We start from the raw sequence: 56,909 nt of genomic DNA, 5'->3' as shown, positions 1-56,909 counted from the left end.
TGCCGGCGCAGTCGATCACGGCTGCCTTGATCCCCGCGATTGCCTGGATCAGCTTCCGCAACTTGACACTCGAAGAGCCGCTGCGTCTCACCAGGCTCTGGCCGCATGCCCTCCCGGCCGCGACGATCGCCTTGATGCTCGCCTTTTGGCGCGAGCCGATGGGCTTCGTCCTGATCATGATCTTTATCGGCTATGGCGTGGCGCTTTTCTGGCTCGCCCGGCGCGGACCTGACGGCCTGATCGCCTCGCGGCTGGACGGGACGCTGCTTTCCTACCGATCTCTGCTGATCACAGCCACCGCCGTTGTCGCCGGAGGCCTCAGCGATGTCTTCATCAGCCTCGATTTCGAGCGGTCCGGTGGGGCCCACGCCGCCTCGATCGTTGCCTTCGGCAACGTGATTGCGCTCCTCATCCTCGGCGGCGCGGCGCTCGTCGCCGGCACCAACCAGTCTGCCGAAGAGCTCGCCGCCGAGATGACCGTCAATCCGGCGCCGACCGAAGAGGACGGCAGCGCAGCAGCAGCGTTGGATGCGCTCATGCAGTCGAAGGCGATCTACCTCGATCCGGATCTCAATCTCAACCGCATCGCCCGCAAGCTCGGCCTGCCGGCCCGGCGCGTCTCCATGGCCGTCAACCGCATCCATGGCATGAGCGTCTCCCAATATGTGAATGCCTTCCGCATCCGCCATGCCTGCGACGCGCTTGCGGCGACGGATCATCCGGTGACGCGGGTGATGTTCGACTCCGGCTTCATCAGCAAATCCAATTTCAACCGTGAATTCGCTCGCGTGACCGGCGAAAGCCCGACCGAGTTCCGACGGCGCGCCGAGAACCAGCCTCAACAGGACAGAGACGAGGCACGGGTCGCTTTCGTGTTACCGTGACAAAGTGACCGTTTCCAAGCTGCCGGGTGCGCCCTATTCATATCCCCATCTGTTCCCTCAAGAGAGTCTCCCCATGGCATCCATTGAAATGATCGAAGCCGCCCGTGCGCGCCTGGACGGCCATGTCCGCCGCACGCCGCTTCTCTCCTCCCCTTTCGTCGATGAGATTGCGGGGCGGCGCGTCTTCGTGAAAGCCGAATGCCTGCAGCATTCCGGGTCCTTCAAGTTCCGCGGCGGTTGGTCGGCCGTGTCGGCGCTGCCGCCCGAGATCAGGGCCAGGGGCGTCATCGCCTTCTCTTCCGGCAACCACGCCCAAGGGGTCGCGCTCGCGGCCCGGATGCACGGCGTGCCCGCGGTGATCGTCATGCCAATCGATGCACCGAAGCTGAAGATCGACAACACCCGCGCCTTCGGCGCCGAGGTCGTGCTCTACGATCGCATAAAGGAAGATCGCGACGAAATCGGCGCAAGGCTTTCAAAGGAAAGAGGGCTTACCCTTATCAAGCCCTTCGACGAACCTCTCGTAATCGCCGGCCAGGGCACATCCGGTCTTGAAATCGCCGAGCAGGCCACCGAGGCAGGTATCGAAACTGCAGAGGTGCTCGTGCCCTGCGGCGGAGGCGGCCTCACCTCCGGCATCTCGCTCGCTCTGGAAGCACGGGCTCCCGGCCTGCGGGTGCGTCCCTGCGAGCCGGCCGGCTTCGATGATGCGACGCGTTCCCTGGCAGCGGGCAAGATCGAGCGAAACGCGACGATGTCCGGTTCCATCTGCGATGCGATCGTCACGCCGCAGCCCGGCAATATCACCTTCCCAATCCTGCAGCGGCTCTGCGGCCCCGGCCTCGTGGTGACGGACGAGGAGGCACTCCAGGCCATGGCGATCGCGTTCTCGAGGCTCAAGATCGTGATCGAGCCCGGCGGCGCGGTCGCGCTCGCGGCGGCGCTTTTCCGCAAGGATGAGATCAAGGGCGATACCGTGATCGCCTTCGCTTCCGGCGGAAATGTCGATGCAGAGGTCTTCGCAACGGCCCTGGAGCGTTTTGGCTGAGACGCGGGCCGCCGGCTTCACGCACTGATCAGTTCCCTTTGAGGAACCGCGTCGAAGAGCGCGTCCCGAACGGATTGCAGTACGAGGGAAGCAAGTCGCGATGTCGCGGCATCCGGATCGGCCTCGGCGCGATGAAGGACGAGGCCGAGTGAAGGCAGCTGCGGCAGCCCGACAGAAGAAGGCGCAATCGGCCTGACCTTGGCCGGAAGGCCGATCGGCGTGCGGACCGTGATGCCGAGGCCGGCAGCGGTCGCCGCCCAAAGCCCGCCAAGGCTGGGGCTGACGAATGACAGGCGCCAGGCAATGTTGGCGCGGTCGAGCGCGTTCGTCGCTGCCGTCCGCAACAGGCAAGGCGCCTCCAGCGAAGCGAGCGGCAGCGGCTCGCCGCTCGCAGCATTCCAGGCGGCAGCGCCGGACGCCGGACCGATCCATCGCATCGGCACCTCGCCGATCTTCTCGCAATGGGCAGTGAGCGTCCCGTCGCTCCAGGCGAGTGCAAGGTCGAGCTTGCCGGTCGTGACGCGCTCTATCAGTTCCGCATTGCGCACGACACGAGCTTCGATCCTGACCTTCGGATGAGCCCGCGCAAAGCGGCCAAGCACGTCGGGAAGGACATTCTCGCCGAAATCCTCCTGCAGCCCCAGCCGCACCCAGCCCTCGAGCTCGACGCTTTGGACTGCCGCGGCCGCATCGTCGTTCAGTTCGAGAAGACGGCGGGCGTACGCAAGCATGGTCTCGCCCGCCTCGGTGAGCGCCAGGCCGCGGCCAGCCTTGCGAAAGATCGGCGTGCCCGCCTGCTCTTCCAGCTTCTTCAACTGCGCGCTGACCGCCGAAGTCGAGCGGCCAAGGCGCTCGGAAGCCTTGGCGAAATTGCCGAGCTCCATCCCGGTTACGAAGGTGCGGAGCACATCGAGATCGAAGATCGTACGGCGCATCAATTAATCCCAATTTTCAGGATCGTTTGTTCATTAAATTCTGATTTTATGGATTAAACTGTCGTGCGATGATCCTCTTGTCAAGATCTCAACCAAGGAGGCTTCCATGCCTTTCGTTCGGATATCCTTGCTCAAGGGCAAATCCCCGGAATATCTGCGAGCGCTTTCCGACAGTATTCACCGCGCGCTGGTCGAGGCATTCGACGTGCCGCCTGCCGACCGCTTCCACGAAATCCACCAGCACGAGCCCGGCGAACTGATCTTCGATCGCAACTATCTTGCCGGGCCGCGCTCGGACGATTTCGTACTGTTTGCGATCCATGCCGGCCGGCCGCGCAGCACCGAGACAAGGAAGCGTTTCTTCAAGCGCGCCGCAGAGCTTCTCGGTGAAGCGCCCGGACTGCGAAAGGAAGACGTCATGATTACCATTACCACTTCCGAGCCCGACGAATGGTCGTTTGGCGACGGTCTGGCACAGATGGCCGAAGACGGTTGGCGTGCGCGTGCCACGGCACAGCCATCATGAACGACAATTCGGCACCGGGAGTTCGTTCCATGATCGCCATGCAATACAGCTTCACCCTGCCCGCCGACTACGACATGGCGATCATCGACCGCCGCATCCGCGACCGCGGCCCCGGCACCGACGGCTTTCCGCACCTTCGCTTCAAGGCCTATCTCAGCGCGCGAAAGGGCGAGTTCGGCAGTCGGGAAAATCTCTACGCGCCCTTCTATCTCTGGGACGAGCCGGAGGGCGCCAGCAACTTCATAACCGGGCCGGGCTTCGACGCGCTGACGCAAGCCTTCGGACGACCGAGCATCCATCATTGGATCGTCTGGCACGCGGAGACTGCGCCGGGCGTCGATGCCGCACAGTTCGCAATGCGTGAAGTGCTCCCGATAGATCCTCAAGCCAACCTTGCCGATCTTCGCGCAGGAGAGACGCGGCGCGCGACACTCGGCGGCTCTGGAGGCAGCGTGCTCGCCTCCGTCTCGGCCTTCGAGCCGCGGACGTGGACCATCGTTCGCTTCAACCTTTATCGCGACATGCCGCCGAGCGCCGCAGAAGGCCAGGTCTATCGCGTCGGCCACATGTCCTTGCCCGCCAGCTAGAGCGCAAAAACAAACCCGCCGTCTTTCGACGGCGGGTTCTGCAAATTCGAAATCGCAGCAGCGATCAGATGCCGCTTTGGCCGTCCGAACCGATGTAGGCGATGCGCAGCATGTTGGTTGCGCCCGGCGTGCCGAGCGGTACGCCGGCGGAAATGATGATCCGATCGCCCGGCTTGCCGAAGCCCTCGTCGGCGACGATGCGGCAGGCACGGTTGACCATGTCGTCGAGGTCGGTCGCGTCATGGGTGACCACGCAGTGCAGGCCCCAGACGATGGCTAGGCGGCGTGCGGTCTGGATGACCGGCGACAGCGCCAGGATCGGCACCTGCGGACGTTCGCGAGAGGCGCGCAGACCCGTCGTGCCCGATGAGGTGTAACAGACGATCGCCGACAGCTTCAGCGTTTCGGCAATCTGCCGGGCTGCAAGCGAAATCGCATCGGCGCCGGTTGCCTCCGGCTGGGCGCGCTGGGCATAGATGATGCCCGGATAGTGCGGCTCGCGTTCGATCGTGCTCGCGATGGAGGCCATCGTCGCGACAGCTTCGACCGGATAATCGCCGGAAGCGGATTCGGCCGACAGCATGACGGCGTCCGCACCTTCGAAGACGGCGGTGGCGACGTCCGAGACTTCGGCGCGCGTCGGAACCGGCGCGGAAATCATCGATTCCAGCATCTGCGTGGCGACAACCACCGGCTTGCCCGAACGGCGGCAGGCGCGAATAAGCTGCTTCTGGATGCCCGGAACGGATTCGAGCGGCATCTCGACGCCGAGGTCTCCGCGGGCGACCATCAGCGCGTCGGAGAGCTCGATGATTTCCTCGATGCGCTCGATGGCCTGCGGCTTCTCGATCTTCGACATGATGCCGACGCGGCCGCGAGCGATCTTGCGAACTTCCGCCAGGTCTTCGGGACGCTGGACGAAGGAGAGCGCCACCCAGTCGACGTCGTTGGTCGCGAGCACGGCGTCGAGGTCGGTGCGGTCCTTGTCGGTCAGCACGCCGACGGTCAACAGTGTGTCGGGAAGGCTCACGCCCTTGCGGTCGGAGATCTTCGTGCCCGAAATGACGGTGGTGACGATGCTCTTGCCGTCGCACTTCTCAGCCTTGAGCGCCAGCTTTCCGTCGTCGATCAGCAGCCGGTGGCCGGGCTGGACAGATTCCAGGATTTCCGGATGCGGCAGGAAGACGCGGCTGCCGTCGCCGGGGATATCCTTGTTGTCGAGCGTGAACGTATCGCCTGGCTTCAGGTCGACCTTGCCCTCGGCAAACTTGCCGACGCGCAGCTTCGGTCCCTGCAGGTCGGCAAGGATGCCGATGGGCCGGCCGGAACGAGCTTCGACGGCGCGTATGCGCTGGATCAATGTGCGCATCATGTCATGGCTGGAATGGCTCATGTTGATGCGGAAGACGTCTGCACCGGCCTGGTGCAGCTTCTCGATCATCGATTCCTCGCTGGAGGCCGGGCCGAGAGTGGCTAGGATCTTTACCTTGCGATTACGCTTCATCAATTCTGGCTTTCTTGCGTCCCTGGTGTGTCGGACAGCTGAACCATCCAGCTTCCCTGGCGGCCCGTGTCGTATTCCTTGAATCCCATTCTCTGGTGACCGCGGGCGAAGCAATCCTGCACGCCGACGATCTTGAATTCATTCTCCGCCACGCACATCTGGATATCGCCTGTCCAGCGGCCGCCGCGTGCGGCGTCCTCGGCGTAGAGGTAATAATAGCGTGATTGAAGCTCGCCCTCGATGAGCGTGGCGCAGGTCGTCGCAGGAACCTGCCACCAGCCTTCTGTGATCCAGCCATCCTTGGCGCGGTAGCCGATGGCAACGCCAACGAGATTCTGCGTCCCGTTGCATACCCGGAAATCGGCGCGAGCCACATTGGGAAGGAAGAAGGGCGCAGCAATGACGAGAGCGAAAAGCGCGAAGCGGGCAAGCGGCCCGGAACGCGAAGCAAAACTTGGCGCTACTTGGCTGAACACGGCCACAACGGCTCCATGGTTATTCGATGTTAGTCTTCTGCGCTGCCACCTTGCGAATGTCAACGCAACTCTAATCGATTATATTCCCTCGGGACCCGGCACTGCAGGCCAAGGTGATCGATGCACCGCCAGCGCAAGCTTGCACGCGCGCCCGGCGCATGCCATCAAGCACGAATTCCTCGCAGCGGCAACTCAGCAATCCCAGTCATGTACGATTTCGAACCGTTTGAGCTGATACCCGGAAATCATGACAAAGGCATGGTGATCCTCGCGGACCACGCGATGAATCGTCTGCCGGAGCACTATGCGAGGCTTGGGTTGCCGGAGAGGGCCTTCAGCCGCCACATCGCCTACGACATCGGCATCGAGGGCCTGACGCGCAGGCTTGCCGCAGCGCTTGGCGTGCCGGCGGTGCTCGGCGGCTTCTCGCGCCTGCTGATCGACCCGAATCGCGGCGAGGACGACCCGACCCTTGTCATGAAGATCTCCGACGGCGCGATCATTCCCGGCAACCACCCGATCAGCGACAAGGAATGGAACGCCCGCGTAGAGGCCTTCCACCGCCCCTACCATCGCGCGGTCGCCGAGACGATCGCGGCGGTGTCGAACGCGACCGGAAAGGCACCTCTCGTCCTCTCCCTGCATTCCTTTACGCCGGCCCGGAAAGGGGTTCCCAGGCCCTGGCACGCAAGCGTGCTCTGGGACAACGACCCCCGCGCCGTACACCCTCTCCTTGCCTTGCTTCGCGAGGATCCCCATCTCGTTATAGGCGACAACGAACCCTATGACGGCGCTCTCAAGGGCGATACCATGTATCGGCATTGCATGATGACCGGGATCCCGCATGCGCTGCTGGAGGTGCGACAGGACCTCATCGGCGACGATCCCGGCATCGGCCGCTGGGCGGAGCGTCTTACCCCGATTTTCGAACGCCTGAATGCGGACCCGGCCCTGCACGCCCATGATATCCACCCGTCGCGTACCGGGCCCTACAGCAAATAAAGGAGAGCTGGATGACAAAGCCCACCGAAAGCCAGCAGATCGAACTGGAAGCGGCCGCCTTCCGCCGCCTCGTCACGCATCTGCGCGAACGCGCCGACGTGCAGAACATCGACCTCATGAACCTTGCCGGCTTCTGCCGCAACTGCCTGTCCAACTGGTACCGGGAGGCCGCCGAGGCGGCTGGCATCGACGTCAGCAAGGACGAATCGCGCGAGATGGTCTACGGCATGCCGTACGAACAGTGGAAAACCCTGCACCAGGATGTGGCCTCCGAGGCGCAGAAATCGGCATTTGAACTGAACAAGCCCCGCGAATAGCCATCTTCGCTTCGAATCGGCTTGACCTTCGCCGCCGTTCGCGGCACGTCACCTCCTGTCGAATTCAAATCCGGAAAATCAGGAGATACCGATGTCTGATGCTCATGGCGTCGCCCGCGACCAGCTACGCGCTTTTGTTGAGCGCATCGAGCGGTTGGAAGAAGAAAAGAAGACGATTGCCGACGATATCAAGGACGTCTACGGCGAAGCCAAGGGAATGGGCTTCGATACCAAGATCCTCAAGAAGGTTGTCGCACTGCGCAAGAAGGACGAGCAGGAGCGGATGGAAGAGGACGCTATCCTCGACACATACCTGCACGCGCTCGGCATGATCGAGGCTCCGCCGGAAGAGTAAGCTTCCGACAGGAAGCACCAATGAAAAAACCGCCGATCACCTCGGCGGTTTTTTTTATTTCACCAGAGTTGCGACGGTCAGTTCGTGTTGAACTTGCGCACTTCCATGAAGTTCACGGCCGACCCGCTGAAGCGGCCGGGATCGATCGAGGCCGTCTTGACGTTGAAGCCTTCGGCGTAGACGGCTGTCGGCTGTTCGCGCAGGGTCTGGCTGACGAAGCGCGGCGCCTTGACGGGCTTGGCGACCGTCTCCATGCGGGCATTCGTGAGGGCCCATTGCGAGATGATCTTCTGCGTCAGCTTCGGTTCCGTGCGGATCGTGGCGCGGCTGGCGTCAGCCACCTCGGCCTCATGCTTGGTCGGACGGCCGCCCTTGGAGGGAGTGACCGCGGAGGCGTCTGCGGCGCCGGAAGCAGCGCTTGGAACGTCGAAACCATCGCCAAAGCTTGCCTGTCGCGTGGCCGGAGCAAGTGCCGCAAGCTGCAGCGTAGCCTTGCCCTGCGCGGGAGCAACACCCGGCTGGGCCGGCATTGCAGCGGCCGTCTGCATCTGCCCGTCACCCAGGCGCTGCTGCTCGAGGGCTGCGATCACGGCCGGAGAAAGAGCTTCCTGCTCGGCTTCGTCGCCTTCCGCCTCGACATCGGCATTGGCCGAAGCCAGGAGCGCTTCCGCGACGGCGGGACGTTCGACCGGCAGCGGAACGCCTGCGGACTGGCCGCTCAAGGCTGCCGCGGCCGGATCTGCCGATGCGGTCAGCACGCCGGCTTCCGCATCGCCGTTCATACGGCGCGGTCCGAGAAGCGACGGAACCGGAATGCTGTAGCCACTCAGATCCGCAAACGCCTGATGCTGGCCTTCCTGGCTCTGGTCGGCAGGCAGGGCGGCGGCGAGCGCCTGTTGGGCGGCATTGCCGGAGGCGGGCGAAACGAGCGCCGTCGTCATGCCGTTATCGGCAGGCTGATTTGCGAAGGCTGGGCGAACCTGCGGCACGGGAGCGTTGACGCTTGCAACTTCGACCTCAGGCTCGGCGGCGGGCTGCTCAGGTGCAGCCGGAGTTGCCGGAGTTGCCGGCGCAGCCTTGGCGACGGCGGTCGGCGCGCTGTCGTTCGAATCCTCTTCCTCGTCTGCCCCACCACCAAAGAGAGAAGCAAGGAAGCCGCGGCGCCGCGGCTCGTCGGAGGCACTTGCAATCTCGATCCTGGCGGAACCGGCGCGCTGCTTGTAGGCAGCAACGGCCTGCTGGTAACCCGGCAGCGGCTTTCCGTCAGTCGGGATGTGCATGGTCTTGCCATCCGGGAACAGGCGGACGAGTTCCTGGCGGCTCATGCGCGGCCAGGCGCGCACGCCGCCGACATCCATGTGGACGAAAGGCGAACCGGATTTCGGATAGAAGCCGACGCCGCCGACCTCCATCTTCATGCCGATCTCACGCAGCCTGGCGAGCTTGACGCCTGGAATGAAGAAATCCATCGCCTTGCCCAGCATGTGCTGGCTCTTTTCGGCAACGCCGGAAGAGCGCGAGCGAAGCATGGAATTGGTCTGGGGCGAGCGGAAACCGCAAACGACGTTGATATAATCGCGCGATCCACTCTGGCGGTAGACTTCCCAGATCAGGTCGAAAAGGCGGGGATCCATCTTGGTGGGCTGGTTGCGACGCCAGTCGCGCAGGAAGCGGTTGAGCTGCTCCAGACCCTTCGGGTCGAACTTGCCATTGCGCTTGTAGGTAATGACGGCTTTCTCGCCGGTATGGATGAAATAGAGCTTGAGACTTCGGGTATCGCCGGCAGCTTCAGAGGGCGTTCCGACGAACACCGGAGTGGAAACTGCCACTGCGAGGAGGGCGACTGCTGCCGCCCTTGCCACTTTTCTGTAGATCTCGGCGCCTAGCATACGCCTTCTCAAGCTTGCTGGCTTGATTTCACCATTCAGATTAAGCAATTCGATCCCCGTCCGACAGACAATGCCGCGTATTGTCCCCAATGACTGTCAATTGCGGTGACACGATGGCAAAAATGCCACACGTGCTCAACCCCTTCTTATATAGTGAACAATCCACTAACAAGATATTTCTGACGGGTAACAGAACATGCTTGCTGGTTTATTAACAACGGCTCATTAGGCGGCTTTTTTCTGCGGGTCGTCCGGATCAATCCCATAATCCTTCAATTTTCGATAGAGTGTCGAGCGACCGATACCCAATTTGCGTGCAACTTGGCTCATTTGGCCGCGGTAGAATTTCAGTGCAAAACGGATGAGTTCCTCTTCGACATCGGCGAGTTTGCGTACGTCGCCGCTGACGTTCGTGCTCGAAATCACGGTGCCAGAGGCCTCATTTACGCCGCGATTCGCCTCGATTTCGTCCACAAAAGGCTCGGTTCGGGTATGCACCACGAACTGTGCCTCGACTCGCTCGCCGCCTGGGGCCCTGCCGAGGACCTCGTATTCAGGCATCTGCGCCGCAATCTGCGGGAAGTCCGCTTCCGTCAGTTCCTCTTCCTTCGAGAGGACGACTGCGCGGAAGATCGCGTTCTCCAGCTGCCGGATATTGCCGGGCCAGTCATAGGCGGTGAGCAGGGCCATGGCGCTGGCGTTGACCGCGATGCGGTGGCCGGTCTTCTGCTCCAGGCTGAAGCGCTCTGTGAAGACGCGCACCAGGTGCGGGATGTCTTCCTTGCGCCGGCGGAGCGCCGGGATCGTGATCGGGAAAACGTTGAGCCGGTAGTAAAGGTCTTCGCGGAAATTCCCGTTCTTGACCTCTTCGATCAGATCCTTGTTCGTGGCGGAGATCAGCCGGACGTTGACCTTCTGCGGCAAGCGCGCGCCGACGGTTTCGATTTCGCCCTGCTGGACGGCCCTCAGGAGCTTGACCTGGACCTCGAGCGGCAGGTCGCCGATCTCGTCGAGGAAGATCGTGCCGCCATCGGCTTCCATGAACTTGCCGACATGCTTCTCGTTGGCGCCGGTGAAGGCGCCCTTCTCGTGGCCGAACAGGATGCTTTCCACGAGGTTATGCGGGATGGCACCGCAGTTGACTGTCACGAAGGGGCGGTTCGCCCGATCGCCGCCAGCCTGAATGGCACGCGCCACCAGTTCCTTGCCGACGCCCGATTCACCCTCGAGCACGACCGGGATGTTGGATTGAGCGGCCCGCTGCGCGAGCTCGATGACGCGGAGCATCGCCGGGCTTGCCGAAACGATGTCGTCGAAGCCGATGCTGCCCGAGCGTGCCTTGCGGCCGGCACGTGCCTTGGCCTCTTTCTGATCGAGCTTCAGGGCATTGCTGATCGAGGTTGCAATGCGCTCCGGCGAGACCGGCTTGACGACGAAGTCGAACGCTCCGGCGCGCATGGCCTGCACGACGGTCTCGATACCGCCCTGCCCCGTCTGCACGATGACCGGTATTTCGGTGCCGATATCCCGAAGCGCGTCCAGGAATTCGAGGCCGTTCATCTCCGGCATCATCAAATCGAGGACGATGACGTTGATCTGGCCGCTATTGCGCTTCAGGACTTCAAGGCCGATACGGCCATTTTCCGCCAGATGGGCCACGTGGCCGTGGCGCTCGATGGCGTTTTTCAGCAGTCGACGTTGTACGGGATCATCCTCGACAACAAGAATCTGTCCAAAGACCTTGGACTCGTTTTGACCGGTCATAATGCCTCACCTCATGCGAAACCTGACAGGCACTCTGACATAAAGGCTTGAACATCCAGTTTTGAGAAATAATTGCATTTTAGCGATTGCGGCGTTCTTCAACGGGCCTTTCCCGAGCCGTCGCAAAGACGCTCTTCACTCTTGCCGCAGAGGCGGCGGGCGCATACACCTGAGATGCGCCCGGACAGAAAATAAAGAGGAACAGGAACTCATGAATCCGCTATCGCCCCAGGACCGCCGCACCTTCTCGAGTGTCTTCGGCTTCGACGCCGAGCTTGGCGACCTGCCGGTCTGGAGGCTACAGGATCTCTACCCCTCCGCGACTTCGACAGCCTTCGTAAATGACATGGAGAAGGCGAGCACTGCCTCGCAGGCCTTCGAGGAGAAGTGGAAGGGCAAGCTCGCCGAGGCCGCCACGAAGACCGGCGACCGGGGCATCGGCGCCGCACTCAAGGAATACGAGGCGCTGGACGACCTGATGGGAAGGCTCGGCTCCTTTGCCGGCCTCACGTATTTTTCCGATACGAGCAATCCCGTTAACGGAAAGCTCTACGGGGACGCCCAGGCGAAGCTGACGGAATTCTCCTCGCATCTCCTGTTCTTCGCCCTAGAGCTCAACCGCATCGACGATTCCGTCATGGACGCATGCATGGCGAGCGATCCGGTGGCCGGGCACTATCGTCCCTGGATCGTGGATCTGCGCAAGGACAAGCCCTACCAGCTGGAAGACAAGCTCGAGCAGCTCTTCCTCGAAAAATCGATGACATCAGCCGCAGCCTTCAACCGCCTCTTCGATGAAACGATGGCGGAACTGCGCTTCGAGGTGGACGGCAAGAAGCAGCCACTCGAAATCACCCTGAACATGCTGCAGGAGAAGGACGAGACCATCCGCCACAAGGCGGCGAAGGCGCTTGCTGCGACGTTCAAGGAAAACATCCGCATCTTCACGCTGATCACCAATACGCTCGCCAAGGACAAGGAAATCGCCGATCGTTGGCGCGGCTTCGAGGACATCGCCGATAGCAGGCACCTCGCCAACCGCGTGGAGCGCGACGTCGTCGATGCGCTCGCAGCGGCCGTCAAGGAGGCCTATCCGCGCCTTTCGCACCGCTATTACAAGATGAAGGCGAAGTGGCTCGGAATGGACCAGATGAACTTCTGGGACCGCAACGCGCCACTGCCGGAAACGCCGAACACGCTGATTCCCTGGACCGAAGCAAAGGACACCGTGCTTTCCGCCTACCGCGACTTTGCGCCTGAAATGGCCGATATCGCCCAGCGTTTCTTCGACGAACACTGGATAGACGCGCCGGTACGGCCGGGCAAGGCGCCGGGCGCCTTTGCCCATCCGACCGTGCCGTCGGCCCATCCCTACGTGCTCGTCAACTACATGGGCAAGCCGCGCGACGTGATGACCCTTGCCCACGAACTCGGGCATGGCGTCCACCAGGTATTGGCGGGCGGCCAGGGCGCACTGATGTGCCAGACGCCGCTGACGCTTGCCGAAACCGCTTCCGTCTTCGGCGAGATGCTGACCTTCCGGGCACTCCTCGACAAGACGGACGACAAGCGCGAGCGTAAGGCCATGCTCGCGCAGAAGGTCGAGGACATGATCAACACGGTCGTGCGCCAGATCGCCTTCTACGAATTCGAACGCAAGGTGCATACGGAGCGCAAGGCCGGCGAACTGACGGCCGACGACATCGGCGAACTCTGGCTCTCCGTGCAGTCGGAGAGCCTTGGCCCTGCGATCAAGATATCGGAAGGCTACGAGACCTACTGGGCCTATATCCCGCACTTCATCCACTCACCCTTCTATGTGTATGCCTATGCATTCGGCGATTGCCTGGTGAACTCGCTCTATGCCGTGTACCAGCACGCCGAAAAGGGCTTCCAGGACAAGTATTTCGAGCTGCTGAAGGCCGGCGGGACGAAGCATCACTCGGAACTCTTGAAGCCTTTCGGCCTCGATGCGACCGACCCGTCGTTCTGGGACAAGGGTTTGTCGATGATCGAAGGGCTCATCGACGAGCTGGAGGCATTGGATAAGGCCTGAGCGAGACGACAGCCTCTAACCCGGCTGTCCCGCCTCCTGCCGGGCAACCGGGGAAGGTGATGCGCGGCACCCCTTTACAACTCCCGCCGCAGCCAGTTGGCGGGAGGGTTGGGGCGAAGGGCAATTCCACGAAGCAGCGTCGTCGATGACCAGACCTGAACCTTTCATCCTCTTCCGCGACGATACGACCGGCGAAAACATGCTTTTCGCCAACCCGCAGGACATGATCGTCGCCCGCAGCCGCGCCGAGTTCTACCCGGCCCTCGACCGCATGGAAGAGGCAAAGGCCGCCGGGAAGTGGTTGGCGGGCTTCATGGCCTACGAGGCCGGCCACCTGTTCGAGGAAAAGCTTGCGGCATTCGCGGAGGACGGGCGCGAAACGCCGCTCCTCTGCTTCGGGGTCTTCGATGCACCGTCGGACAACGATTCCCCCCTTGCCCGGCCACGCAAGCGGCTCGACAACGAGCCCTTTCTCGCTGATCCCCAGGCGGCGTGGGACTTCCAAACCTATCGTGAGCGCTTCGATCGCCTTCACCGGCATATCCGCCAGGGCGATTGCTACCAGGCGAACCTCACCATGTCGATCACTGCACGGTGGACTGGCGATCCCCTTGACGCGTTCTGGTCGCTGATCGATCGGCAGCCCGTGAAATACGGCGCCTATGTCGATCTCGGCGGGCCGATCATCGTATCGCGGTCGCCGGAACTGTTCTTCCGCACCGACGAGGACGGCTGGATCGAGACGCATCCGATGAAGGGTACTGCGCCACGCGGCACGACCGCGCAAGAGGATGCCGACATCGTCGCGGCCATGCGGGCCGACATCAAGACCCAGGCCGAAAACCGCATGATCGTCGACCTGCTGCGAAACGACATCTCGCGGATCACCGAGGTCGGAACGCTGAGTGTCCCGAAACTCTTCGACATCGAGACCTATCCGACGCTGCACCAGATGGTGAGCCGCGTTCAGGCGAAACTCCGGCCTGGGACTTCGCTGCGGGAGGTATTCGCCGCCCTTTTTCCCTGCGGCTCGATCACCGGCGCTCCGAAGATGCGGGCAATGGAAATCCTGCACGAACTGGAGGACGGCCCCCGGGACGCCTATTGCGGCGCGATCGGCATGATTGCCCCGACCGATGCGATGCGCTTCTCGGTGGCGATCCGCACCATCACGCTCTTTCCCGAGGGCCGAGCCGTCTTCAACGTCGGCGGCGGCATCGTCTTCGATTCGAATGCCGAGGCCGAATACGACGAGTGCCTCTTGAAGGCGCGGTTCGCCGTGGGCGATCAGTGGATCGCGCGATGAGCGACTTTTCCCTGATCGAAACGCTGCGCTGGGAGCCCGATCAGGGTTTCATCCGCCTGCGCCTGCATCTCGCCCGGCTCCTGCGCTCCGCCCGCCGCATCGGTTTTCCGGAGCCACGGGACGCAGTCTCGAAACTCGAGGATGCAGTCGCCGGCGCGGGAACGCCTCTCCGCGTCCGCCTTACCTTGGACCCGAAGGGGCGGATCGAGGTTACGACCGCGCCCTTCCAGCCGCTCCCGCCCGATACCGTCTGGACGGTCCGTATCGCCGAAACTCGGCTCGACTCCTCCGACAAGCTCCTGCGCATCAAGACGACGCGACGTGCCGTCTACGAATCGGCACGCGCCGAGTTCACTCAGCAGCAGGCGGATGAGATCATCCTGATCAACGAACACGACGAAGTCTGCGAGGGCACGATTACCTCCGTCTTCCTAGACGATGGCACCGGCCTGTTCCGTACGCCGCCGATCTCCTGCGGGCTGCTTGCCGGCGTCCTGCGAACCGAGCTCATCTGCCAGCGGAAGGCGCGGGTCGGCCGCATCTCGCTCTCGGATCTGGAGCACGGCAGGCTTCTCGTCGGAAATTCGCTGCGCGGCCTCATTCCCGCGCGCCTCGTTCGCTAGGCGACGATCCTCAAGCGGTCGCGCCCGCTTTGCTTGGCCACGTAGAGCGCCTCGTCCGCCCGCGCATAGAGGGTCTGCACCGTATCGCCGGTTCGCATCTCGGCCAATCCCGCCGAGCATGTGTAGAAGAACGCCGGCACCGTGGATAACGGCCGCGCGATGCGCACGGAATCAAGGATATTGTCGACGAACGCCTCGCCTTCCTCCAGCGTCGTGTCCAGCAGGACGAGCATGAATTCCTCGCCGCCGATCCGCCCGAAACAATCTCGCCGGCGCACCATCGGATGGACGCGGCGGGCGAAATCGATCAGCACGAGGTCGCCCACCTGATGGCCGAAATTGTCGTTGATGCGCTTGAAGAAATCGAGGTCGATGATGCAGATGCAGCCGCCAGCTGCAGACTCCTCCGCCTGGCGTCGGATCATGTGCTCCAGCGCTGCCATCATGAATCGACGATTGGCGATGCCCGTGAGTTCGTCCGTCTGGGATGCCTTCAGGGCGAAATCGCGATCCTGCCTCAGATCCCGTTCGCTCACCTTCATCTGGGTGATGTCGCTGGCGACACAGAGCATCCAGCCGTCGCGCTGGACCGTCTCCGTCATCCAGAACCAGCGACCGTCGACGACGTCAGTCTCAAAGGCGCGGAACGGCAGTTTGCCGCGCCGTGACTGCGCAGAAATGAGCCATGCCTCGAAGTCGGCGTTGCGGATGATCGTGCCACGCCCCGCCCGGGTGTTGCGGCGCATCAGCTCCGACCACAAAGGCGTCTCGTCCGGCTCAAGTACAAAAGTTGCGCGAAAGGCCGCGTTTGCATAGCGCAAGCGATCGTCCGGATCGAAAAGAGCGATCAGGACGCCGCTCTCTTCGCGCAACTCTGCAAGCCGCTCGGTTATCTGGTTCATCCGATGGTTCCGGGGGCGTTGTGTCGTGATCTGTGGCACATTGCTTCAAAACGGTAAAAAGAAGATGGATGAGAAACAGGCGATTCGCCGATCGGCAGCGCCAAAACGAGACAGCCTCCGGAACCCGTCATGCTCATTCCTTCCCTCACATACATCAAGTCCAACGAAGAAGCCGACAAGCACATGGAGCCCCACATGGCCTGGGTCAAGGAGGGCTACGCGAGGGGCTGGTTCCTCGCTTCGGGTCGCAAGGTGCCGCGCACCGGAGGCATAATTTTGGCAATCGGCGACAGAAATGAGATCGAGGCCTACGCTGCGGCCGATCCCTTTACCATCCACGGCATCGCCGAGTATGAAATCACCGAGGTGGCGCTGACGACGGCAGTCGAGGGGCTCGATCTGCTGAAAGGCTGAACGACGGGCTCTGATCGCAGGCACACGGGGAAGATTGGAACCATGCACGACGCCGAACTCTTCGAAAGGCTTTCGTTCTTAATCGGCCTCAAGAGAAAGCTGTCCTGAGGTGCCGAGGCTGGATCTCGCTGCCCATTTGCAGGATCAGGAGGAACAGCTCTTCGAGCATTCCGTCCGCTCCTCCCGCGAGAGACTGGAGGACCTGCTTTCCCGTGATTTCCGCGAGATCGGCAGCTCCGGACGGCTCTATACGTTCGACGCCATCGTGGAGGCGCTGCTTGCCGAGGATGCGGGCGGGCTATCGCGTGGAGAAGGCTTCGAAATGCGCAAGCTCGCCGAAACCGTTGCACTCCTCACCTATCGCGGCACCCATCTGGCCGCAGATGGCAGCGAAAGACGGACGCTCCGCAGTTCGATCTGGCAGCTGGAGGAAGACGGCAGGTGGCGCATGGTCTTCCATCAGGGCACCCTGGTGCCGTAGGATTCCGCCATGACGCTTCCGACGTATACACCCTATGACGGCTCCGCCCGGCCCTTCACGATCGGGCTCATGCCGCTCGATGCCGACCGCTGGATCGAGCCCGACGAGGATCTGCCCCGCTATCTCGAGGAAAAGGCACGGCTCGCCCGCGACCGCATGGACGAGATATTCGTGGCCGAGGAGGGCACGGAAGCCGCCCAACGGGAAGCACTCGAACTTATCCTCGCCCATCTTGCCGACCGCCATCCGGCGATGCATCTCCTTGATGACAGCGCCCTGCCGCCGCTCTTCAAGGCCGGCTCGCTCGTCCAGGACGATCTCGTCATCATGCGCTGCAAGGCGGACGGATGGCACCTCGTAGCCGCCCATGTGGCCTTCCCGTCGTCATGGTCGCTGAAGGAGAAGTTCGGCCGGCCGCTGCATGCAATCCATGCCGACGTGCCGGGCTTCGGCGAGGGCACGCGCAATGCTGGCCTCATCACCCGCATCTTCGACAACCTCCAGGTATCCCAGCCCGTCGAGCGGCTGAACTGGTCGGTGAACAGGACGATCGATCTCTTCCTGCCCGTCTCCAAGCACCGCCAGCCGCCGGCAGCCGACGCGTTCACGCTTTCCGATCGCTTTGCCCGCGTCGAACGCCAGACGCTGCGCAAGCTTCCCCGCTCCGGCGACATCCTGTTCACGATCCGCATCTATGTCGATCCGATCGCCGTTCTGGCCCGGCATCCGCGGGCCGCGAGCCTCGCGTCAAGCTTCGCAGCCCAGCTCGACGCCCTGGACGAAGACCAGGCCGCCTACAAGGGGCTGACGCTGCAGAGGGCAGAACTTGCGCGTCAACTGCGAGCCCTCTGCCCTTCGGATATTTGACCTTCGTCGGGGATCGCTCTTTATTGTGACGGCATTTTATGGTTAGAGCCGGTCACCGCGCGAGTTTCGCAGCATTTTCACATGAATTCCTTAGGCTGAACGCCTCGTTGTTTTCCAACAGGAGAAAAGAATGACAGAACAAGATCATCCGGTATATGCCGAGATTACCGGCCCGATCGTCATGATCGGCTTCGGCTCCATCGGCCGTGGCACCCTGCCCCTGATCGAGCGCCATTTCAAATTCGACAAGTCCCGGATGGTTGTCATCGACCCGCGCAGCGACGATGCGCATATCCTCGCCAAGCACGGCGTGCGCCATATCCAGGCCCACGTAACGAAGGAAAACTACAAGGAGCTGCTGAAGCCGCTCCTGACGGAAGGCGAAGGCCAGGGCTTCTGCGTCAACCTCTCGGTCGACACCTCCTCGCTCGACATCATGAAGCTCTGCCGCAAGCTCGACGTCCTCTACATCGACACCGTCGTCGAGCCCTGGCTCGGCTTCTACTTCGACAAGGGCATGAAGAACGAGGACCGCACCAACTACGCGCTGCGCGAAACCGTTCGCAAGGAAAAGGCCAAGAACCCGGGCGGTACGACGGCTGTCTCCTGCTGCGGCGCAAACCCCGGCATGGTCTCCTGGTTCGTCAAGCAGGCGCTCGTCAACGTGGCGCTCGAGACCGGCCTGAAGTTCGAGGAGCCGAGCCAGAACGACCGTGAAGGCTGGGCGAAGCTGATGAAGAAGGTCGGCGTCAAGGGCATTCATATTGCCGAGCGCGATACCCAGCGCACCAAGCATCCGAAGCCGTTCGACACCTTCTGGAACACCTGGTCCGTCGAAGGTTTCATCTCCGAAGGTCTGCAGCCGGCCGAGCTCGGCTGGGGCACGCACGAGAACTGGATGCCGAAGAACGCCAAGAAGCACAAGAAGGGCAACAAGGCCGCCATCTATCTCGAGCAGCCCGGCGCCAATACCCGCGTGCGCACCTGGTGCCCGACTCCCGGCCCGCAATACGGCTTCCTTGTAACTCATAACGAGTCGATCTCGATCGCCGACTTTTTCACGGCCCGCGACAAGGACGGCGACGTAACCTTCCGCCCGACCTGCCACTACGCCTATCATCCGGCCAATGATGCGGTGCTGTCGCTGCACGAGATGTTCGGCAACGGCGGCACGCCGCAGCCGGTTCATCACGTTCTTGACGAGGATGAGCTTGAGGATGGCATCGACGAACTCGGCGTCCTGCTCTACGGCCATGAAAAGAATGCCTACTGGTTCGGCTCGCGCCTGTCCGTCGAGGAGACCCGCCGCATCGCGCCGTATCAGAACGCAACCGGCCTGCAGGTGACGTCCGCCGTTCTCGCCGGCATGGTCTGGGCGCTGGAAAATCCGAAGGCCGGCATCGTCGAGGCCGACGAGATGGATTACAGGCGCTGCCTGGAAGTTCAGTCGCCCTATCTCGGCCCGGTCGAAGGCCACTACACCGACTGGACGCCGCTCGATGGCCGCCCCGGCCTCTTCCCGGAAGACATCGACACAAAGGATCCCTGGCAGTTCAGGAACATCCTGGTTCGCTGATCCGAAGCCTCATGAAAACTGAAAAATGCCCGCGCAAGACGCGGGCATTTTTGTTACGCCCTCACGATAAATCTGCGCCTATTCCCCGGAAGTCTTGCATCTACAAAGGCTTCACGCCATGGTTTCGGCAAATTTACAACGATCATCTGCTCCGAGTCGCGGGGGATACATTCAATGAAGTTCAGAACATACGCCGCTCTTGTCGTCGCTGCTGCGTTCGTCACGTCATGCAATTCCGGTGGTCCACGCCCCGTGGCTGTTGCTGCTCGCGCCCCATCGACGGTCGAAGGCACATGGTCGGATCCGAACGGCATCATCTCAACCTTCCAGGGGGGCACCTTCACCACCCGCACCACGGACAGCAACCAGCTTCTAGCATCCGGCACCTACATCAGCATGTCGCCGACGCTGGTCGAGATCAACATGACCTCGCTCGTGCGCAAGACCCAGTCCAAGGTCAATTGCGCCCTCGTCAATCCGAGCCAGCTGAACTGCACCTCGGATGCCGGCGCGCAATTCACGCTCGCGCGCCGCAGCTAGGTATTAGCGAGACATGGAACAACGGTGACATCGGCACCGCTGCGGGCGCTCGCGGGTCTGAGCCAAGATTACGCAGTCATCCGTTAGCTTCCCGCTCGGTTGTAAATCACCTCGGCAGATCTTTAGGACGATAGCGTTCGAAGAAGAGCCGATCCATGTCGGCTCGACAGTTAACTTCAATGGGAAGAGCTGCCTCAATCAAACAGCTTTTTCCTTGCAGTTGTGCGGAGTTAGTGAAAACATCCCGCCGCAAATGGCCCCGATGGAATTTGCGATGAGGGTCGGCGGAATCGGGGAACGAGGGTATCCGCCGTAAAATTCGGGAGAACGGGATGAGAAAGCTTATCAGCTGCAGCCTTCTGAGCGTGTCCATGCTGGCACTCGGAACGAGCGCCGCCCTTGCGGACTACGAGCTCAACATTCTTCATATCAACGACCTCCATTCGCGAATCGAACCTATCAACAAGTTCGATTCGACCTGCTCGGCCGAAGAGGAGAGCAAGAACGAGTGCTTTGGTGGCGTGGCGCGGCTGAAGACGGCGATCGACCAGCGTCGCCAGGCGCTGCAGGGCAAGAACACGCTTCTGCTCAATGCGGGCGACAATTTCCAGGGTTCGCTGTTCTACACGACCTACAAGGGTGCAGCCGAGGCCGAATTCCTGAACGACATGAAGTTCGACGTCATGACCGTCGGCAACCATGAATTCGACGACAGCGAGGATGGCCTCGCGACCTTCCTCGACAAGGTGCAATTCCCTGTCATCAGCGCAAACGTGCTTGCCGGTGACGGTTCCAAGCTCGGCGACCGGATCAAGCCTTCGATCGTCCTCGATGTCGGCGGGCAGAAGATCGGCATCGTCGGCGCCGTGACCAACGACACCGAGGAAATTTCCTCGCCCGGCCCGAAGGTGCTGATCGCCGACGACGTGCAGACGATCACCGCCGCCGTGCAGGACCTCAAGTCGCAGGGCGTCAACAAGATCATCGCGCTCACCCATGTCGGCTATCCGCGTGACCTCGAGGCCATTGCAAAGATTCCCGACGTCGACGTCGTCGTCGGCGGCCATTCGCACAGCCTGCTTTCCAACACCGATCCGACGGCCGAAGGCCCCTACCCGACGATGGTCGACAATCCCGGCGGCTACAAGGTTCCGGTCGTGCAGGCCCGCAGCTATAGTAAATACCTCGGCGACCTCGTCGTCACCTTCGACGACAATGGCGTCGTCAAGAGCGCGACAGGCGATCCGATCCTCGTTGATTCCTCCTTCACGCCGGATCCTGCGATCGTCGCGCGCGTTGCCGAGTTGGCAAAGCCGATCGAGGAATTGCGCAACAAGGTGATCGGCTCGTCCGAGGGGCCGATCGAGGGCGATCGCACCGTCTGCCGTGTCAAGGAATGCTCGATGGGCAATCTCGTTGCCGACGCCATTCTTGACCGCACCAAGGATCAGGGCGTCAGCATCGCTATCCAGAACGGCGGCGGCCTTCGCGCGTCGATCGATGGCGGCGACGTCACCCAGGGCGAGGTCATCACCGTCCTGCCCTTCCAGAATACGCTTGCCACCTTCCAGCTGACGGGCGCGGACGTCCGTGCCGCACTCGAGAACGGCCTCAGCCAGATCGAGGAAGGCGGCGGTCGATTCCCCCAGGTCGCGGGCCTGAAATACAGCTTCGACAAGTCCAAGCCCGCCGGCAGCCGCCTGGTCTCCGTCGACGTAAAGGAAGGCAACACTTTCGTCCCGCTTGATCCGGCCAAGACCTATGGGGTCGCCTCCAACAACTTCATGCGCGGCGGTGGCGACGGCTATTCCGTCTTCAAGACGGCAGGCAAGAATGCCTACGATTACGGTCCGGATCTTGCCGACGTCACTGCCGCCTACGTCGCGGCGCACTCGCCCTACAAGCCCTATACGGATGGACGTGTCGTGGACGTCGCGGCGGCAACGACAGAAACGCCCGCACCGGCGGGATCGGCCACGCCCGCAACGCCTGCGAGCCACGTCGTCGTCGCCGGCGACACCCTTTGGGCTCTTGCCCAGCATTTCTACGGCAATGGCGAACTGTGGCACCGGATTTCCGACGCGAACGGCAAGCCGGAGCCGCGACGCCTTTTCATCGGCAAGGAACTGCAGATCCCGGCAAACTAAGGACAATATGTCCCGCGCCTTCGATCCGGTCCGGGCTTTCCCGGACCGGATTTTCTTTTTAAAAGCGCTGAACTATCTCAGGCCTTTCCGCGTAGGAAAGAAACCGAAGCAGACAAGAACGCCGGGAAAGATCCGATGCCCATAGAAAACTCCGCCGCTCCGGCGAGCCACCCCTCCGTGAAGTTCGGCAAGGTCGGCGTGCTCCTCGTGAACCTCGGGACACCTGATGGCACCGACTACACGTCGATGCGCCGCTACCTGCGGGAATTCCTGATGGATCGCCGCGTCATCGAGTTGCCGCGTTGGAAATGGTACCCGGTTCTCTTCGGGATCGTCCTCAACACCCGCCCAGGGAAAGTCGGCAAGGCCTATGACACGATCTGGAACAGGGAGAAGAACGAAAGCTTCCTGCGAACCTATACGCGCAACCAGTCGGAGTTCATGGCCGAGCGGCTCAAGGACCTGCCGAATGTCGTGGTCGACTGGGGCATGCGCTACGGCACGCCGTCCATCGCGTCCCGCATCCAGGCGCTGAAGGACGCAGGCTGCGATCGGATCGTGCTCTTTCCGCTCTATCCGCAATATGCAGCGGCGACGACGGCGACCGTCAACGACAAGGCCTTCGAGAAGCTGCTTTCGATGCGCTGGCAACCAGCCCTGCGCACCGTGCCCGACTATCACGACGACCCCGCCTATATCGAGGCGCTCGCCAATTCAGTGCAGAGGCACCTCGCGACCCTCGACTGGGAGCCGCAGATGCTGGTCGCATCCTTCCATGGCATTCCGCTCTCCTATTTCGAGAAGGGCGATCCCTATTACTGTCAGTGCCAGAAGACCGGACGGCTGCTGCGAGAGAAGCTCGGCCTGTCGGAAGACCGCTTCATGGTGACCTTCCAGTCCCGCTTCGGGCCGGAGGAATGGCTGCAGCCCTATACCGACAAAACCGTCGAGAAGCTCGGCCGGGACGGCGCGAAGCGTATCGCCGTCATCAATCCCGGCTTCGTTTCCGACTGCCTCGAGACGCTGGAGGAGATCGCCGAACAGGCTGCGGAATCCTTCCATCACAACGGCGGAGAAAACTTCGCCCATATTCCCTGTCTGAACGACAGCGAGGACGGTATCCGGGTGCTCGAAAAAGTGGTGCGCCGCGAATTGCAGGGCTGGGTCTGATTCCCGCCGGAGTCGGCCCTCTTTATTGTTGCCGCCGTTGTAAAGACGCTGCTAACTCCCCACGTGTTTACATATGCGAGTGGCTTCCGCGCAGACGTGGAACTATTCGCCGGGAGGAGTTCAGATGGGCCTGAGTGGCTTCGATATTGCCGTGATCGCATTGGTTGTCTTTGTGATCCTGGTGCTTTTTGCCGGGATCAAGACCGTGCCGCAGGGCTATCGCTACACGATCGAGCGCTTCGGACGCTACACCCGAACGCTGGAGCCGGGCCTTAACCTCATCATCCCCTTCATCGAGCGCGTCGGCGCCAGGATGAACGTGATGGAACAGGTGCTGAATGTCCCGACGCAGGAAGTCATCACCAAGGACAATGCCAGCGTCTCGGCGGATGCGGTATCCTTCTACCAGGTCCTGAACGCGGCACAGGCCGCCTATCAGGTCTCCCATCTGGAGAACGCCATTCTGAACCTCACCATGACCAACATCCGTTCGGTCATGGGCTCGATGGACCTCGATGAGCTCCTCTCCAACCGCGACACGATCAACGACAGGCTGCTGCGTGTCGTCGACGAGGCGGTAGGCCCCTGGGGCATCAAGGTCACGCGCGTCGAGATCAAGGATATCCAGCCGCCGAAGGATCTCGTCGACGCCATGGCCCGGCAGATGAAGGCGGAGCGCGAAAAGCGCGCGCAGGTGCTGGAGGCCGAGGGTTCGCGCAACGCGCAGATCCTGCGGGCCGAAGGCGCCAAGCAATCCGCCATCCTTCAGGCCGAGGGTCAGCGCGAGGCCGCGTTCCGCAACGCCGAGGCCCGCGAACGCCTCGCCGAAGCCGAAGCCAAGGCGACGCGCATGGTCTCGGAAGCCATCGCTGCCGGCGATGTGCAGGCGATCAACTATTTCGTCGCCCAGAAATACACCGAGGCGCTGACCGCCATCGGCTCTGCAGGCAATTCGAAGGTCGTTCTGATGCCGGTCGAGGCATCGTCGATCATCGGGTCCCTCGGGGGCATCGGCGCAATCGCAAGAGAGGTGTTCGGCGAGAGCGGCGGCAATGCTGCGCCGGCTCCTAGACCTCGCGCGACAGGAGCCCGCACGACGCCTGCCGTCAATCCGCTCAATCCGCCGGAGGAGCGCTGAGCCATGCTGCAGCGGCTGGTCATCGAACTCGGTCCCTGGAGCTGGTGGGTTCTCGGCCTCGTCCTGTTGGCCGCCGAGATGATCGCACCCGGCTTCTTCCTCGTCTGGATCGGTCTGGCAGCGCTTGGCGTCGGCATGCTGTCTCTGCTGCTATGGGAAAACGCCCTCTGGGTATGGCAGGTCCAGCTGCTGCTTTTCGCCGTCCTTTCGGTGGCCGTCACGCTGCTCGGCCGCAGGCTGGTTTACCGCAGCGACCGAACCGACGAGCCGTTCCTGAACCAGCGTAGCGCGAGCCTCGTCGGAAGAACGGCAACGCTGCAGGAGCCCATCTCCGAAGGGCGCGGACGCATCCATCTGGATGACACGATCTGGACCGTGATGGGTCCCGATCTGCCGGTCGGCACCCGTGTCAAGGTCATTGCCAGCAACGGCCGTGACCTGACGGTGGAAGCCGCCTGATCCTCAGGCGACTCCGATACGCAGCAGGTCGTGGAAGTGAACGATGCCGACTGGGCGCCGCTCGGCGTCGGTGACGATCAGCGCGGAAATATTGTGCCGGTTGAGAAGTGCCATGGCACCGGTCGCAAGCGTCGTTTCCTTCACGGTCTTCGGATTACGCGTCATCACATCGTCGACCGAAAGTTCGCTGAGGTTTCGGCCGAGGTTTCGCGCGATGTCACCATCGGTGACGATACCGCAGAGGCAACCGCCGTCATCGAGCACGCCGACGCAGCCGAAGCGCATCTGGGCGAGCGTGGATACGGCCTCCGGCATGGAGGTCCCGAGTGGAACGAGCGGGATCCGGTCGCCCTTGTGCATGATGTCGGAGACGTGCGAAAGGCTCGCGCCCAGTTTGCCACCGGGATGGAAGGTGCGGAAATCCTCGGCGGTAAAGCCGCGCGCCTCGAGCAGGGCCATCGCCAGCGCATCGCTGATTGCGAGCTGCATCAGCGTCGAAGTGGTGGGGGCGAGCCCATGCGGGCAGGCCTCCTGTTCTTTCGGGAGCAGCAGAACGACATCGGCCTCGCGGGCAAGCGTCGATTTCTCTCCGGCGGTGATGGCGATCAGCGGAATGGCGAAACGACGCGAATAGGCGACGATGCCCCGCAACTCCGCGCTTTCGCCACCCCAGGAGATCGCGATGATGACATCGTCCTGGGTGATCATGCCGAGATCACCGTGATTGGCCTCGACCGGATGGACGAAGAAGGCCGGCGTCCCGGTAGACGCGAAGGTCGCGGCGATCTTCATGCCGATGTGGCCGCTCTTGCCGACGCCGGTGATGATGACCCGGCCGGCGATGTCGCCGATCATCTCGACGGCCTTGGTGAATGGCTCGGAAAGCCCGTTGGCAAGGGCGCGCTCCAGCGCAATCAACCCCTGCTTTTCGATCTCTATGGTCCGCATGGCCGTTTCGACCACGCTCGATTCGACCAATTTTAGCGCTCTCTTGATCATGGCAGACGGTTAGCGCCTTTCTCCAGCCAAGTCCATCAGGGAAATCCCATGCCAATCACGTGGGGGATGCGTGGCGATAAATCAATCCGGTCAGGCAGGGTTTCCGGTTGCAGACGAAACATCGGCCGAAAGGTGGGGCAAGGCTGCATCACCACGCAACGAAGCATTAACCACATCGCTTTACGGTTGGGAAAGAATCTCAGCGAATTCCGGGCCGGGACATACATGGGTGAAGTAATAGGAGAGAGGGCTGTCATGCCACTCCGCAGCGTGATGCGTGCCGCCCTGCTGGGCGGCAGCATGCTCGCTTGCCCATCTCTCGCCCTCGCCCAATCGGCGCCCGTTGAGCGAAGCCAGCCCTCCTACCCAAGCGCTGCCCAATCACCCTCGCAACCGGCGAACGCCGACGGCACGGCTAATTTTTCAGCCAACGCGGACGACGTAGCGGCGGCGGCACGCGCATCGACCGATACATCCGGCAACGCCGCGTCCACAAATCCGAATACAAGCGATCCCAACGAAACGGGCTCGATTCTCGACGAGGATCTGAACCGGCTGAACCTGCGCGAATCGATGATCGATGAGCGCCCCCTCACCCGCGCGAGCGGTCGGGACGAGGCGAGCGGCGTGCGCATCGGTACCTTTGTGCTCAGGCCGTCGGTCAGCCAGACCGTCAATACCGAGACCAACAGCACCGGCGCCGACAAGGACCACCGCGCGTTTCTCGAAACCGGCCTGCACGGCACTCTCACCTCCGACTGGTCGCTCCACCAGCTGACCGTGACGGCCGACGGCATCTGGCAGCGAAACATCAGTGGATCGGGCGAGGAACAGCCGAATTTCACGATCGGCAGCGACCTCCGCCTCGATCTCCCCTCCGACACGACCGCGCACATCACCGGCGGCTACCAGTTCTATCGCGAGGACACCGACGATCCGGACGCGATCCTCGATGCACGGCAGCAATCGGACGTGCAGCACCTCTCGGGCGGCTTCTCGCTGGAAAGGGATTTCGGCGTGCTGCGCGGTTCCGGCGGCATCGAGCTCGACCGCTACGTCTATTCCGATGCGGAGCTGAGCGACGGCACGCAAGTTTCGCAAAGCGACCGGAACGAAACGAGTGGAATACTTCGCGGGCGAATCGGCTACGAGCTGTCGCCGGCGGTCATTCCATTCGTGGAGGCTTTGGTCGGCCGCGGCATCTATGACGATCAGTACGATTCGGCGGGCTATGACCGGTCAAACCAGACTTATGGCGGCAAGGCGGGCGTCGAAGTCGATCTCGGCGAGAAACTTCGCGGCGAGATGAGCGTCGGCTACGAGACCGAGCATTTCGATGATCCCCGGCTTGCATCGATCGATGCGCCGACGGTCGATGCCAACATCAACTGGTCGCCCCAGCGCGGAACCAACGTCAATATCGGCGTCGCCACGAGCATCGAACCTTCCACGACCGCCGGAGAAGGCGGCTATACCGCCCGTGCGCTGAGCACCACGATCACGCACGAAATGCGCGACAATCTCGTCGCGTCGCTGACGGGCAGCACGATCTGGCGGAACTACCCCTCGGACAGCAGCACCGAGGACGAGACGGTCTACCTCGCCGGCGTCGGCCTTGCCTGGAACATCAACCGATACCTCGACCTGATCACCAATACCGGTTACGAGCTGACATCCAGGGATTCCGGCCCCGACACGCATCAGTGGCGCGCCGGGGTGGGATTGAAGCTGCAGCGCTGAGCGGCCCTACTTCAGGCCGGCGAGCAGCGCCTTGAAGCCTTCCTCGATGGAGGGGCGAATATCCGCACGGGCAAGCGCGAAGGCGACGTTGGCGAGGATGAACCCATCCTTTGCGCCGCAGTCATATGTCGTGCCGCGGAAATGGTAGCCCGCAAAGTCCTGGTCTCTGAGGAGCTTCAGCATGCCGTCCGTGAGCTGGATTTCGTTACCGGCTCCGCGCTCCTGGTTTTCGAGGATGGCGAATATCTCGGGCTGCAGGATATAGCGGCCGTTGATGAAGAAGTTCGACGGCGCCGTTCCCTTTGCAGGCTTTTCGACCATGCTCGTGATGCGGAAGCCCTCGCCGATCGCATCGCCGACGCCGACGATGCCGTACTTGTGCGCCTGTTCCGGTTCGCATTCCTCGACGGCGACGATATTGCCGCCACTATGGGCGTAGAGGTCGATCATACCCTTCATGCAGCCCTTCTCGCCGCGCATGATCATGTCGGGCAGCAGGAGAGCGAAGGGCTCGTCGCCGACGATCTCGCGGGCGCACCAGACAGCATGACCAAGGCCGAGCGGTTCCTGCTGGCGCGTGAAGCTGACGGTACCCGCCTTGGGCAGCTGCTGGGAGAGCAGCGTAATCTCCGCCTTCTTGTTGCGCTCGCGCAGCGTATGCTCGAGTTCGAACTGGATGTCGAAATAATCCTCGATGACGTGCTTGCTCCGGCCCGTGACGAACACGAAGTGCTCGATCCCGGCTTCCATGGCCTCGTCGACCACGTACTGGATGATTGGCTTGTCAACGACGGTCAGCATTTCCTTCGGCACGGCCTTTGTGGCCGGCAGAAACCGCGTTCCAAGTCCAGCGACTGGAAATACTGCCTTACGCACTTTCTTATGCTGACCCACATTTGCCTCCTGGGCGGGAAAATCGTTAGCGGACACGGCTATTCAGCGCCTCACTACTATAGAGTTGAAGTTGTTTTGCAAAGGGTGACCACCGCGCTGCGGCATGGTAAAGAATTTGTTGACTCCGTTCACGTAGTATCCAGCGTAGCGGTGCCAAAGCGCCGCGAGAGCAAACTCCAGAACAACGGACGCGATCGCCAATGCCCCAGAAACGCAGACATGCATTCGGTAGTATTGCCCTGGCGCTCATGCTCAGTGCCACGGCAGGATTTCTCCCCTCTAACGCTAATGCCGACACCGGGTTCCGCAAGTGGATCGACGGTTTTTATCAGACGGCAGCGCAGAATGGCATAACCTCGGCCACATACCGCAAGGCATTCGCGGGCGTGACCGAGCCGGATCCGACGGTGCTGGAGAAGGCTGCATTCCAGCCCGAGTTCACCGCGAAGATCTGGGACTACGTTGATTCGCGCGTCAATCCCTACACGGTCGATATCGGCCGTCAGATGGCACGCAAGCATGCCCGCACGCTGAAGGTGCTGGAGCAGCATTTCGGCGTCGATCGCAACATCATCCTCGCCATCTGGTCGATGGAATCCAATTATGGCGCAGTGCTGGACAAGGAAGATCGCCTGCATTATGTGCCGCGCGCACTGGCAACGCTCGCCTATGCCGATCCCAAGCGCGCCAAGTTCGCGCAGAAACAGCTGATCGCCGCGCTGAAGATCCTGCAGAACGGTGACGTTTCCGCCAAGGAGATGACGGGCTCCTGGGCAGGCGCCATGGGGCACACGCAGTTCATCCCCACCAGCTACCTTCTCTACGCAGTTGACGCCGACGGCAACGGCCATCGCGATATCTGGAACTCCGTGCCCGATGCACTGGCAACCACGGCCAATCTGCTGATGAAGAATGGCTGGCAGACCGGCAAGACCTGGGGCTACGAGGTGGTTGTCCCGGGCGGCGCTGGCGCTCAGGAGGGCACGACGCGCACGCTTTCGGAGTGGGCCTCCCTTGGTTTCCTCCGCGCAGGCGGCAAGGGCTTCCGCAACGGAGCGGACCGGGCAACGCTGAAGCTGCCGGCGGGAGCAAACGGCCCAGGCTTCCTGATGACCAAGAACTTCTTCACCATCAAGCGCTACAACGCCTCGGACACCTATGCCCTGGCTGTCGGCCTGCTCGCCGACGAGATCGCCGGCTATGGCGGCCTGAAGCAGCAGTGGCCGCGTCCGGCCGGCACGCTCGACATGAAGGAAAAGTTCGAGCTGCAGAACCGCCTCAAGGTCCTCGGCTATTACGATGGCGAGATTGACGGTAACTTCGGCTCGGGCTCGAAGGCTGCCATCTCTGCCATCCAGAACCGGATGGGAATGACCCCGGACGGCCAGCCGTCCAAGGATCTCCTGGACGCGCTGCGCCGGTAGCCGGTGATCTCTCGGCATGGCATCTTGGGTGGACTGCGGGTCCCTTCTTGTGAGAAAATGAAGAAAACAGGAATGGGACGGATGGACACCAGGGAACGCCAGGCGCGGGCGTGGCCGCTCAAACGGCTTTCCGCCGGTCTGCTCGCCGCATGCGTGGGGATTGTCTGCCTTGCGCCGCTCGCCGAGGCTCAGGAACGCTATCAGCGGCGCTCGCTGCTGGAGTTTTTCTTTGGCCGGCGCGTGGCACCTCAATACTACGCCCCGGCCCAGCCGCCACCTCAAAGACGGATCGTCAGGCCCCGCGCCCGCACCGTAGCGCCGCGGGTTGCTCCTGCGGTCGTTGCGGCTCCGCCAAAAGCGCCCGCAGTCGAGAAACTCGACAATGCGAAAAAGATCCTCGTGGTCGGCGATTTCCTCGCGGGCGGGCTCGGCGACGGGCTGGAAGCCGCCTTCGAAAACTCCCCCGGCGTCATCGTCGATACCCGCAGCAACGTCGCCTCCGGGCTGGTGCGGGACGACTACTATAACTGGCAGCAGCAACTGCCGATATTCCTGGATGAGGCGAAGCCGGCGATCGTCGTGGTCGAGATCGGCGCGAACGACCGCCAGCAGATGACCATCAACGGGGCGAAGGAGAAGTTCCGCACGGATGCGTGGTTTGCGGAGTATCGCCAGCGCGTGCTCACCTTCGCGAAGGCGGCAACGGACCGCAAGCTGCCGCTGCTCTGGGTCGGCCTGCCGGCCTTCGATTCACCGTCCATGACGGCGGATGCAGTGCAGATGAACCAGCTCTATCGCAACCAGGTCGAGACGATAGGGGGAGAATTCATCGACGTCTGGGACGGCTTCGTGGATGAGAACGGCAAGTTCGTCGTAACCGGCTCGGATATCAATGGCCAACAGGTGCGCCTGCGTACCGCCGACGGCATCAACCTCACCGAGGCCGGACGCCGCAAGCTTGCCTTCTATGTCGAAAAAACTGCACGACGCCTGCTCGGCGACCAGGCAAGCCCGGATCTCGCCCGCCTGGATTCGGGCAGCCTGCCGGGCACGATCAATCTTCCACCATCCGAGTTCAACGCCATCGTGCGAACCCAGCCGATCAGTCTTTCCGATCCGGAACTCGATGGCGGATCCGAGCTCCTCGGCGGCGGAGCGATGCCGGTCACCGTCAACAAGTCGCCGCGCGACCTGCTCGTCGAGAGCGGAAAAATGGCCCCAGCCCCCGCCGGACGCGTCGACGACTATCGCCTGGCACCAGCCAAGCCCACAACGCAGGCAAAGCAATAGAAAGACCCCGAAATTCGAGGGCCTCCAGTTGAGAGTTTTGCGATTCATGATCCACTTTTCGGACATTCAATCGCAGACCAAGCAAAGTCACAGCATGACCATCAGGCATCTCGAAACAGCCCGTCTCCATCTGCGCGGGCTTCTTCCGACGGACACCTCGTTCATCAACGAGTTGATTGGCCATGAGGAAGTCCGCCGTTTCCTCGGCGGTCCGGTGCCGGCCATTCGCCGTGATGCGGTTGTCTCCAGCTATTTCATGGTCGATGAGCGAGAAATGATTTGGCTCGCCGAAACCAAGGATTTTGATCAACCCCTTGGTTTGCTCTTCATATCCAATCATAGAGAAGGAGAGGATCTCGAGCTGTCTTACCAGTTTCATCCCGACTCATGGGGGCTCGGTTACGCCATCGAAGCTACCAAGCGGGTCCTCGAGTATGCTCTGAACGATATGCGGCTCGAACGGCTCATAGCAGAGACCCAGTCTGCCAACATCGCATCTTGTCGTCTTCTTGAAAGACTGGGGATGAAGGAGTTGCGGCGAGTGCAGCGCTTCGGAGCCGAACAGGTCATCTACACAAGCTGAAATACCGGACGCAATGGGCTCAAAGCTGTCGTCACAAAATCCTAACTTTCGCGGCAAAAACAGAGGATTGAAACCCCCCCGAGGAATTTCGGTCGCGAAAGTCGCTGGCGAAAATTCGTGAGACTGTCTGAAAACTGGTCTAAACGGTTTCCGCGTCAGGTCCGGTCGCCAATACAGAGCCTACTCCTACGGTCGCTATGCCTACTATCTGATTGGTATCGAGAGCCCTTGCTATCAAAAACCGCCGTAGACCGAACATTGCGACCATGGGGGCTGCAACCGCCAGAAAGTCGCCACCTGTGAAGCTAAGGGCCCATATGACGGCCACCGCCGATACAGCGAGGAGTACCCCCGAATATCTCCAACGGCTGGTCATCGACAAGCCGCCAATTCCAACAAAGCCACGTTCGGAGAAGAAACTCAGCCCGCATCCGGCTAGGAAGACGGTGACCAAAACCCCGCGGTATGAGTGGGCAACGAGAGCAGCACTAAGTTCGCGGGCACCGGCATAGAAGCTGGCCATGATTATCGGCGTAATGATCAGTAGATGAGTATTTATTCCCAGCATGATGGGATTGAATTGAAGCCGAAAATAACGAAACGCGATGAACAACGCTGCTGCCAGACCCGCTCCGATCCAGCCGGATAGCTGCAAATCCACATCGCTGCGCCAAAGCGCAAGAAAAACGATCGACGGCGTGGCTTCCAGAATATCCGTCAACCACTCGCGTTGCAGCGACTCTTTCATTGCTCGCAATTCCCCAGCAGTTCAGGCTTGCTCTCCACTCTAGTCCTGAACAGTACCATTTTCTACCGTGAGTAAATACGGCCTCAATTCCCCACGATGTTGCGTTGTGCCAGCGTTTGCCATGGCCCATCTTTCGGGAACAGACTCACAACTGCAGAACGCTCGGTCGTAGTTATGCGACCGGCTCTTGCGACAGAAAGCATTCCACATTTTAGCTGGGAGGCCAAAATTCGAGGGCCTCCCATCAATTCGATCGGTCTTTCCCCGCGCCGTCAGCGTGGCAGAACTGTCGCGCCCATCAGCGCCTCGTCGATGGAACGTGCGGCCTGGCGGCCTTCGCGGATCGCCCAGACGACCAGCGACTGGCCGCGGCGCACGTCGCCGGCGACCCAGAGCTTGTCGACCGACGTCTTGTAATCGTCCTCGTTGGCAACGACGTTGGTCGAGCCGCGGCGGTCGGTGTTGAGCGAGAGCGAGCCTTCAAGCTCCTTCAGAACGCTGTTGTCGAACGGACCGCGGAAACCGATGGCGATGAAGCCAAGATCGGCCTTGATGACGAATTCCGTGCCGGCGATCGGCTTGCGCTTCTCGTCGACCTCGCAGCACTTCACGCCGGTCAGGACGCCGTCCTCGCCGACGAATTCGAGCGTGGCGACCTGGAACTCGCGCACGGCTCCTTCTGCCTGTGATGACGAGGTGCGCATCTTGGTGGCCCAGAACGGCCAGACCGCGAGCTTGTCTTCCTTCTCCGGCGGCTGCGGGCGGATGTCGAGCTGGGTGACCTTCACCGCGCCCTGGCGGAAGGCGGTGCCGACGCAGTCGGACGCCGTATCGCCGCCACCGACGACGACGACATGCTTTCCGCCCGCGAGGATCGGATCAGCCGGCCAGCCGACGCTGTCGATGTTCTCGCGGCCGAGGCGCTTGTTCTGCTGCACCAGGTAGGGCATCGCGTCATGGACGCCGGCAAGGTCGATGCCGGGGATGCCCGCCTCGCGCGGGGTTTCCGAGCCGCCGCAGTAGAGCACGGCGTCGTGCTCCGCGAGCAGCTGCGCAACCGGCAGGTCGACGCCGACATTGACGCCGCAATGGAAGGTGACGCCTTCGCCCCGCATCTGCTCGACGCGGCGGTCGATGAAGTTCTTCTCCATCTTGAAGTCGGGAATGCCATAGCGCAGCAACCCGCCGGGCTTGCTCTCGCGCTCGTAGACATGGACGTCGTGGCCGGCGCGGCCGAGCTGCTGCGCAGCCGCCATGCCGGCAGGACCCGAACCGATGATCGCGACCTTCTTGCCCGTATGCATCGTCGCCGGCTGCGGGCGGATGAAGCCGAGCTCATAGGCCTTGTCGGCGATCGCCTGCTCGACGGTCTTAATGGCGACCGGCGCATCCTCGAGGTTCAGCGTGCAGGCCTCCTCGCAGGGGGCGGGGCAGACGCGGCCGGTGAATTCCGGGAAGTTGTTGGTCGAATGCAGGTTGCGGATCGCCTCTTCCCAGTTGTTGTTGTAGACGAGGTCGTTCCAGTCCGGAATCTGGTTGTGAACCGGGCAGCCGGTCGGGCCATGGCAATAGGGAATGCCACAGTCCATGCAGCGGGCTGCCTGTTTCTGCACTTCCTGGTCCGACATGGGGATCGTGAATTCGCGGAAATGCCGGATGCGATCCGATGCAGGCTGGTACTTCGCAACCTGCCGGTCGATTTCCAGAAATCCTGTTACCTTGCCCATACTTTCGTCCCTTACTACCCTCATGACCGCCTCGCCTGCGGCCCGTTGTCTATGGTCAGCCCCATGTCCCGGGGCAAGTTGTTTGTCTCGACCGTCATTAGAACATATCCCTTGAAAGCCATCCAAGCGTTTCCGACAGCATTCGGCCGTCGGCGCAATCGGCATCAGTCATTGAGATATTTCGGTCATTCGCCACATGGGTGAACCCGTGTGGCGGATTGTTCGACGCGCTTATTCCGCTGCGATGCCCATCCGGCTGCGCTCCATTTCCTCGAGCGCACGGCGGTATTCGACCGGCATGACCTTGCGGAATTTCGGGCGGTACTCGGCCCAGTCGTCCAGGATCTGCTTGGCGCGGGTCGAGCCCGTATAGTGCAGATGATTGGAGATGAGCTGGTAGAGCCGCTCCTCGTCATGTCGCGTCATGTCACCGGAGACGTCCACGCGTCCCTTGTGCATGAGATCGCCACCGTGATGGTGCAGCCTCTCGAGCATGTCGTCCTCTTCCGGAACCGGCTCGAGCTCGACCATCGCCATGTTGCAGCGCTTGGCGAAATCGCCCTGTTCGTCGAGGACATAGGCCACGCCGCCGGACATACCGGCTGCGAAATTGCGGCCCGTTCCACCGAGCACGACGACCACGCCGCCCGTCATGTATTCGCAGCCATGGTCGCCCACGCCTTCAACGACGGCGACCGCGCCCGAATTGCGCACGGCGAAGCGTTCGCCCGCGACACCGCGGAAGTAGCATTCACCCTCGATTGCGCCGTAGAGCACCGTGTTGCCGACGATGATCGAGTTCTCCGCGAGGATCTTCGAGTTCTCCGGCGGACGGATGATGATCTTGCCGCCGGAAAGACCCTTGCCGACATAGTCGTTGCCGTCGCCGATGAGGTTGAAGGTGACGCCCCGCGCCAGGAACGCCGCGAACGACTGCCCGGCCGTGCCTCTCAGCGTGACGTTGATCGTGTCCTCCTTGAGGCCGCGGTGGCGATAGCGCTTGGCGACTTCGCCGGAGAGCATGGCACCCGCCGAACGGTCGACGTTCTTGATGTCGACCTCGAAGGCGACCGGCGTCTTGGAAGAGAGCGCAGGCTCCGCCTTCTCGATCAGCTTGCGATCGAGAATGTCGTGGATCGGATGGTTCTGGCGCGTCGTCCAGTAGGTCTCTTCCTTCGGCGCCTCGACCTTGTGGAAGATGCGCGAGAAGTCGAGCCCCCTCGCCTTCCAGTGGGCGAGCATCCCGTCCTTCTCCAGGAGTTCGGATGCGCCGATGATCTCGTCGAGCTTGCGCGCACCGAGCGAGGCCAGGATTTCGCGCACTTCCTCGGCCACGAAGAAGAAGTAGTTGATGACGTGCTCGGGCGTGCCCTTGAAGCGCTTGCGCAGCACCGGATCCTGAGTGGCCACACCTACCGGACAGGTGTTGAGGTGGCACTTGCGCATCATGATGCAGCCGGCAGCGATCAGCGGCGCGGTCGCGAAGCCGAATTCGTCGGCGCCGAGGAGAGCCCCGATGATGACATCGCGGCCGGTCTTGAGGCCACCGTCCACCTGCAGGGCAACGCGCGAGCGAAGCCCGTTCAGGACCAGCGTCTGCTGGGTCTCGGCAAGGCCGATTTCCCAGGGCGAGCCGGCGTGCTTGAGCGAGGTCAGCGGCGAGGCGCCGGTGCCGCCGTCATAGCCGGCAACGGTGATGTGATCGGCGCGCGCCTTGGCAACGCCCGCCGCAACCGTGCCGACACCCACTTCCGAGACGAGCTTCACGGAAACGTCGGAGGTCGGGTTGACGTTCTTGAGGTCGTAGATGAGCTGCGCCAGATCCTCGATCGAATAGATGTCGTGATGCGGCGGCGGCGAGATGAGACCAACCCCCGGCGTCGAGTGACGGGTCTTGGCGACCGTCGCATCGACCTTGTGGCCAGGCAGCTGGCCGCCTTCGCCGGGCTTCGCACCCTGCGCCACCTTGATCTGCAGCATGTCCGCATTGACCAGATATTCGGTCGTGACGCCGAAGCGGCCCGATGCGATCTGCTTGATCGCCGAACGTTCCGGGTTCATCGAACCGTCCGGAAGCGGCATGTAGCGATCGCTCTCCTCGCCCCCCTCGCCGGTGTTCGACTTGCCGCCGATCCGGTTCATGGCGATGGCGAGCGTCGTATGCGCCTCGCGGCTGATCGAGCCGAAGGACATGGCCCCGGTCGAGAAGCGCTTGACGATGTCGGACGCCGCCTCGACCTCTTCCAGTGGTACCGGCTTGCGGCCGGAAGCATCGGCCTGCTTGATCTTGAAAAGACCGCGGATCGTGTTCATCCGAAGCGTGGACGCGTTCACCATCGCGGAGAACTCGCGATAGCGGTCCTCGGCGTTGCCGCGAACGGCATGCTGGAGCGCTGCGACCGCATCCGGCGTCCAGGCATGGCTTTCGCCGCGCATGCGATAGGCATATTCGCCGCCGATATCGAGTGTCGTCGCCAGGATCGGATCCTTACCGAAAGCGGCCTGGTGGCGGGCAACGGTCTCGTTGGCGATCGCCTCGAGACCGACGCCTTCGATCATCGTCGCGGTGCCGAAGAAGTACTTGTCGACCAGTTCGGACTGCAGGCCGATCGCATCGAAGATCTGCGCGCCGCAATAGGACTGGTAGGTCGAAATGCCCATCTTGGACATGACCTTGAGGATGCCCTTGCCGACCGCCTTGATGTAGCGGTAGACGACTTCGGTGGCATCCACTTCCTTCGGGAACTCGCCCTTTGCATGCATGTCGAGCAGCGTGTCGAAGGCGAGATAGGGGTTGATCGCCTCCGCGCCATAGCCCGCAAGCAGGCAGAAGTGATGGACCTCGCGCGGCTCGCCGGTTTCGACGACGAGACCGACGGAGGTGCGCAGCCCCTTGCGGATCAGGTGATGATGGACGGCAGCGGTTGCGAGAAGCGCCGGGATCGCAATGCGGTCCGGCCCGATCTGGCGGTCGGAGAGCACGATGATGTTGTATCCGCCCTTGACCGCCGCTTCCGCACGCTCGCACAGGCGATCGAGCATTTCCGGCATGCCTTCGGCGCCGCGCTCGACATCATAGGTGAAGTCGAGCGTCTTGGTGTCGAAGCGGTCTTCTGTGTGGCCGATCGAGCGGATCTTTTCGAGATCGCCGTTGGTCAGGATCGGCTGGCGCACCTCGAGCCGCTTGGCGTTCGCCATGCCGGTATGATCGAGGATGTTGGGTCGCGGGCCGATGAACGAGACGAGGCTCATCACCAGCTCCTCGCGGATCGGATCGATCGGCGGGTTCGTGACCTGTGCGAAGTTCTGCTTGAAATAGGTGTAGAGCAGCTTCGACTTGTCGGACATGGCCGAGATCGGCGTGTCCGTGCCCATGGAGCCGATCGCCTCCTGGCCGGTCGTGGCCATCGGCGACATCAGCAGTTTCGTGTCTTCGAGCGTGTAGCCGAATGCCTGCTGGCGGTCGAGCAGCGAGACGTCGCGGCGCAGCGCCCGCGGCTCCACCGGCTTCAGGTCCTCGAGGATCAGCTGCGTGCGGTCCAGCCACTTCCGGTAGGGATGCTTGGTCGCAAGCTGCGACTTCACCTCGTCGTCGGAGATGATGCGGCCTTGCTCCATGTCGATCAGCAGCATCTTGCCCGGCTGCAGGCGCCACTTCTGGATGATGGTTTCTTCCGCCACCGGCAGAACGCCCGCTTCCGACGCCATGATGACGCGGTCGTCATTTGTCACGAGGTAGCGTGCTGGACGTAGGCCGTTGCGGTCGAGCGTCGCGCCGATCTGCTTGCCATCGGTGAAAGCGACGGCCGCCGGCCCGTCCCACGGCTCCATCAGGGCGGCATGGTACTCGTAGAAGGCCTTGCGTTCGGCCGCCATCGACTGGTTGCCGGCCCAGGCCTCCGGGATCAGCATCATCACCGCATGAGCCATGGAATAGCCGCCGCGCACGAGGAATTCGAGCGCGTTGTCGAAGCAGGCGGTGTCCGACTGGCCTTCATAGGAGATCGGCCAGAGCTTGGAGATATCGTCGGCGAAGAGCGGCGAGGATACGGAGGCCTGGCGCGCCGCCATCCAGTTGACGTTGCCGCGCAGCGTGTTGATCTCGCCGTTATGGGCGACCATGCGATAAGGATGGGCGAGCTTCCACGATGGGAAGGTGTTCGTCGAAAAGCGCTGGTGAACGAGCGCCACGGCACTTTCGAACCGCGGGTCCGAAAGGTCCTTGTAGTAGGCGCCCACCTGGTATGCGAGGAACATGCCCTTGTAGACAAGCGTCGCGCTCGAAAGCGAAACCGGGTAGAAGCCGTTTTCCTCGCCTTCGAATTCGTCGTAGATGCGGTTGGAGATCACCTTGCGCAGCGTGAAGAGCCGGCGCTCGAACTCGTCGTTCGTCGCGGCATCGCGCCCGGCGCCGATGAAGACCTGGACGTGGTGCGGCTCGGTGGCGGCGATCTGCGGAGCCTTGGAGAGTGACGAATTGTCCACGGGCACGTCGCGGAAGCCTAGGAACACCTGGCCTTCCTCGGTGATGACGTCCTTGATCACTTTCTTGAAGTGCTCGATCTGCTTTTCGTCATTCGGCATGAAGATGTGGCCGACACCGTATTCGCCTGCCTTGGGCAGGGTAATCCCCTGCGCGGCCATCTCCTCGCGGAAGAAGCGGTCGGGAATCTGAACCAGAATACCGGCACCATCGCCCATCAGCGGATCAGCACCGACGGCGCCGCGATGGGTGAGGTTTTCCAGAATGAACAGGCCGTCGCGCACGATCTGGTGCGACTTCTGGCCCTTCATATGTGCGACAAAGCCGACGCCACAGGCGTCATGCTCGTTGCGCGGATCGTAAAGGCCCTGTTTCGCTGGCAAGCCGGAGGCAGATTTACGCGTTTCGGCCGTCGCGCGCACGTCTGCTGCTGCGAACTGGTCAAAACCCGTGGATGGCGTCTTCGTCATCGTATCTTCCTCCTTCAGGGCCCGCGGCTGCGGGCGGCTTTTCGTCGAGCGCCGTACCCTTTGACACTAGGTTCGGCGCATGACAGCGCTGTTGCATTGTGAAGATTCGGTCGCTGGCGTCGCTCGGAAAAGCGAACCGTCGCGTTCCGCGCCTGCCATTCGCCTCCGCGCCGCCAATGGCTGGCGCTCCGGGGACTATAGCGTGAAACCCAGCAAACGTCAGGGTTTTTGGCGCCTCTTCGGCCACAGGGGCCAAAATAGGACAGCAACACTGTCCTAATTCACCAGTTCTATGCCAGAAAGAGGCTCCCTCTGCAAGAGCGCTTCGCTAAAAAAACGTTACCTAAAGACGGAAGATTGCCAGATGCGCAAAATTAGAGAAAGAAAATTACACCGCACCGCAGTATTTTGTTTATTGATTGCGTAGTTCAATTTCCGTGATGGATCGCGACACCCGCCCTTGATCCGCCTTCGCATTGCCGTAATGTCCGCGGTCATTCCAACGATCCCAAGAATTCCAGACGGTTCTCCCATGTTTTTTGCTTCCGATAATTGGGCTGGCGCCCACAAATCCATTGCCGAACGCCTCCTCGCAGAATCCACCGGCTTTGCCGCCGCATATGGCGCGGGCGACCTCGACAAGAAGGTCGAGGCACGCTTTGCCGAAATCTTCGAGCGCGAGGTCTCCGTTTTCTTCGTCGCCACCGGAACTGCCGCCAATTCGCTTTCGCTTGCAAGCGTGCAGCGCCCCGGCGGAATCGCCTTCTGCCATACCGCGGCCCATGTGATTGCCGATGAATGCGGAGCCCCGGAGTTTTTCAGCAGTGCCCGCCTCCACGGCGTGCCGGGTCAAGACGGAAAGATCGATCCCGCAAAGCTGGCAGAAAAGATCGCTGCATTCCCGCAGACCGCCGTGATGCACGGCCGGGCGACGGCAGTCACGATCACCCAGGCGACCGAGGTCGGTACCGTCTATTCCCTCGCGGAGATCGACGAAATCGCCAGGATCGCGAAAAGGGATAACCTGCCGCTCCACATGGATGGTGCGCGCTTCGCCAATGCTCTCGTCGCGCTCGGTGCCACTCCGGCCGAGATGACATGGAAGCGCGGCATCGACATGCTTTCCTTCGGAGGCACGAAGAACGGCTGCTGGTGCGCGGAGGCGATCGTCTTCTTCAATCCGGAGCAGGCGAAGGAAATGCCCTTCATCCGCAAGCGTGCCGCGCAGCTCTTTTCGAAGTCGCGCTTCATTGCAGCCCAGTTCGACGCCTATTTCCAGGACGGGCTGTGGCTTGACCTCGCCCGGCACGCAAACGGCATGTCCGATCGGCTGCGCGCCGGCATCAATGCCAGCAATTCGGCCCGGCTCAGCTGGCCGACCTCGGCGAACGAGGTCTTCGCTGTCATCCCGAAGAGTGCAGCAAGAAACGCGGTGGAAAGGGGCGCTAAATTCTATGAATGGCCGGTCCCGCCCGCGACCCCCGAGCTCGTCGGCCCGGACGAGACACTGATCCGCCTCGTCACAAGCTTCGCGACGAGCGAAGCGGATGTCGACGGTTTCCTGGATTGCCTTGCCGCCTGAAGGCCCAAACTAGTTTCGATTGACTATGACGACGGCCGATGGCGCTCCATTGTCCGTCGTCTTTGCGTCGTGCCCGACGACGATGATCATCATCACGCAGGCGACCAGTCCAGATACGAATATCGCTCCATAAATCATCGGTCCGTTCTCCTTGCCCCGAACGTCGACCGTGGATGGCCCGACCCTAGGCGCCGAAGGTCACCAGATGCCTAAGCGAAAGGGTTGAGAGCGCCTTAACATGGTAAGCGGCCCGTTAACGTTTGCGTGAGGAGGCCTGCAAAGCAGAAACCTGAATGGAACTTCACTGCGGCTGGCGCGATTTACAGCAGGAAATCCGCAGCCAGGAAGTGAAATGAGTCATGAAAAAACTAGCAGTTGTTATTATTTCCTTCGCAACCGCCTTTATCGGTATCTCCCCAGCCCAAGCGTTCCCCATCGCAAACATCGAAAAGCCGGCTGTGACGCCAAATGTCGAACAGGTCCGTTACAACGGCTGGTATCGGCACCATGGTTACGGGGGCCACCGCTATTATGGCGGTCGCTATTATGGTGGTCGCTACTATCACCATCACCATAACTACACCGGCGCCATCATCGGCGGTCTCGCAGCCGGCGCCATCATCGGCGGCGCCCTGAGCGCCTCGCAAGAGCCGCGCTACTACTACAGCGGCGATTCCCACACGCGCTGGTGCTACGGGCGCTATCGCTCGTACAGGGCTTCCGACAACACGTTTCAGCCCAACAACGGCCCGCGCCAGCAGTGCGTTTCCCCCTGATATAGCCGCTGCGTGCGGCTTCGCCGACCGACGCTCGAAACCTCGCCTGCCCCCTTTGAGCAGGCGGGGCTACTCTCAGGCACTGGAACGCAGGCTGCGCACCTTGCCGAGGATGTCTTCCGACAGTGCCGACACCAGTGCCTGATCCGCACCCTTGCGGGGCACGAGGACGAATTCGACGTCCTCCAGCGTGGGCAGCCTGCCCGGGGAGATCTCCTTCAGACCGGACGGTGCCATGCTCCGCGGCTGGACCAGCACGCCCATCCCGGCGCGGGCGGCAGCGGTTAGTCCGCTCAGGCTGCCGCAGGTGCAGACGATCCGCCATGCGACGCCCTGTCGGCCAAGCGCTTCAAGTGCGATGGCACGCGTGACGCTCGGTGGCGGGAAGGCGATGAGCGGCAGCGGCGACGTGGAGAGCGCCCGCGCCGGATCTCGGGCGAACCAGACCAGCGGCTCGCGATAGACAAGCCGGCCCCGCGCATCCCCCAACCGGCGCTTGGCGAGAACGAGGTCGATTTCGCCGCGGTCCTGCATGACGTAGAGCTCGCCGCTCAGAGCGACGGTCAATTCAAGGTCGACGGACGGGTGGGAACGTACGAAATCTTCCAGCACCGCCGGCAACTGGCTCGTCACGAAGTCTTCGGAAACACCGAGCCGCAGTCGGCCGCGCAGGCTCGTCTGTGCAAAGAGCGAGCGCACCTGCCCCTCGAGGGCCAGCATCTGTCTCGCATGGCCGAGAAGCGCCTCGCCATCGGCTGTCAGGACCGCCTTGTGGGTGTCGCGTTCCAGCAGACGGCGTCCAAGCGCCGCTTCCAGCCGTTGGACATGCTGGCTGACCGTGGATTGACCCAGTCCGAGCCTCTCCGCCGCGAGCGTAAAACTGCCCATCTGCTCGACGGCAATGAAACTGCGCAATTGCGTGAGGTCGAGCATCGGAGTCATCCTGTTTTACGATAACTGTTATTCCTTGCATCCAGCATCATAATGCCTCAAAAGTTTATCGTCTAGCGAAAGAGGATTTGATGCGCCGGTTCCTGCCCGACACCTTCACTATATTGCTGGTTCTCACGGTAGCCCTTGCCTCGGTCCTGCCGGTGCATGGCGTCGGCGCCGACTATTTCGGCATCGCGACGGATGTCGCGGTCGGCCTCCTCTTCTTCCTGCATGGCGCGCGGCTTTCGCGCGATGTCGTCGTCGCCGGCATGCTGCACTGGCGCCTGCATCTCGTAATCCTGCTGGTCACTTTCGGCGTGTTCCCGTTGCTGGGCCTTGCGCTCGGCGTCCTTTCGCCGACCTTCATCCCGCAGCCGCTCTATCTCGGCATTCTGTTCCTTTGCGTGCTGCCCTCGACCGTCCAGTCTTCGATCGCCTTCACGTCGATCGCTGGCGGCAACGTGCCGGCGGCCATCTGCTCGGCCTCGGCATCGAACATCTTCGGCATGTTTCTGACACCACTTCTCGTCGGGCTTCTCTTTTCCGCCGGCGGCCATGGCGGCTTCTCGTGGGATGCCCTGGAGCAGATCCTGATGCAGCTTCTCGCCCCCTTCGTTGCAGGCCAGCTGCTTCAGCCCTGGATCGGCGACTGGATCCGCGCAAAGAAGAAGATCCTGATGCCCGTCGACCGCGGCTCGATCCTCATGGTCGTCTATTCCGCCTTCAGCGCAGCCGTCGTCGCCGGCCTTTGGCATACGTTCTCGATCGGCGATATCGCCGCCGTCATCGTCGTCGACATGATCCTGCTTGCCGCCGTGCTGGTCCTGACCATGTTCGGCAGCCGACTGCTCGGATTTGACAAGGCGGACGAGATCACGATCACGTTCTGCGGCTCGAAGAAGAGCCTGGCGAGCGGCGTGCCGATGGCAAACGTCATCTTCGCCGGCCAGAGCATCGGCGCGATCGTGTTGCCGGTGATGCTCTTCCACCAGGTCCAGCTGATGGCCTGCGCCGTTATCGCCCAGAAATATGCGGCCGCTGCCGCCCGGCGGGCCAGCGCGAAAGAGATCGAGCAAGCGGTAAGCCCCGCATAAAGAAACGGCGCCCCCAAGGGCGCCGTTCTCATTTCCATGCACGGAAGCGGATTAGCTGTTGACCTGGGTCTCGATGGTCTTCGGCGCATTCACCGGCTCGGCCGCGATAGCGATCTTGCGCGTCTTCATGGCTTCGGGGATGCTGCGCAACAGGTCGATATGCAGCAGGCCATTCTTCAACGAAGCGGCAGCTACCTCGACATGGTCGGCAAGCTGGAAGCGCCGCTCGAAAGCACGCTTTGCAATACCGCGATAGAGGAATTCACTGCCTTCGGCCTTTTCCTCGCTCTTCTCACCCTTGACGGTGAGCACGTGGGCCTTGGCTTCGATGGTGAGCTCGGTTTCGTCGAAACCGGCAACGGCCATGGTAATGCGATAAGTGTTCTCGCCCGTGCGCTCGATGTTGTAGGGCGGATAGGTCTGGCCCTGGTCCGGCTGGGCAAGGCTGTCGAGCATCGTGAACAGGCGATCGAAACCGACCGTGGAACGATAGAGGGGAGAAAAGTCTACGTGACGCATGTTGTCCTCCTAGGGAAGCGACGAGTTGCGATATTGAGTGCCCCTCGGCCCCGCACGCGGCGACTTCGGGACGGTTCAGCGGACCCTTTCGGCACCCGCAGAATGCAGATGGTGATGCGCGCCGGGGACTTCAAGACCTCTCCGGCAGCCCGGAAAATCACCCTCTGCACGCATCGCCATGGCCGCCTCCCGGCGTTCAAAATCGTCGTCGGCAAACATGAGTATCGAGGGGAACCTGCCGTCACCCGATGCGCCCGCGGCATTTGTTTGCGCTCAGCCGGAAACCACCTGAATTTTGCGTGAATGCCGGTTCGGCCCCCGTTCATGGGGGATCGCCTATTCCTTTTGCCGTCGGGTGCAAATGGCCCGATGACTGAAGTGTATCGTCCCTTCTTCTTCAGTCCGGGAGCGAAGCCCGACTTCGCCCCCGACCTGGCCGGACCGTGCGGACCTCTCTACCCGGCACGGCCGGCCTTTTTTCTTTGATTTTCGCTCCGCTTGCGCCTACGCCTTTACCCACAGATTCCGAGACCCACCGCAGCAGGCGCCATGGATTCGATCCTCCATTCCTCCCCGGACAATCCCGCCCCCGAGAACCGTTCCGAAGGCTTCTTCGAAACACATGACAAGCTGAAGCTGCGCTACGCCATCTTCCGCTCCAGCCATTCCGTCGCCAAGGGAACGGTCGTGTTGCTCCACGGGCGCAACGAATTCATCGAGAAGTATTTCGAGACCATCCGCGACCTCACCGCCAAGGGCCTCTGGGTCGCGACCTTCGACCTGCGCGGCCAGGGCGCCTCTGCGCGGATGCTGAAGGATGTTACCCGCGGCCATGTGCGCCGCTTTGCCGACTACGAACGCGATCTCGACAGTTTCCTCGAACAGGTCGTCCTGCCCGATACCCGCCTGCCCTTCTTTCTGCTCGGTCATTCGACCGGCGGGCTCATCGCGCTCTCGGCCGCGCCGCGGCTGTCGACGCGTATTGAAAGGATAGTGCTGTCGGCCCCCTTCGTTGGCCTCACCGGGCAGGCTGCCCCCGAAGGGGTGATCCGGTTCCTGTCTACGACTGCCAGTGGCCTCGGCCTCGGCTCGATGCAACTGAACAGGCGCTTCAAGGAGCCTTCCTTCGAAGACAATCCGCTGACCTCCGACGAAGCCCGTTTCGAGCGCAACGCGAAGCTGATGCGTGAGCATCCCGAACTCGTCCTCGGCCCGCCGACCGCCCGCTGGCTCTGCGAGGCTTTCCGGACCATCGACCAGGTGAGCACGCCGGAGCATCTCTTCTCGATCACGATCCCGACGATCCTGATTGCGCCGACGCGCGACGGCGTCGTCCCCTATGCGGCGCAGGAGCAGCTTTCGCGCTATTTCCGTGCGGCGCAGCTCATCCCTGTTCCCGGTGCCCGGCATGAGATCTTTCAGGAAAGGGACGTGTATCGCAACGCGGCCCTTGCCGCCCTCCATGCGTTCATTCCCGGCAGCGATGCCGAGCAAAGCACGGAGATCATCGGAACGGGCGTCTGAAGCGCCGGCCTATCGCGCGAGGATCGCCAGCGCCTGCTCGTGAATGGCCCGGCTGCCGGCGGCAATGATCGAACCGCCCATTTCCGGACGTCCGCCATCCCAGGTGGTGATGATCCCGCCCGCCTGCTCGATGACCGGGATGAGGCCTCCGACATCATAGGGCTTCAGGTTGTTCTCTATCACCAGGTCGACATGGCCGGCAGCAAGCAGCGCATAGGCATAGCAATCGACGCCGTAGCGGAAGAGGCGCACCTTGCCTTCCACCGCGCGATACTTTTCAAGCTCCGAATCGGAAAAGATATGGGGTGACGTCGTAAAAAGGATCGCCTCTGAAAGGCTGCCGCAGTCGCGCGTCGCCAGCCGGCGCGCTCCTTCCGGCCCGGCGTAGAAAGAGCCTTCGGCATCCGCGAAATAGCGCTCGCCGGTAAAGGGCTGGTCGACCATGCCCGCAACCGCGCGGCCGTTTCGCTGCAGCCCGATCAGCGTTCCCCAGACGGGCACGCCCGAGATGAAGGCCCGCGTTCCGTCGATGGGGTCGATAACCCAGACATATTCGCGGTCGAGGCCGATGTTGCCGTGCTCCTCGCCAAGGATGCCGTGATCGGGAAACTCCCGCTCGATCAGCGCCCGAATCGCAGCTTCCGCCGCCTGGTCGCCTTCGGTTACCGGGTCGAAACCGCCCGCGATCTTGTTCGCGACGTCGATACCCTTGCGAAAACGCGGTAGGGTCTCGGCCTTGGCCGCATCGGCCAGACGATTGAAGAAGGTGCGGTCTGGAAGCATGACGATCCTGCTGGCTGGAAAATTGGCATTTTCTTAGACGATTATCCCGCGATTGCAAACGAAGGAGGCAGCCGCGGAGGAGTTTGCACTTTATTTTTGCAGCGCAATAAACTGCTTGACATTTGTGCAACGCAATAATATTTTGAGCCTACAGTCTTCTGACTGTAAATACCCTCCTTGGGTGTTTCCTCCCTAGACTTAACCGCTCTTCGGAGCGGTTTTTTTTGCCGATCCGACCGACGGATCGCAGTCTCGCCTATTCGGCGGCGAGCGCTGTATCGTCTGCAAACTTCTCGACATACTGCGCCATCGAACGCATGAAATCGCTGATCGCGGCGGCGACCGCGTCGAAGTCCGGACGTTTCTGCAGCGTGAATTCGTCCACATAGATGGATCGGTTCACTTCGATTTGGAGGGCGTGGAGCCCGCGGGCCGGTCGTCCGTAGTGCTCGGTGATGAAGCCGCCCGCATAGGGCTTGTTGCGAATCGCTGAAAACCCCAGGTCCTCGAGAAAATGGATCGCGGCGCGCGAAAGATCCGCCGATGCGCTCGTCCCGTAGCGATCCCCGATGATGAAATCCGGCCTCGTGTTGCTGCCTGCGACGCGGATATTGCCCGGCATGGAGTGGCAGTCGATCAGGATCCCGAAGCCGAACTGGACGTGCGTGCGGGCAATCAGCCGCCGCAGTGCCGCGTGGTAGGGCTTGTAGATCATCTCGATGCGCTCGAGCGCTTGTTCGACGGGAAACCGCCGCGCATATATCTCCATGTTCTCGGCGACAATGCGCGGGATCGTCCCGAGACCGCCGGCCACGCGCAGGGAATTGATGTTGGCAAAGGGCGGCAGCGAGCCCTCGAACATCCGCGGGTCGAGCTCGTAGGGCTCGCGGTTAACATCGAGAAAGGCACGCGGAAAATTGGCGAGCAGGAGCGGAGCGCCGAGTTCGCTTGCCGCCGAAAAGAGCTCGTCTACATAGTGATCCTCCGAGCGCCGCAGCGCCATGCCCTGGAGGCGCGACTGCGCGACGAATTCCGGCGGATAGATCCGCCCGCTATGGGGAGAATTGTAAACAAAGGGTATGGACTGAGTAGTTGGCTCACGAACCTCGAAGAGCTCGAACTCGCGGATTTCGGGAAACATCCGACCCCTTTACCATGTCATGAACTTGTCGTGGCATTCATGTTGCCAGTTGCCTGCGCGCAAGTCCATACTATCTATAGAGGGAATCGACGGCCCTTTCTCAGCGGAATTCACCGGATATTTACCAAGAGAAGCCCACTGTAGACGAGCTCGTGGCTCCGACGGAAATCATCGAATAGCGGTTCAATAATGACTCAGAAAATACTTCTTGCCGAAGACGACAACGATATGCGCCGGTTTCTGGTGAAAGCACTCGAAAAGGCCGGCTACAAGGTTTCGTCCTTTGACAATGGAGCCAGTGCCTATGATCGGCTGCGCGAAGAGCCTTTCTCCCTGCTCTTGACGGATATCGTCATGCCCGAGATGGATGGCATCGAACTTGCGCGCCGCGCGACCGAGCTCGACCCGGACCTGAAGGTGATGTTCATCACCGGTTTCGCAGCTGTTGCCCTCAATCCTGATTCGAAGGCTCCGAAGGATGCAAAGGTCCTTTCCAAGCCCTTTCATCTTCGCGAACTGGTCGATGAAGTGAACAAACTCCTTGCCGCATAAGGGGTCCGGCGCAGGGTCACAAAACCGAAAAAAGTCTATTGACGGCACCTCGGGTTTTGTGGTCTATGCGCCGCCAACGGATGGGCGTGTAGCTCAGCGGGAGAGCACTACGTTGACATCGTAGGGGTCACAGGTTCAATCCCTGTCACGCCCACCATCCTTTCAAAGGGCCTAGCGGGAAACCGCTAGGCCCTTTCGCTTTTGGCCTGCCGCCTGCAGACACTCGCTCGCGCGGAGCTCAGTCGAGAAGGTCCGCCGGCACCTTGCCGCCGTTCTCGGAAAGCTTCTTCATCAGCGCCTTGTGCAGCCACATGTTCATTTTTGCCGTATCGTGCGTGTCGCCGGCATAGTGGAGTTCCGCTGCAAGTTCCTTTCGCTCGGCGAGGCTCGCATCCATGCCCACGGCCTTCATGAGGTCGACAACGGAATGGCGCCAGTCGAGCTTCTGGCCGCTTTTCTTGACCGCCGCGTCAAGAATGGGTTCCACATCGATCGCGACCGCTGGAGCACTCTGGGCTGGCGCTGGCGCCGGAGCCGATGCGGATGCTGGCGGGGCGGCAGGAGCGGCGCTTGCCGCTGCAACCTTCGGAGCCGGAGTGGCAGGCGTCGACGCTTGGGCAGCTTGCACCGCTGGTTGCGCCGCCACGGCTTCTCCAAAGATCGCGTGCTTTATCTTGTCGAAAATGCCCATTCCTCAACCTCCTCATCGTTTCGGAATTGCCTACATACCGAAACATGGAGTTGTGGCTGGGCGTATCCAGTCTGGCGGCTCTTATTTTCGGTGCCACGCGGGATTGAAGCGCCGACACGCCGCGGTCTCGGTCAGGTGCAGAGGCCGAGCGGTCAGCCCGGCCGGACGGTGGCATTGCTCATGGCGGCAGCTTCGCACGCAGGCCGATCGGCCAATCGATCGAGGGGTCGGTGCGGACATAGCCAAGACCCTTCACGCCGACCTTGATCCACGTCTCGTAGCTTTTGAGCAGATCGGAGGCGATCTTGAGCCTGACCTCGAAGACGAGGCTGTCGCGCTCGACCTGCGTCTCGACGGCCTTCGGTGTGAATTGTGCCTCGCCGGATACGAAAGAGACCGTTGCCGGCACGACATATTGCGGCAGCGGGTCCAGGATGATGCGGGCCTCGTCACCGATCGAGAGCTGTTCGGCCGCCCGTGCCGGCAGGAAGATCGTCATCGAGACGTCGGAAAGGTCGAGAAGCGTAGCAACCGGCGCCCCCACCGCCAAAAACTGGCCCGGCTGGGCCAGGCTGTACTCGACACGGCCACGCCGTGGCGCCCTCAGCACGGCATCGTCGAGCAGCGACTGGACGCGCGCCACTTCTGCCCGCGCCGCGTCGGTCGCGGCCTGCGCCGCGTCCCGGCTTGCGAGCGCCGCTCTCCGGGCTGTGGCGGCGACCTCGACCTGCACGCGGCACAGTTCGAGTTGCTGCGCGGTTCCGGTACCTTTCTCGGTCGTCAACCGGACGCGATCGAAATCCAGCCGGGCGAGTGCCAGTTCGCCGTCGCGCCGCGCGAGCGCCGCCTGCGCTCCGATCTGGCCCGCCTGGCTGCGCCGGACCTGCGCGGAGGCGCCGACAAGCTGCTCGTCAAGCTCGGCGGTGTCGATGCGGGCGATCGGCGCGCCGGCCTCGACGATCCGGCCCTCTTCGAAGAAGAACTCGGCCAGGCGGCCGGCGAACTTCGCGGAGATCAACATCTGCTGCGCCTCGATGCGGCCGTTCGACATTGTTACGTTTGGTGGCGTGCGCTGGCCGGTTATCCTGCCCCACAGGGCTTCAAAGCTGGAGGAAAACGTTGCCGCGCCATCCTCCGCGAAGGCCAAGCCTGCGGCGCAGAGAAAGAATGCAGCCGAAACCACGATACCAAGCTGCCGTTTTCTCAAGGTGGAGCCTCCCGTCAACTACGAAGGCGTTGCAGATGCCGACCTCCTGACAATGATGAAGGTCGTCTTCCTTCACATAGGTCACGAGCGCCGGCGTCAATTGCCAGCGACAATCGTGCCTAGTCGAGAAGCTCGCGAAGGCGTATAGCCAGTTCCCGTGCGGTATAGGGCTTCTTCAACCAGCTGCCAGATTGGGCAAGCTCTCGGCCGGCGATCGTCGGTTCCGCATAGCCGGACGTGAAGAGGACCTTGATCTCGGGCTTCAGGCTTCGGACCGTATGGGCAAGCTCGTCGCCGGTCATGCCTCCGGGCATGACGATGTCCGTAAAGAGCAGCGCGACATCCGGATTTTCCTCGAGCAGCGCCAGCGCGGCGTTGCCGTCGGCCGCTTCGACAATCTGGTAGCCTGCCTCGGAGAGCCTGGAGACGGCGACACGGCGCACGCGCGGGTCGTCCTCGACGACGAGGATCTTCTCGGAGCCGCGGGGAATACTGGGCTGCTCCAGTTCGCTGGCGTCCCTCCCGTCGTGCGCCTCGCTCGCCGCCCTGTGCGCTGCAGGCAGGAAGATGCGCACGCTCGTGCCCTGCCCGATCTCGCTGTAAAGCTGGATGTGGCCGCCTGACTGCTTGGCGAAGCCATAGACCATGCTGAGACCCAGGCCCGTGCCGGATCCGACGCCCTTCGTCGTGAAGAAGGGCTCGAAGGCGCGCTCCTTCACCTCGGTCGTCATGCCGGGGCCGGTATCGGTCACCGAAACCAGCACATAGTCGCCGGTGCGCACCTGCGGGTACATCTGGGCGTAATCGAGATCGAGCTTCACGCGCGAAATCTCGATCGAGAGCCTACCGCCACGCGGCATCACGTCCCTGGCGTTGAGAACAAGGTTCAGGAGCGCGTTCTGAAGCTGCGATCCGTCGACCAGCGCCTCGTTGGCGGCCCCGGTCACGATCGTGCAGAATTCGGTTGCCTCGCCGAGCGTTCGGCGCAGGAGGTCCGAGAAGCTCGATACAAGCTGGCCGACATCGACGATCGTCGGATTGAGCGGCTGGCGGCGGCCGAAGGCAAGCAGCTGGCCGGTGAGCTTGGCGCCGTCCTCGGCGGCTTCCTGGGCCTCACGCAGGAGCGGACGCAGCTTCTCGTCCTTGAGCCTGTCCTCGATCATTTCGAGATTGCCGCTGATGACGGTTAGAAGGTTGTTGAAATCATGAGCGAGCCCGCCGGTAAGCTGGCCGATTGCCTCCATCTTCTGCGACTGGCGCAGCTCTTCCTCGATCTTGTGGCGGCTGGTGAGATCGCGGATGAAGCCGGTGAAGATGCGCTTCCCATTTGCGATCGCCTCGCCGACCGCGAGCTCCATCGGGAAGATGGAACCGTCCCTGCGCCGGCCACTGACGACGCGTCCATAGCCGATGATGCGTCGCTCGCCGGTCTGCATGTAGCGCGACAGATATCCGTCATGCGCATCATGGTCCGGCTGCGGCATCAGCACCTTGACGTTCTTGCCGCAGACCTCGCCAGCCGAATAGCCAAACAGCCGCTCGGCCGCCGCGCTGAAGGAGGAGATCGTGCCGGCGTCGTCGATGACGATCATCGATTCAGGCACGGTATCGAGGATCGAGCGCAGATGCGCCTCCCTCTCTGCCAGATCGTCCTGAACTCTCTTCATCTCCGTCACATCGTTGTTGGTCTGGATGATGACCTGCCTGGTGTCGAAGGATGGGTTGATCAACGTCCAGCGCGTGGCGACAAAGAGCGTGCGCCCATCCTTGCGGCGGTGCACCACCTCGCCCTCCCAGGCCCCCTCTCTTCGAACCTTGTCGCGGATCGCCTCCAGAGGTTTCGGAAACTCCGTTGCGAGAAGTTCGTGAACGACGCGCCCGAGGGCTTCCTCCCGCGACCAACCGTAGAGCCTCTCGCAGCCTGCCGTCCAACGGCTGATCACGCCGTCGAAGCCGTGGATCATGAGGTTGGCGCCGTCGAGCAGTCTTGCGATTTCGTCGAGTTCGGTCTCGGTGGTCAGTCTGGTCGGTTCGCCGTTCATGGCACTTTCAAATAACAGATTCAGTGACGCTGGCCGCCACCGTATGCGATCAGGCCGCCTTCGTCGCCATCATATTCGTCGTCGCCGGAAAGCTGGACAAGCGCGCAGTATCTCGTGATTCGCACGGAATGGCGGCCGGCCGAGGCGAGTATGCCCTTGTTGGCGAGCTTCGTCATCGTGCGCGACACCGTCTCGATGGTGAGACCGAGATAATCGGCAATATCGAGCCGCGTCATAGGCAGTTCGACGATCGGATTGGCCTGGCGATGGCCGGGGTTCCGGTGAAGCTGCTTCAACAGAAACGTGCAGACCCGCTCCTCAGCACTCTTGCGCGAGAGCAGCACCATCTGGTCCTGCGCCGCCGCCATCTCGTCGCAGAGCCGCGCGAAGACCTCCGGCCGCAACTCCGGCGAGCTGCTGACCTCCGCCTCGAAGGCCTTGCGCAGGATGCGCCGCACCTTCGTATCGACAATCGCTTCCGCGCTGTAGAGATAATGGTTCCTCAGCGACACGCCCACGATATCGCCCGCCTGCAGGAAGCCGGTGATGACGCGCCTGCCGTCCGAAAGGATCTTGAAGATGCGCAAGCCCCCTTCGAGCACCTCGAAAAGGTGCCTCGCCGCATCACCCTCGAAGAACAGCGACTGCCCGGCACTCAGATGCTCGATCGGCTGCCTCCCGAAGAGCGCGTGCAGGCAGTCCGGGCCGGAGCCGAGGTGCGGTGAACTTGTGATCTCCCTTAGGTATTGAGGATTGTCTGCCCGCAACATTCTGGTCCCTCCGTGCTGTCGATGCGCCCAATTGACCCGGTGCAGGTGACAGGCAGATGCCGCGCTTGTGAAAGACGGTGCAGTCTTGTAACAGTCAGTAACACGCAGCGCCTTGAGACACTTACCGGATGGATGATGGCCGCCAACCAACATCATGACGCGCAGCTTCTCGTCGTCGACGACGATCCGCGTATTCGCCAGATGTTGACGCGGTACTTCGAGGACGAGGGCTATGGAGTCGTCTGCGCCGCCGATGGCGCGGAGATGCGCAGCCGCCTGCGGCAGCGGAATTTCGACGTGATCCTGCTCGATCTCGTCCTTCCCGGTGGCGCCGACGGTCTCGATCTCGCCCGGGAAATCCGCGCCCAGTCCGACGTCCCGATCATGATGCTGACAGGGCGCGACGATGTGGTCGACCGCATCGTCGGCCTTGAAATCGGTGCTGACGACTATATCGCCAAGCCCTTCCATCTGCGTGAGGTTCACGCCCGCCTGAAATCGATCCTGCGTCGCCGCCAGCCACAGGCGCGTCCTGCCGAGCCGCCCGTCGAGGAGGTCGTCGGCTTCGAGGATTGGAAGCTGAACCTCAGCCGCCGGCAATTGCTCGATCCCGAAGGCAGGGAAGTCGAGCTGACGACCGGCGAGTTCGAGATGTTGACGGCCTTCGTGCGTCATGCGGGCCGCGTGCTCACTCGCGAAGTACTGATGGACCTGACGCGCGGCCGCAGCCTCGAGGCATTCGACCGCACGATCGATGCCCAGATCGTCCGCCTGCGCCGCAAGATCGAAACCGATCCGAAGCGGCCACAGTTCATCAAGGCCGTCCGCGGCGTCGGCTACGTCTTCACCGCCAAGCTGGATTGAGTAGGCCTGCCTACAACCGATAGACCAGACCGTGATCCCATCGATCGCGGAATGCCTCGTCGGCAATCTTGTCCCAATCGTCGGTACCGAGCGTCCAGAAGCGCATGTAAACGCACCGCGCATCCAGTGCGCGCTGCTTGACGAGCCCAAAAAGCTCGCGCGCGATACCATCCTCATGGAGCGGGCTGACGACGATGAAGATCGGGACGTCGAACAGCCTCCCGGCAAACGGATGATCACAGAGGCGGGCAAGCAACATCCCCCGGACATAGCCCTGCCGATCCGTCGCCACGGTGAAGCGATTGCGCTCGAAGATCGTGCCGACCGCCCCACGCCACCGCTCGATCGCCAGACCCGGCATCACCGCCTGCATGACGGCATAGGCACGATCGACCTGGCTTGCCCTGAGCGGCCCGATATCGTAGCCGAAGCTCATCTCCGCGTCCTCCTCTAAGGCGTCATCCATCGCAATGTCGGATGCCGCCGCTCTCCTCCGGCGGCATCACGGCCCGGCCTTCAGCGAGCAAGGAAGAGTGGCAGTCGCGCCTCCTCCAGCATCGAGCGGGTAACCCCGCCGAAGATGCGCTCCCGCAGGCGCGAATGGCTGTAGGCGCCCATGACGATCATGTCGGCACCGATATCGGAAGCGTGGCGGCGCAGGACCTCGTCGACAGCCCGCCCGCCGCTCGCCATCACCTCGACGATGGCATTTGCGCCATGTCTTGCGAGATAGGTGGCAATATCCGCGCCCGGCTCCTCGCCATGAACACGCGGCGAGGCGTCAGGATCGACCATCACGATATGGACGCTTTCTGCCTTATTGAGGAATTGCATCGCAGCACGGATCGCATGGCCTGCCTCGTCCCGGGAATCCCAGGCGACGATAACGCGGCGCGGCTGCAGCGTCGCTGCCTGTCCCTTTGGCGTCGCAAGAACCGGCGTGGGCGACTCGAACAACGCCCCCGACAGCGCTCGTGCGGCCAGATATTCGTTCGCGAGCGTTCGGCCGCCGATCAGCACCAGGTCCGCGTAGCGCGCCCGCTCCCCGATCCGTGAATCCGCCCAGCCAAACTCGGTATAGAGAGACTGGACGTCGAAGGAGATGCCCTGCGGCTCCAGCAGCACCTTCACTTTTGCCGCCTGTTCCTCGACCTTCGCAATGTCGCGCTCGCGCTCCTCGAGCCAGCCTGTCGAGAGTGCCGCGCCGTAAGCGCCGATCGGCGGCGGCGCAGCGAGTGAAACCACCAGTACGGAAAGATGCGCATCGCCCGGCCGGCAAAGCTCGATGGCCGAACGGATATCGTCGGCGCCCTGGTCGACGCCGATGATGCTCAATATGGTCTTGAATGGCATGGTCCTGCCCTCGTCTCGTTATCGGATGCTGAAAGCTTATCCCGTCGCGAGCGCCGTGCTTTGATCGGCATCAAGATTGGCGCGCCAGGGTGGATGCTTCGCCGAGTTTGACGTCGATCAAGGTGCGCCCCGCAGCGGCCGCTACGCTCCCTCCCATGCGTTCAGGGCGCGACCTTCCTCGCAATCCTGCTCCGGCAACCGCCATCCGATTCCGGGCTCGGCCACTCACCGTGGTCGAACGCCCTTCCCGCCAGGAGAAGACAATGCTCGTCAAGGACATCATGTCGCCGTCACCGATAACCGTCACCGCTTCCTCTTCTGTCGCAGACGCCGCCGGGCTGATGCTCGAGCACGGCATCAGCGGCCTCCCGGTCGTCAACGCCAATGGCGCGCTTGCAGGGATTGTGAGCGAAAGCGATTTCCTGCGCCGCGCCGAGCTCGATACCGAGCGCGAGCGCTCCTGGCTGCGTGATTGGCTGACGAGCCCCGGCAGAATGGCCGACGAATACGTCCGCACCCATGGGCGCCGCGTCGAGGACGTGATGAGCGCGCCAGCCGTCGCGATCCCGCCAGGGGCCACGGTCTCGGATGCGGTCCATCTGATGGAGCGATACGATATCAAGCGCCTGCCCGTCGTCGCCGACGGCCAGATCATCGGCATCATCTCCCGCTCGGATCTGGTACGGGCTCTCTCGCGAGCCCTTTCCGCCGCTCCGGCAACAGCCGAGGACGCGCAGATCCAGGCAACGGCAGAGGCCGAGCTCGGACGGCAGAGCTGGAGCCGCAACGGCTTCATCCATTGCCATGTCGTCGACGGCGTCGCCCTGTTGACCGGCACCATCTTCGACGAGCGCGAACGCCTTGCGGCAAGGGTCGCCGTCGAGAATATCCCGGGCGTCAGGTCGATCAACGACCAGCTCGTCTGGATCGATCCCTATTTCGGTGTTGCCCTGCCACCGCCGGGTGCCGAGGCGAGACAGGCTTGAGAGAGAGCCTGAGTAAATCGGCAATCAAGTGCAGCTATCCGCGCCGGATTTGACGGGGATCAACGCGGGCGAGCTCAGAATCCGCGACAAATGCAACAGGCCGCGAGGCCGGACGCCGACCGATGCAAGGGGCGAAAGGAGCAGATCATGCAAGCCAAGGACATCATGACCACCGAAGTTGTCTCCATCAGCCCGGCATCCAACGTCCGGCGTGCGATGGGGTTGATGCTGGCGAAGGACATCAGCGGCATGCCGGTCGTGGACGATACCGGTCGGGTGTGCGGCATGTTGACAGAGGGCGATCTCATGGCCCGTCGCGAGATCAGGAGTGCGCCGTGCTCGCAGGCTGAGAGCAAGATACCCACCGAGGCCGATCTCGAACGCTATATCCAGAGCAACGGCTGGTCCGTCGGCGATGTCATGTCGCCGAACGTGATCGCAGCCGATCCGCAGAGCGAGGTCGCCGATCTTGCCGAAACCATGCGAACGCGGAAGATCAAGCGCATTCCGATCCTTCAGAACGGCCGCCTTGTCGGCATCGTCAGCCGCCGCGACGTGCTGCGGGCAATGTCGGAGGCGACGCAGGAAGCCGTCGCCAGGGGTGACGACGCCGTGCGGCTCGCCATCATCACCCGCCTGCACGCCGATCTCGGCCTTGGTCGCGAAAATATCGAGGTGAGCGTCGGCAACGCCCAGGTTCTGGTCGAGGGCGAAGTCGAAACCGAGCTGCAACGCAAGGCGGTTAAGGTGCTGGTGGAAGGTGTTTGC

Annotated in this window: 53 protein-coding genes and 1 tRNA gene (2 of these 54 cut by a window edge); 32 read left to right on the top strand and 22 right to left on the bottom strand. The window is 62.1% G+C overall.

The genetic code is table 11. The features are described 5' to 3' along the window. Together EV286_RS22125 and EV286_RS22120 are read left to right on the top strand one after the other, a co-directional pair. On the top strand, window positions 1-884 hold the 3' portion of the coding sequence (locus EV286_RS22125; RefSeq protein ID WP_132959319.1) for a helix-turn-helix domain-containing protein. 181 nt of this gene lie to the left of the window's left edge; only the last 884 of its 1,065 coding nucleotides appear in the window; its start codon lies beyond the left edge, outside the window; the stop codon is at window positions 882-884. Between the two features lie 73 nt (window positions 885-957). Next, window positions 958-1,932: a threonine/serine dehydratase gene (locus tag EV286_RS22120; RefSeq protein WP_132959318.1), complete on the top strand. Its 975-nt coding sequence runs from the start codon at window positions 958-960 to the stop codon at window positions 1,930-1,932. A gap of 17 nt (window positions 1,933-1,949) precedes the next feature. Here the strand turns inward: EV286_RS22120 and EV286_RS22115 are convergent, their stop codons facing one another. Further along, window positions 1,950-2,867, bottom strand: coding sequence for a LysR substrate-binding domain-containing protein (locus tag EV286_RS22115; protein ID WP_132959317.1), 918 nt, complete (start codon window positions 2,865-2,867; stop codon window positions 1,950-1,952). A 106-nt stretch (window positions 2,868-2,973) separates the two neighbouring features. Here EV286_RS22115 and EV286_RS22110 point away from each other — a divergent pair, with 106 nt between their 5' ends. Both EV286_RS22110 and EV286_RS22105 read left to right on the top strand, forming a co-directional pair. Continuing rightward, window positions 2,974-3,393: a tautomerase family protein gene (locus EV286_RS22110; protein ID WP_132959316.1), complete on the top strand. Its 420-nt coding sequence runs from the start codon at window positions 2,974-2,976 to the stop codon at window positions 3,391-3,393. Between the two features lie 29 nt (window positions 3,394-3,422). Further along, on the top strand, window positions 3,423-3,980 hold the full coding sequence (locus tag EV286_RS22105) for a DUF4865 family protein (protein ID WP_132959315.1): 558 nt from the start codon (window positions 3,423-3,425) through the stop codon (window positions 3,978-3,980). 64 nt (window positions 3,981-4,044) lie between these two features. Here the strand turns inward: EV286_RS22105 and pyk are convergent, their stop codons facing one another. Both pyk and EV286_RS22095 read right to left on the bottom strand, forming a co-directional pair. Next, the gene (gene pyk / locus EV286_RS22100; protein WP_132959476.1) at window positions 4,045-5,484 is read right to left on the bottom strand and encodes a pyruvate kinase; all 1,440 of its coding nucleotides are present in this window, start codon (window positions 5,482-5,484) and stop codon (window positions 4,045-4,047) included. Continuing rightward, complete coding sequence (locus EV286_RS22095) at window positions 5,484-5,960, bottom strand: DUF1036 domain-containing protein (RefSeq protein ID WP_132959314.1); 477 nt, start codon at window positions 5,958-5,960, stop codon at window positions 5,484-5,486. The genes pyk and EV286_RS22095 overlap by 1 nt, the downstream gene beginning before the upstream one ends. Window positions 5,961-6,167: 207 nt before the next feature. On the opposite strand from EV286_RS22095, the gene EV286_RS22090 reads away from it, so the two are divergent. From EV286_RS22090 to EV286_RS22080, 3 genes are all read left to right on the top strand, one after another. Beyond that, complete coding sequence (locus EV286_RS22090; RefSeq protein ID WP_132959313.1) at window positions 6,168-6,962, top strand: N-formylglutamate amidohydrolase; 795 nt, start codon at window positions 6,168-6,170, stop codon at window positions 6,960-6,962. A gap of 11 nt (window positions 6,963-6,973) precedes the next feature. Then, complete coding sequence (locus EV286_RS22085; protein ID WP_132959312.1) at window positions 6,974-7,279, top strand: DUF1244 domain-containing protein; 306 nt, start codon at window positions 6,974-6,976, stop codon at window positions 7,277-7,279. 91 nt (window positions 7,280-7,370) lie between these two features. Continuing rightward, window positions 7,371-7,634: a DUF2312 domain-containing protein gene (locus EV286_RS22080; RefSeq protein WP_132959311.1), complete on the top strand. Its 264-nt coding sequence runs from the start codon at window positions 7,371-7,373 to the stop codon at window positions 7,632-7,634. Window positions 7,635-7,711: 77 nt separating this feature from the next. On the opposite strand, the gene EV286_RS22075 is transcribed toward EV286_RS22080, so the two are convergent. Together EV286_RS22075 and EV286_RS22070 are read right to left on the bottom strand one after the other, a co-directional pair. After that, window positions 7,712-9,571, bottom strand: coding sequence for a DUF882 domain-containing protein (locus EV286_RS22075; RefSeq protein ID WP_132959310.1), 1,860 nt, complete (start codon window positions 9,569-9,571; stop codon window positions 7,712-7,714). Between the two features lie 177 nt (window positions 9,572-9,748). Beyond that, a complete protein-coding gene (locus EV286_RS22070) occupies window positions 9,749-11,287 on the bottom strand; it encodes a sigma-54 dependent transcriptional regulator (RefSeq protein WP_132959309.1) in 1,539 nt (512 codons plus the stop codon). Between the two features lie 211 nt (window positions 11,288-11,498). On the opposite strand from EV286_RS22070, the gene EV286_RS22065 reads away from it, so the two are divergent. The 3 genes from EV286_RS22065 (at window position 11,499) to EV286_RS22055 (ending at window position 15,272) form a co-directional block, all read left to right on the top strand. After that, window positions 11,499-13,343, top strand: coding sequence for a M3 family oligoendopeptidase (locus tag EV286_RS22065; RefSeq protein WP_132959308.1), 1,845 nt, complete (start codon window positions 11,499-11,501; stop codon window positions 13,341-13,343). Window positions 13,344-13,488: 145 nt separating this feature from the next. Next, window positions 13,489-14,649 (top strand): aminodeoxychorismate synthase component I, encoded by a 1,161-nt coding sequence (locus EV286_RS22060; RefSeq protein WP_132959307.1) that lies wholly within the window; start codon window positions 13,489-13,491, stop codon window positions 14,647-14,649. Then, on the top strand, window positions 14,646-15,272 hold the full coding sequence (locus EV286_RS22055; RefSeq protein ID WP_132959306.1) for an aminotransferase class IV family protein: 627 nt from the start codon (window positions 14,646-14,648) through the stop codon (window positions 15,270-15,272). Before EV286_RS22060 ends, EV286_RS22055 begins: the two co-directional genes overlap by 4 nt. Here the strand turns inward: EV286_RS22055 and EV286_RS22050 are convergent. Next, on the bottom strand, window positions 15,269-16,174 hold the full coding sequence (locus EV286_RS22050) for a GGDEF domain-containing protein (protein WP_132959305.1): 906 nt from the start codon (window positions 16,172-16,174) through the stop codon (window positions 15,269-15,271). The genes EV286_RS22055 and EV286_RS22050 overlap by 4 nt on opposite strands. 129 nt (window positions 16,175-16,303) lie before the next feature. Between EV286_RS22050 and EV286_RS22045 the strand changes: the two genes are divergently transcribed. From EV286_RS22045 to EV286_RS22005, 9 genes are all read left to right on the top strand, one after another. Further along, window positions 16,304-16,588, top strand: a complete 285-nt coding sequence (locus EV286_RS22045) for a YciI family protein (RefSeq protein WP_132959304.1) — start codon at window positions 16,304-16,306, stop codon at window positions 16,586-16,588. A gap of 109 nt (window positions 16,589-16,697) precedes the next feature. After that, a complete protein-coding gene (locus EV286_RS22040; protein WP_245500788.1) occupies window positions 16,698-17,069 on the top strand; it encodes a DUF4440 domain-containing protein in 372 nt (123 codons plus the stop codon). A 9-nt stretch (window positions 17,070-17,078) separates the two neighbouring features. After that, a complete protein-coding gene (locus EV286_RS22035; protein WP_132959303.1) occupies window positions 17,079-17,936 on the top strand; it encodes a DUF3445 domain-containing protein in 858 nt (285 codons plus the stop codon). Between the two features lie 130 nt (window positions 17,937-18,066). After that, the gene (locus EV286_RS22030) at window positions 18,067-19,512 is read left to right on the top strand and encodes a homospermidine synthase (protein ID WP_132959302.1); all 1,446 of its coding nucleotides are present in this window, start codon (window positions 18,067-18,069) and stop codon (window positions 19,510-19,512) included. Window positions 19,513-19,686: 174 nt separating this feature from the next. Beyond that, window positions 19,687-20,052: an outer membrane lipoprotein Omp10 gene (gene omp10 / locus EV286_RS22025; protein ID WP_132959301.1), complete on the top strand. Its 366-nt coding sequence runs from the start codon at window positions 19,687-19,689 to the stop codon at window positions 20,050-20,052. Window positions 20,053-20,384: 332 nt separating this feature from the next. Beyond that, window positions 20,385-22,199, top strand: a complete 1,815-nt coding sequence (locus EV286_RS22020; RefSeq protein ID WP_132959300.1) for a 5'-nucleotidase C-terminal domain-containing protein — start codon at window positions 20,385-20,387, stop codon at window positions 22,197-22,199. Between the two features lie 135 nt (window positions 22,200-22,334). After that, window positions 22,335-23,369: a ferrochelatase gene (gene hemH, locus EV286_RS22015; RefSeq protein WP_132959299.1), complete on the top strand. Its 1,035-nt coding sequence runs from the start codon at window positions 22,335-22,337 to the stop codon at window positions 23,367-23,369. A 124-nt stretch (window positions 23,370-23,493) separates the two neighbouring features. Beyond that, window positions 23,494-24,507 carry an SPFH domain-containing protein gene (locus EV286_RS22010; RefSeq protein ID WP_132959298.1) on the top strand — a complete coding sequence of 338 codons (1,014 nt, stop codon included), beginning with the start codon at window positions 23,494-23,496 and terminating at the stop codon, window positions 24,505-24,507. Window positions 24,508-24,510: 3 nt separating this feature from the next. Then, window positions 24,511-24,966: an NfeD family protein gene (locus tag EV286_RS22005; protein ID WP_132959297.1), complete on the top strand. Its 456-nt coding sequence runs from the start codon at window positions 24,511-24,513 to the stop codon at window positions 24,964-24,966. A gap of 3 nt (window positions 24,967-24,969) precedes the next feature. Here the strand turns inward: EV286_RS22005 and EV286_RS22000 are convergent, their stop codons facing one another. Beyond that, a complete protein-coding gene (locus tag EV286_RS22000) occupies window positions 24,970-25,965 on the bottom strand; it encodes a KpsF/GutQ family sugar-phosphate isomerase (RefSeq protein ID WP_132959296.1) in 996 nt (331 codons plus the stop codon). 225 nt (window positions 25,966-26,190) lie between these two features. Here EV286_RS22000 and EV286_RS21995 point away from each other — a divergent pair, with 225 nt between their 5' ends. Then, window positions 26,191-27,705: an outer membrane beta-barrel protein gene (locus tag EV286_RS21995; protein WP_132959295.1), complete on the top strand. Its 1,515-nt coding sequence runs from the start codon at window positions 26,191-26,193 to the stop codon at window positions 27,703-27,705. Between the two features lie 6 nt (window positions 27,706-27,711). Here the strand turns inward: EV286_RS21995 and galU are convergent, their stop codons facing one another. Continuing rightward, window positions 27,712-28,599 (bottom strand): UTP--glucose-1-phosphate uridylyltransferase GalU, encoded by an 888-nt coding sequence (galU, locus tag EV286_RS21990; RefSeq protein ID WP_132959294.1) that lies wholly within the window; start codon window positions 28,597-28,599, stop codon window positions 27,712-27,714. A 200-nt stretch (window positions 28,600-28,799) separates the two neighbouring features. Between galU and EV286_RS21985 the strand changes: the two genes are divergently transcribed. The 3 genes from EV286_RS21985 (at window position 28,800) to EV286_RS21975 (ending at window position 31,896) form a co-directional block, all read left to right on the top strand. Next, window positions 28,800-30,023, top strand: a complete 1,224-nt coding sequence (locus tag EV286_RS21985; RefSeq protein WP_132959293.1) for a lytic murein transglycosylase — start codon at window positions 28,800-28,802, stop codon at window positions 30,021-30,023. Between the two features lie 72 nt (window positions 30,024-30,095). Further along, window positions 30,096-31,313, top strand: coding sequence for a DUF459 domain-containing protein (locus EV286_RS21980; protein WP_132959292.1), 1,218 nt, complete (start codon window positions 30,096-30,098; stop codon window positions 31,311-31,313). 94 nt (window positions 31,314-31,407) lie between these two features. Next, complete coding sequence (locus EV286_RS21975) at window positions 31,408-31,896, top strand: GNAT family N-acetyltransferase (RefSeq protein ID WP_165932910.1); 489 nt, start codon at window positions 31,408-31,410, stop codon at window positions 31,894-31,896. Between the two features lie 139 nt (window positions 31,897-32,035). Here the strand turns inward: EV286_RS21975 and EV286_RS21970 are convergent, their stop codons facing one another. The 3 genes from EV286_RS21970 to gltB form a co-directional block, all read right to left on the bottom strand. Then, window positions 32,036-32,644 carry a hypothetical protein gene (locus EV286_RS21970; protein WP_132959290.1) on the bottom strand — a complete coding sequence of 203 codons (609 nt, stop codon included), beginning with the start codon at window positions 32,642-32,644 and terminating at the stop codon, window positions 32,036-32,038. Between the two features lie 272 nt (window positions 32,645-32,916). Further along, a complete protein-coding gene (locus tag EV286_RS21965; RefSeq protein WP_132959289.1) occupies window positions 32,917-34,371 on the bottom strand; it encodes a glutamate synthase subunit beta in 1,455 nt (484 codons plus the stop codon). Window positions 34,372-34,602: 231 nt separating this feature from the next. Beyond that, complete coding sequence (gltB, locus tag EV286_RS21960) at window positions 34,603-39,324, bottom strand: glutamate synthase large subunit (RefSeq protein ID WP_132959288.1); 4,722 nt, start codon at window positions 39,322-39,324, stop codon at window positions 34,603-34,605. 532 nt (window positions 39,325-39,856) lie between these two features. Between gltB and EV286_RS21955 the strand changes: the two genes are divergently transcribed. Beyond that, window positions 39,857-40,906 (top strand): low specificity L-threonine aldolase, encoded by a 1,050-nt coding sequence (locus tag EV286_RS21955; RefSeq protein WP_132959287.1) that lies wholly within the window; start codon window positions 39,857-39,859, stop codon window positions 40,904-40,906. A 9-nt stretch (window positions 40,907-40,915) separates the two neighbouring features. On the opposite strand, the gene EV286_RS32780 is transcribed toward EV286_RS21955, so the two are convergent. Beyond that, complete coding sequence (locus EV286_RS32780) at window positions 40,916-41,044, bottom strand: hypothetical protein (RefSeq protein WP_281041100.1); 129 nt, start codon at window positions 41,042-41,044, stop codon at window positions 40,916-40,918. 221 nt (window positions 41,045-41,265) lie between these two features. Between EV286_RS32780 and EV286_RS21950 the strand changes: the two genes are divergently transcribed. Next, complete coding sequence (locus tag EV286_RS21950; RefSeq protein ID WP_132959286.1) at window positions 41,266-41,682, top strand: BA14K family protein; 417 nt, start codon at window positions 41,266-41,268, stop codon at window positions 41,680-41,682. 75 nt (window positions 41,683-41,757) lie between these two features. On the opposite strand, the gene EV286_RS21945 is transcribed toward EV286_RS21950, so the two are convergent. Then, a complete protein-coding gene (locus EV286_RS21945; protein WP_132959285.1) occupies window positions 41,758-42,615 on the bottom strand; it encodes a LysR family transcriptional regulator in 858 nt (285 codons plus the stop codon). An 89-nt stretch (window positions 42,616-42,704) separates the two neighbouring features. Here EV286_RS21945 and EV286_RS21940 point away from each other — a divergent pair, with 89 nt between their 5' ends. Continuing rightward, entirely contained in the window at window positions 42,705-43,709 is a 1,005-nt protein-coding gene (locus EV286_RS21940) for a bile acid:sodium symporter family protein (RefSeq protein WP_132959284.1), read from the top strand. A gap of 51 nt (window positions 43,710-43,760) precedes the next feature. Here the strand turns inward: EV286_RS21940 and EV286_RS21935 are convergent, their stop codons facing one another. Continuing rightward, a complete protein-coding gene (locus EV286_RS21935; protein WP_132959283.1) occupies window positions 43,761-44,228 on the bottom strand; it encodes an Hsp20 family protein in 468 nt (155 codons plus the stop codon). Window positions 44,229-44,777: 549 nt separating this feature from the next. On the opposite strand from EV286_RS21935, the gene EV286_RS21930 reads away from it, so the two are divergent. After that, a complete protein-coding gene (locus tag EV286_RS21930; RefSeq protein WP_132959282.1) occupies window positions 44,778-45,752 on the top strand; it encodes an alpha/beta hydrolase in 975 nt (324 codons plus the stop codon). A gap of 9 nt (window positions 45,753-45,761) precedes the next feature. Here the strand turns inward: EV286_RS21930 and hisN are convergent, their stop codons facing one another. Both hisN and EV286_RS21920 read right to left on the bottom strand, forming a co-directional pair. Then, on the bottom strand, window positions 45,762-46,535 hold the full coding sequence (hisN, locus tag EV286_RS21925; RefSeq protein WP_132959281.1) for a histidinol-phosphatase: 774 nt from the start codon (window positions 46,533-46,535) through the stop codon (window positions 45,762-45,764). 256 nt (window positions 46,536-46,791) lie between these two features. Continuing rightward, on the bottom strand, window positions 46,792-47,676 hold the full coding sequence (locus tag EV286_RS21920) for an N-formylglutamate amidohydrolase (protein WP_132959280.1): 885 nt from the start codon (window positions 47,674-47,676) through the stop codon (window positions 46,792-46,794). Window positions 47,677-47,865: 189 nt separating this feature from the next. Here EV286_RS21920 and cpdR1 point away from each other — a divergent pair, with 189 nt between their 5' ends. Then, complete coding sequence (gene cpdR1, locus EV286_RS21915) at window positions 47,866-48,228, top strand: response regulator CpdR1 (RefSeq protein WP_111162680.1); 363 nt, start codon at window positions 47,866-47,868, stop codon at window positions 48,226-48,228. 82 nt (window positions 48,229-48,310) lie between these two features. Next, a tRNA-Val gene (locus tag EV286_RS21910) sits at window positions 48,311-48,385 on the top strand. A gap of 81 nt (window positions 48,386-48,466) precedes the next feature. Here the strand turns inward: EV286_RS21910 and EV286_RS21905 are convergent. The 4 genes from EV286_RS21905 to EV286_RS21890 form a co-directional block, all read right to left on the bottom strand. Then, the gene (locus tag EV286_RS21905; RefSeq protein WP_132959279.1) at window positions 48,467-48,919 is read right to left on the bottom strand and encodes a DUF3597 domain-containing protein; all 453 of its coding nucleotides are present in this window, start codon (window positions 48,917-48,919) and stop codon (window positions 48,467-48,469) included. Between the two features lie 178 nt (window positions 48,920-49,097). After that, the gene (locus EV286_RS21900) at window positions 49,098-50,126 is read right to left on the bottom strand and encodes an HlyD family efflux transporter periplasmic adaptor subunit (RefSeq protein WP_132959278.1); all 1,029 of its coding nucleotides are present in this window, start codon (window positions 50,124-50,126) and stop codon (window positions 49,098-49,100) included. A gap of 119 nt (window positions 50,127-50,245) precedes the next feature. After that, a complete protein-coding gene (locus EV286_RS21895) occupies window positions 50,246-52,168 on the bottom strand; it encodes a PAS domain-containing sensor histidine kinase (protein WP_132959277.1) in 1,923 nt (640 codons plus the stop codon). Between the two features lie 20 nt (window positions 52,169-52,188). After that, window positions 52,189-52,938 carry a helix-turn-helix domain-containing protein gene (locus tag EV286_RS21890; protein ID WP_132959276.1) on the bottom strand — a complete coding sequence of 250 codons (750 nt, stop codon included), beginning with the start codon at window positions 52,936-52,938 and terminating at the stop codon, window positions 52,189-52,191. Between the two features lie 135 nt (window positions 52,939-53,073). Between EV286_RS21890 and EV286_RS21885 the strand changes: the two genes are divergently transcribed. Further along, window positions 53,074-53,802 (top strand): response regulator, encoded by a 729-nt coding sequence (locus tag EV286_RS21885; RefSeq protein ID WP_132959275.1) that lies wholly within the window; start codon window positions 53,074-53,076, stop codon window positions 53,800-53,802. A 10-nt stretch (window positions 53,803-53,812) separates the two neighbouring features. Here EV286_RS21885 and EV286_RS21880 read toward each other — a convergent pair whose 3' ends face one another. Next, on the bottom strand, window positions 53,813-54,268 hold the full coding sequence (locus tag EV286_RS21880) for a hypothetical protein (protein ID WP_245500787.1): 456 nt from the start codon (window positions 54,266-54,268) through the stop codon (window positions 53,813-53,815). A 50-nt stretch (window positions 54,269-54,318) separates the two neighbouring features. Then, window positions 54,319-55,155 carry a universal stress protein gene (locus tag EV286_RS21875; RefSeq protein ID WP_132959274.1) on the bottom strand — a complete coding sequence of 279 codons (837 nt, stop codon included), beginning with the start codon at window positions 55,153-55,155 and terminating at the stop codon, window positions 54,319-54,321. 263 nt (window positions 55,156-55,418) lie between these two features. Between EV286_RS21875 and EV286_RS21870 the strand changes: the two genes are divergently transcribed. Together EV286_RS21870 and EV286_RS21865 are read left to right on the top strand one after the other, a co-directional pair. After that, complete coding sequence (locus EV286_RS21870) at window positions 55,419-56,141, top strand: CBS domain-containing protein (RefSeq protein WP_132959273.1); 723 nt, start codon at window positions 55,419-55,421, stop codon at window positions 56,139-56,141. A 147-nt stretch (window positions 56,142-56,288) separates the two neighbouring features. Then, on the top strand, window positions 56,289-56,909 hold the 5' portion of the coding sequence (locus EV286_RS21865; RefSeq protein ID WP_132959272.1) for a CBS domain-containing protein. The gene runs 63 nt beyond the window's last position; only the first 621 of its 684 coding nucleotides appear in the window; the start codon lies at window positions 56,289-56,291; the stop codon falls past the right edge of the window.

The sequence above is a fragment of the Rhizobium sp. BK251 genome (genome assembly GCF_004345245.1).
In the GTDB taxonomy this organism is placed as follows: Bacteria; Pseudomonadota; Alphaproteobacteria; order Rhizobiales; family Rhizobiaceae; genus Rhizobium.
The sequence above is the reverse complement of the archived record's forward strand: the minus strand, read 5'-3'. Positions and strand labels throughout refer to the sequence as shown.

Coding starts and splice junctions, on each gene's coding strand:
- EV286_RS22120 (WP_132959318.1), top strand. CDS start 958: ATGGCATCCATTGAAATGATCGAAGCCGCCCGTGCGCGCCTGGACGGC.
- EV286_RS22115 (WP_132959317.1), bottom strand. CDS start 2,867: ATGCGCCGTACGATCTTCGATCTCGATGTGCTCCGCACCTTCGTAACC.
- EV286_RS22110 (WP_132959316.1), top strand. CDS start 2,974: ATGCCTTTCGTTCGGATATCCTTGCTCAAGGGCAAATCCCCGGAATAT.
- EV286_RS22105 (WP_132959315.1), top strand. CDS start 3,423: ATGATCGCCATGCAATACAGCTTCACCCTGCCCGCCGACTACGACATG.
- pyk (WP_132959476.1), bottom strand. CDS start 5,484: ATGAAGCGTAATCGCAAGGTAAAGATCCTAGCCACTCTCGGCCCGGCC.
- EV286_RS22090 (WP_132959313.1), top strand. CDS start 6,168: ATGTACGATTTCGAACCGTTTGAGCTGATACCCGGAAATCATGACAAA.
- EV286_RS22085 (WP_132959312.1), top strand. CDS start 6,974: ATGACAAAGCCCACCGAAAGCCAGCAGATCGAACTGGAAGCGGCCGCC.
- EV286_RS22080 (WP_132959311.1), top strand. CDS start 7,371: ATGTCTGATGCTCATGGCGTCGCCCGCGACCAGCTACGCGCTTTTGTT.
- EV286_RS22070 (WP_132959309.1), bottom strand. CDS start 11,287: ATGACCGGTCAAAACGAGTCCAAGGTCTTTGGACAGATTCTTGTTGTC.
- EV286_RS22065 (WP_132959308.1), top strand. CDS start 11,499: ATGAATCCGCTATCGCCCCAGGACCGCCGCACCTTCTCGAGTGTCTTC.
- EV286_RS22060 (WP_132959307.1), top strand. CDS start 13,489: ATGACCAGACCTGAACCTTTCATCCTCTTCCGCGACGATACGACCGGC.
- EV286_RS22055 (WP_132959306.1), top strand. CDS start 14,646: ATGAGCGACTTTTCCCTGATCGAAACGCTGCGCTGGGAGCCCGATCAG.
- EV286_RS22050 (WP_132959305.1), bottom strand. CDS start 16,174: ATGAACCAGATAACCGAGCGGCTTGCAGAGTTGCGCGAAGAGAGCGGC.
- EV286_RS22045 (WP_132959304.1), top strand. CDS start 16,304: ATGCTCATTCCTTCCCTCACATACATCAAGTCCAACGAAGAAGCCGAC.
- EV286_RS22035 (WP_132959303.1), top strand. CDS start 17,079: ATGACGCTTCCGACGTATACACCCTATGACGGCTCCGCCCGGCCCTTC.
- EV286_RS22030 (WP_132959302.1), top strand. CDS start 18,067: ATGACAGAACAAGATCATCCGGTATATGCCGAGATTACCGGCCCGATC.
- omp10 (WP_132959301.1), top strand. CDS start 19,687: ATGAAGTTCAGAACATACGCCGCTCTTGTCGTCGCTGCTGCGTTCGTC.
- EV286_RS22020 (WP_132959300.1), top strand. CDS start 20,385: ATGAGAAAGCTTATCAGCTGCAGCCTTCTGAGCGTGTCCATGCTGGCA.
- hemH (WP_132959299.1), top strand. CDS start 22,335: ATGCCCATAGAAAACTCCGCCGCTCCGGCGAGCCACCCCTCCGTGAAG.
- EV286_RS22010 (WP_132959298.1), top strand. CDS start 23,494: ATGGGCCTGAGTGGCTTCGATATTGCCGTGATCGCATTGGTTGTCTTT.
- EV286_RS22005 (WP_132959297.1), top strand. CDS start 24,511: ATGCTGCAGCGGCTGGTCATCGAACTCGGTCCCTGGAGCTGGTGGGTT.
- EV286_RS22000 (WP_132959296.1), bottom strand. CDS start 25,965: ATGATCAAGAGAGCGCTAAAATTGGTCGAATCGAGCGTGGTCGAAACG.
- EV286_RS21995 (WP_132959295.1), top strand. CDS start 26,191: ATGGGTGAAGTAATAGGAGAGAGGGCTGTCATGCCACTCCGCAGCGTG.
- EV286_RS21985 (WP_132959293.1), top strand. CDS start 28,800: ATGCCCCAGAAACGCAGACATGCATTCGGTAGTATTGCCCTGGCGCTC.
- EV286_RS21980 (WP_132959292.1), top strand. CDS start 30,096: ATGGGACGGATGGACACCAGGGAACGCCAGGCGCGGGCGTGGCCGCTC.
- EV286_RS21975 (WP_165932910.1), top strand. CDS start 31,408: ATGACCATCAGGCATCTCGAAACAGCCCGTCTCCATCTGCGCGGGCTT.
- EV286_RS21970 (WP_132959290.1), bottom strand. CDS start 32,644: ATGAAAGAGTCGCTGCAACGCGAGTGGTTGACGGATATTCTGGAAGCC.
- EV286_RS21965 (WP_132959289.1), bottom strand. CDS start 34,371: ATGGGCAAGGTAACAGGATTTCTGGAAATCGACCGGCAGGTTGCGAAG.
- gltB (WP_132959288.1), bottom strand. CDS start 39,324: ATGACGAAGACGCCATCCACGGGTTTTGACCAGTTCGCAGCAGCAGAC.
- EV286_RS21955 (WP_132959287.1), top strand. CDS start 39,857: ATGTTTTTTGCTTCCGATAATTGGGCTGGCGCCCACAAATCCATTGCC.
- EV286_RS32780 (WP_281041100.1), bottom strand. CDS start 41,044: ATGATTTATGGAGCGATATTCGTATCTGGACTGGTCGCCTGCGTGATG.
- EV286_RS21950 (WP_132959286.1), top strand. CDS start 41,266: ATGAAAAAACTAGCAGTTGTTATTATTTCCTTCGCAACCGCCTTTATC.
- EV286_RS21945 (WP_132959285.1), bottom strand. CDS start 42,615: ATGCTCGACCTCACGCAATTGCGCAGTTTCATTGCCGTCGAGCAGATG.
- EV286_RS21940 (WP_132959284.1), top strand. CDS start 42,705: ATGCGCCGGTTCCTGCCCGACACCTTCACTATATTGCTGGTTCTCACG.
- EV286_RS21935 (WP_132959283.1), bottom strand. CDS start 44,228: ATGCGTCACGTAGACTTTTCTCCCCTCTATCGTTCCACGGTCGGTTTC.
- EV286_RS21930 (WP_132959282.1), top strand. CDS start 44,778: ATGGATTCGATCCTCCATTCCTCCCCGGACAATCCCGCCCCCGAGAAC.
- hisN (WP_132959281.1), bottom strand. CDS start 46,535: ATGCTTCCAGACCGCACCTTCTTCAATCGTCTGGCCGATGCGGCCAAG.
- EV286_RS21920 (WP_132959280.1), bottom strand. CDS start 47,676: ATGTTTCCCGAAATCCGCGAGTTCGAGCTCTTCGAGGTTCGTGAGCCA.
- cpdR1 (WP_111162680.1), top strand. CDS start 47,866: ATGACTCAGAAAATACTTCTTGCCGAAGACGACAACGATATGCGCCGG.
- EV286_RS21905 (WP_132959279.1), bottom strand. CDS start 48,919: ATGGGCATTTTCGACAAGATAAAGCACGCGATCTTTGGAGAAGCCGTG.
- EV286_RS21895 (WP_132959277.1), bottom strand. CDS start 52,168: ATGAACGGCGAACCGACCAGACTGACCACCGAGACCGAACTCGACGAA.
- EV286_RS21890 (WP_132959276.1), bottom strand. CDS start 52,938: ATGTTGCGGGCAGACAATCCTCAATACCTAAGGGAGATCACAAGTTCA.
- EV286_RS21885 (WP_132959275.1), top strand. CDS start 53,074: ATGGCCGCCAACCAACATCATGACGCGCAGCTTCTCGTCGTCGACGAC.
- EV286_RS21880 (WP_245500787.1), bottom strand. CDS start 54,268: ATGGATGACGCCTTAGAGGAGGACGCGGAGATGAGCTTCGGCTACGAT.
- EV286_RS21875 (WP_132959274.1), bottom strand. CDS start 55,155: ATGCCATTCAAGACCATATTGAGCATCATCGGCGTCGACCAGGGCGCC.
- EV286_RS21870 (WP_132959273.1), top strand. CDS start 55,419: ATGCTCGTCAAGGACATCATGTCGCCGTCACCGATAACCGTCACCGCT.